We start from the raw sequence: 57,671 nt of genomic DNA on the forward strand, positions 1-57,671 counted from the left end.
CTTGCTTGCTTGCTTGCTTGCTTGCTTGCTTGCTTGCTTGCTTGCTTGCTTGCTTGCTTGCTTGCTTGCTTGCTTGCTTGCTTGCTTGCTTGCTTGCTTGCTTGCTTGCTTGCTTGCTTGCTTGCTTGCTTAAGCTTTTTTGTGGTTCTTTCGCTTGAACTGCTCTACAACACAGTAAGTTCTTCCAGCACTGTCACGCTCCCTCTATCGAACAACCACAAAAAAACCCAACCGTTCAATAACGATTGGGTTCATTACTTCAGAACTGCTCTCTAATAAGCGATTAGATATTGCGTTCTGTTTCGCCTGTGTACAACTGGCGAGGACGACCAATTTTGTAGCTTGGATCGGAGATCATTTCATCCCACTGCGAGATCCAACCAACAGTACGTGCCAATGCGAAGATGGCAGTAAACAATGGTGTAGGAATACCAATAGCGCGTTGTACGATACCGGAGTAGAAGTCTACGTTCGGGTACAGTTTACGCTCAACAAAGTATGGATCTTCCAGAGCAATACGCTCCAATTCCATTGCCAGTTTGAACAGAGGATCGTTTTCCAGACCCAAAGCAGCCAATACTTCTTTGCATGTTTCTTGCATCAACTTGGCGCGTGGATCGTAGTTTTTGTAAACACGGTGACCAAAGCCCATCAGACGCACGCCTGAGTTTTTGTCTTTGACCTTTTCCATGAATTCGCCAACTTTCTCTACACCTCCATTGGCTTGCAACTCTTCCAGCATGTTCAAGCATGCTTCGTTAGCGCCACCGTGAGCAGGACCCCACAAGCAAGCTACACCAGATGCAATCGCTGCAAATGGGTTAGTGCCTGAAGAACCGCACAGACGTACTGTGGAGGTAGAAGCGTTTTGCTCGTGCTCTGCATGCAGAATGAAGATACGATCCAATGCGCGCTCTACCACTTCGTTTACTTGGTAGTCGTCGCAAGGTGTACCGAACATCATGCGCAAGAAGTTACCGGTGTAGCTCAAGTCATTGCGTGGGTACATCAAAGGTTGACCCAATGTGTACTTATGCGCCATGGCTACCAGCGTTGGCATTTTCGCGATCAAACGGATAGCGGAAATACGACGGTGCTCAGGATTAGTGATGTCAGTGGAATCGTGATAGAAAGCCGACATGGCACCAACCAAACCGGTCAGAATAGCCATAGGGTGCGCATCACGACGGAAGCCATGCAGGAATGTCTGCATTTGCTCTTGAACCATCGTGTGGTGTGTCACCAGCCAGTCAAAATCAGTTTTCTGTTTTTCATCAGGCAATTCGCCATTCAGAATCAAATAGCAAACATCTAAGAAGTTGCAGTTCTGAGCCAATTGCTCGATTGGGTAGCCGCGGTACATCAGCTTGCCCTGATCCCCATCGATGTAAGTGATCGCGGACTCACAAGAGGCCGTTGCCATAAAACCCGGATCATAGGTAAACATACCTGTAGAACCGTACAGTTTACGGATATCGATTACGTCAGGACCCACCGTCCCTTTGTATACGGGAAACTCTACCGAAGGACTTCCATCGGAAAACGATAGTGTCGCTTTCTTATCAGACAGTTGCATCACATATCTTCCTCAAAAATTACAGCTCACGAATCTGAGCTACCAAACGCCGAATATCGGTCGTGTCATACTGGCCCTCAACTTCTTTTCGGGCCAGTAAAACATCGAGTAATTCCGTGTCATCCATTTCAAACAGAAGCGTCAGAGCAGAAACGTCAACGTCAGTTAGGGTTTCTTCATAACGATCCAGAAACTTCGTCACCATCAAATCGTTTTCAAGCAAACCTCGGCGTGCTCTCCAACGTAGGCGAGCTCGTTCTAACTGCGTTAACGTTCTCATTTCTACTCCTTACACGCTGCGGCGAACCAGCATTTCTTTGATTTTGCCGATAGCTTGTGTTGGGTTCAGACCCTTAGGACATACGTCCGCACAATTCATAATGGTATGGCAACGGAACAAACGGTATGGATCTTCAAGGTTGTCCAGACGCTCAGCTGTTGCCTCATCACGAGAGTCGGCAATAAAGCGGTACGCCTGCAGCAACCCTGCTGGACCCACAAACTTATCAGGGTTCCACCAGAACGATGGGCATGATGTAGAACAACACGCGCACAGAATACATTCGTAAACACCGTCGATCTCTTCACGAGCTCCTGGTGATTGCAGACGTTCTTTTTCTGGCGGTGGTGTTTCGTTGATCAAGTACGGCTTGATAGAGTGGTACTGATCAAAGAAGTTAGTCATGTCCACGATCAGATCCCGAATGACTGGCAAGCCAGGCAGTGGGCGCAGAACAATAGGTTGTTTCAAATCGTTCAAGTTAGTTGTACAGGCCAAACCATTCTTGCCGTTGATGTTCATGGCATCAGAGCCACAAACGCCTTCACGGCAAGAACGACGAATAGCCAAGCTGTCGTCCACATCGTTTTTGATGCGAACAATAGCGTCCAACAACATCTTGTCGGTAGGCTGGAGGGTAACCTCCAGCTTTTGCATGTAGGGGCGCTCGTCCTTGTCAGGATCGTAGCGATAAATTTCGAATTTGATAGTCCGTGTTTTACTCATGACAGCGTCCTGATTAGAAGGTACGTGGCTTAGGCGGAATAGTTTCGGCCGTTAGGGGTTTCATCTGAACAGGTTTGTAGTCCAGACGGCTGCCATCGGCATACCACAAGGTATGGCGCAACCAGTTCTCGTCATCGCGCTCAGGGAAGTCGTTCAGTGCGTGAGCACCACGGCTTTCTGTGCGGTTGGCAGCAGAACGAGTTGTGGCACGAGCCACTTCAATCATGTTGGACACTTCCAGCGCTTCAATACGTGCTGTATTGAATACTTTGGATTTATCCTTAAAGTAAATATCGTTAACTTCTGGCACCAGCTCTTCGATCATGCGCTCGCCTTCTTTCAGCAAGTCCATAGTACGGAACACGCCGCAGTGTGCTTGCATGATGGTACGCATTTTGCCAGCCACGTCTTGAGCTTTCTCACCGGATGTACGGCTTTCCAAGTGCTCAACACGTGCCACAGAGTAATCGATAGCGGATTCTGGAATCTCTTGGTGGCTGTGCTCTTTCTCTGGGTGGGAATCCACAATGTGGTTACCCGCCGCACGACCAAATACGATCAGATCCAGCAAGGAGTTAGTACCCAAACGGTTAGCACCGTGTACGGACGTTGCTGCACACTCTCCTACTGCGTACAAACCGTTAACCACGTTGGTCTCGCCATTTTTGTAATCAATAACTTGGCCATAGTAGTTAGTAGGAATACCGCCCATCTGATAGTGAATGGTAGGCACAACAGGGATTGGATCTTTGATGGGGTCAACGTTCGCAAATTTGATAGAAATTTCGCGAATGGATGGCAGACGTTTTTTGATCACGTCTTCGCCCAGGTGATCCAGTTTCAGAACCACGTAGCTACCATCACCACAACCACGACCTTCTTTGATCTCTTGGTCCATAGAACGGGACACGAAGTCACGTGGGGCCAAGTCTTTCAGGTTAGGTGCGTAACGTTCCATGAAGCGCTCGCCGTCTTTATTCAGCAAGATACCGCCTTCACCACGTACACCTTCAGTGATCAGCACGCCAGCGCCAGCCACGCCAGTTGGGTGGAATTGCCAGAACTCCATGTCTTCCAGAGCCAGACCTGCACGAGCGGCCATACCCAGACCGTCACCAGTGTTGATGAAGGCGTTAGTAGAAGCCCCCCAGATACGACCAGCACCACCAGTTGCCAATACAGTACGTTTGGCTTCCAGTACGAAGATCTGACCAGTTTCCATTTCTAGAGCAGTAACACCCAGCACATCGCCGGCTTCGTTACGCAACAGGTCTAGAGCCATCCACTCAACAAAGAAGTTGGTGCGGGAAGCTACGTTTTGTTGGTACAGCGTGTGCAACATCGCGTGGCCAGTACGGTCAGCAGCGGCACAGGCACGTTGTACAGGTTTCTCACCGAAGTTCGCAGTGTGACCACCGAAAGGACGCTGGTAAATAGTACCGTTAGCGTTACGGTCAAATGGCATACCAAAGTGTTCTAGCTCGTATACAGCATTAGGCGCTTCACGGCACATGAACTCAATCGCATCTTGGTCACCCAGCCAGTCCGAACCTTTAACGGTATCGTACATGTGCCATTGCCAATGATCTTCGCTCATGTTACCCAGCGAGGCACTTACCCCACCTTGAGCAGCCACAGTATGGGAGCGTGTTGGGAAAACCTTAGACAACACAGCCACGGACAGACCGGCACGAGCCAGCTGCAACGAACAACGCATGCCAGCACCGCCGGCACCTACCACCACCACATCGAACTGGCGGCGAGGTAATGATTTATGAATAGCAGCCACGGCTTACAGGCTCCAGATAATTTGTGCAAAGAAAATGATGGATGCTAGCAACCACAAAATGGTCAGGACTTGCAAAGTCAAACGCAAGCCAGTGGGCTTAACGTAATCCATCCAGATGTCACGTACGCCAATCCAAGCGTGCCATGCCAGAGACATGAAGAACAGGCTTGATAGCAATTGACCCAAAGGCAGTCCACCTACCTTGAATGCAAACAGGCTACGCCAGGACTGGTAATCCAAAGGCATGTTTACCAACAGACCTACCAAAAACACCAGGGTATAGATAATCATGATCACAGCGGTGACGCGCTGGATGATGAAATCGAATGTCCCGTAGTGGGCGCCCACTACCAGACGATGTTGCCCAACTCGTTCTGGACTCGCCATTACCATGCTCCAAACAGTTTCAAACCGAACACAACCGTCAAAGCAAGGCTGACGATGATGACAGACGCAGCCGTTTTACAGGCGCTATATTTATCTATACCTTTGCCCAGATCCAGTGCCAAGTAACGAATACCAGCACAGAAGTGATGCAAGTAGCCCCAGATCAACACCAGCAATACTAGTTTGAACAGTGGGTGACCTACGTAGGCGCCGATCTGGTTGAACCCTGCTTCGGAACCCAAGCTTGCTGCCAACAAAGGCAACAGAACTACAGGTAGGCTCAAGAACAACAGAGCGCCGCTAATGCGGTGCAGAATGGAGGTTTTGGCCGCCAACGGTAAGCGGTATGACAATATCTGCGGTATGCCGATATTGCGATACTCCGGACGCGGTTTGGATGCGGTATCAGACATTATGGCCTCTATAAAAACAAAATGAGTGCATCGTTACGTGAAGATTATAGTTTTAGTATTTTCGCCTATTTACTTCGCAAAGCGCCAGACTTGACGCAAACAAAGATCAATTCAGCAAGTTTCGGTAGTGGAATCGGTCCGTTATATACAACCCTCTACGTACTTCCATAGGACGGTCACCATAGGTATAGGCTACCCGTTCGACTTGCAACAGAGGGGATCCCTCTGTTACGCCCAGGTGCTCAGCGGCCTCTGCACTGGCAGCCACTGCTCGTATAGATTCGTCGGCGCGCACCATGCTGACGCCAAAACCACTCTCGAACCACGCATACATGGGGCGTTTATTCGCCGCCACACTCTCGGCAGTCACACCTTTAAATGCAGACCCTGGCAGCCAGATGTCATCCAAAATGGTTGGTGTACCGTCAAAAGACAAGACGCGTCGCACGTTAACGACCACATCGGCCGTACGTAACCCCAAGAGCACTGCGATATCGGCAGGCGCTTTAATACGCGAGCAGCCCAAAATAACGCTGCTGGTTGCAGGCTGGTGCCCGTCGTCGGGGGTCAAACGCAGAAAACGGTAACGTACTTTGGCTTCGTGGTGAGTGGACACAAAGGTGCCCTTACCTTGACGGCGTATCAACAGGTTGTCGGCCGCCAGTTCATCAATCGCCTTACGTACTGTGCCTTGGCTGACCTGATAACGAGCCGCCAAATCGAACTCACTGGGAATAGCCTCACCGGGCTTCCACTCACCTCTATCAAGACTTTGTAATAACAAAGCCTTGATCTGCTGGTATAACGGACTATATGCCGCACTGGCAGCATTTCGTTCCGACACCAACAAGCGTTCGGGTGTAGCAATGGGATCTGTCATAAGCCTGCTAGCCGGTTACTTGAAAAGTTAGCGACCGCGCACAAGAATTTAAACTGATCATATTTTCGCACGCTATACCGAATCTGTCTAACACTCTTCTGTCTTATATAAGATATAAGAGATTTGACTAGCCCCCCATTTTGGTCTAGTGTTCGCACCATGAAGTCTCTGTTCTGAGCCACATCAAAAATCACATGCATTTTTAGGTTTCAGCAGAGCAAACTGGCAGTACACTAGTTTCCAAGCACACTGTTTTTCCAACCCAACTGGAGTCAACTCTCATGTCCAAACCCGCAATGCGCGTTGCCGTTACCGGCGCCGCAGGCCAGATCGGTTACGCACTACTGTTCCGCATCGCTTCAGGCGAAATGCTGGGCAAAGACCAACCCGTTATTCTGCAATTGCTGGAAATCCCAGACGAAAAAGCTCAGAAAGCCCTGCAAGGCGTCATGATGGAGCTGGACGACTGCGCATTCCCTCTGTTGCAAAGCATGACTGCTCACAGCGACCCACGTACTGCATTCAAAGATGCTGACGTTGCTCTGCTGGTTGGCGCTCGTCCTCGTGGCCCAGGCATGGAGCGTAAAGATCTGCTGAGCGTGAACGCTAAGATCTTCACCGAGCAAGGCCGTGCACTGAACGATGTGGCTAGCCGCAATGTCAAAGTATTGGTTGTAGGTAACCCTGCTAACACCAACGCTTACATCGCTATGAAATCCGCACCTGATCTGCCAGCGAAAAACTTCACAGCTATGCTGCGCCTGGATCACAACCGTGCGTTGTCTCAATTGGCTCAGAAAGCCAACATCGCTGTTGCTGATATCGAGAACCTGATTGTGTGGGGCAACCACTCCCCAACCATGTACCCAGATATCCGCTTTGCTACCGTTAACGGCGCATCGCTGGAACAGAAAATCAACGACCAAGAATGGAACCGTGACACCTTTATCCCTAAAGTGGGTAAACGTGGCGCCGCCATTATTGAAGCGCGTGGCCTGTCCTCCGCTGCTTCCGCTGCTAACGCTGCCATCGACCACGTACGCGACTGGGTACTGGGCAGCAATGGCAAATGGGTAACAATGGGTGTACCTTCCGATGGTTCCTACGGTATTCCTGAAGGCATCATCTACGGTGTACCAGTGACAACAGCAAACGGCGAATACACACGTGTTGCCGGCTTGGAAATCGATGCATTCTCTCGTGAACGCATGGACTTCACTCTAAACGAGTTGCTGGAAGAGCGCGACGGCGTGAAAGACTTACTGGCGTAAGACTTTAGAACAAGGCCTGCTATATGCAGGCCTTGTTTTTATGTATGCTAGCTACACCAGCCACTCTTTTCTCTACCCCACCGCAACAGGATTACCAGCACTCGTTTAGAAACATTTTCCGGAGAAGTTCATGAACACCCTCGCTTCTACTGGCCCGCTGTTTCGCCGCCCCTGCAGCAACAACATTTCATCGCACTCCCCGGCTACTTCTAGCCCCCTTGCCGCATCTCGCGCATACCACTCTCCTCTCACCTGCCTCATCTTGTCTGCCAGCAGGTTTCTAGATTCTGAATTTTCAGCCCCTCAACCACGTATTGCACTCGGCACTCATCGCCTGGGCAACGCCGTAACACGCCCCAGCCTTACGTAGCAACACGCATGATGCATGGGCACAGCCCATATTCATTACGCGTGTAAGGCGCACTAGGGTTTTGCAGCCATCCCTATCTTTTCTTGCGCCAAAAGCCTCTGCTGCCGTTTACACCTATCACGGCACCAGAACACGACAACCAACCTTATGCACAACATGAGGCTTTGACTCGCGTATAGGCAATCACACCTTTGAATGTCCACGTTACAACAACCAAGCAGTTCAAAAGGAGACAAACATGGCAACAACACGACGCACCGCATCCAAAAGATCAGCAAAAGCGACGGAGCCCACCACAACGGCAGCACCTCCTCCAAAACCCAAAAAGTCGGTTGCTCTATCCGGCATTGTTGCCGGCGACACGGCACTTTGCACGGTAGGCCGTAGCGGTAATGATTTGCACTATAGGGGCTACGACATTTTGGATATCGCACACACCTGCGAGTTCGAAGAGATTGCCCACCTACTGATTCACGGCAAGCTCCCTACACGACCTGAGCTTAAGGCCTACAAAGACAAACTGCGTCGCTTGCGAGGGTTACCCGCCGCGCTAGTTGCCGTACTGGAGACCCTCCCCCCTGCGAGTCACCCTATGGATGTGATGCGCACGGCGGTCTCGGTATTAGGGTGTGTATTACCCGAAAAAGATGACCACAACCTGCCAGACGCCCGCGATATTGCTGATCACCTTATCGCCAATCTAGGCTCTGCCCTGCTCTACTGGTATCACTTTAGTCATAACGGTTGCTCCATCACTCTACAGACCGATGACGACAGCATAGGCGGACACTTTCTGCATTTACTGCACGGCCAAAAACCCTCAGACGATTGGGTACGCGCCATGCACACCTCGCTGATTTTGTATGCCGAGCATGAATTTAATGCCTCCACCTTCACCAGCCGTGTGATTGCCAGCACTGGTTCAGACATGTATTCCGCCATTACTGGCGCTATTGGTGCGCTGCGCGGCCCCAAACATGGTGGCGCGAACGAGGTGGCTTTTGAAATTCAGAAACGCTATAGCAACCCCGACGACGCAGAGGCCGATATACGCAGGCGCGTAGAAAACAAAGAGGTGATTATTGGTTTTGGCCACCCGGTGTACACCATTGCCGACCCACGCAACCAAATCATCAAAGAAGTGGCGTACAAGCTATCCAAAAAGCAAAGCAGCACAAAAATGTATGACATTGCAGAACGCTTAGAAACGGTGATGTGGGATGCCAAAAAGATGTTCCCCAATCTGGATTGGTTTTCGGCTGTGTCCTACCACATGATGGGTGTACCCACTGCTATGTTCACCCCATTATTCGTACTGGCCCGCACCGCCGGATGGGCTGCGCACATTATTGAACAGCGCATCGATAACAAAATCATTCGCCCTACGGCCAACTATGTGGGCCCCGAAGACTTGAAATTCGTCCCCATTAACCGTCGCACCTAACTCTGGAGCCGCTTGTTATGTCTGCACCCATTTCCAACATTCGCCCTGAGGCGGATCACGTTTTAGTCGATATTGCAGATTACGTGCTGAATTACGAAATCAACAGCACGCTAGCTTACGAGACAGCACGCAACTGCCTGATGGACACCTTAGGTTGCGGGTTAGAGTCTTTGGAATACCCTGCTTGCCGCAAACTATTAGGGCCTATTGTTCCTGGCACCATTGTCCCGAATGGCGCCAAAGTACCGGGTACACAGTTCCAACTTGACCCCGTGCAGGCCGCCTTCAACATAGGTACGATGATTCGGTGGCTGGATTTCAACGACACATGGCTAGCTGCCGAGTGGGGACACCCCTCCGACAACCTAGGCGGTATTCTGGCTACAGCGGATTGGTTATCGCGCAATGCCGTGGCCGTAGGTAAACCGGCACTCACGATGCGTGAGGTATTAACGGCCATGATTAAGGCCCACGAGATTCAGGGCTGCATCGCACTAGAGAACTCGTTTAACAAAGTAGGCTTGGATCACGTAGTTCTGGTCAAAGTAGCGTCCACGGCCGTAGTCGCCCACATGCTGGGACTAAATCGCGAAGAAATCATCAACGCTCTCTCGTTAGCGTGGGTAGATGGCCAAAGCCTGCGTACCTACCGGCACTCACCCAACACTGGTAGCCGAAAAAGCTGGGCAGCGGGCGATGCTACCAGTCGCGCAGTGCGTTTAGCCTTAATCGCCAAAACAGGTGAAATGGGCTACCCCTCTGTGCTGTCTGCCAAAACCTGGGGCTTTTACGACGTGTTATTCAAAGGTAAACCGTTCACCTTTCAGCGCCCTTATGGCAGCTACGTGATGGAAAATGTGCTGTTCAAGATTTCCTATCCCGCTGAATTCCACTCACAAACAGCGGTGGAATGCGCCATGACCATACACGAGCAACTGAAGGCTAAAGGTAAAACAGCCGAAGACATTACCAAGATCACCATACGCACCCATGAAGCGTGCATACGTATCATCGACAAAAAGGGGCCGCTTCATAACCCCGCTGACCGCGATCACTGCATACAGTACATGGTTGCTGTGCCGATTTTGTTTGGCCGATTAACCGCCGCCGACTATGAAGATCACATTGCTAGCGATCAGCGTATTGACGCACTACGCGACAAAATGGTGTGCGTGGAAGATCCTGCCTTTACAGCGGACTACCATGACCCCGATAAGCGCTCCATCGCCAACGCATTAACGGTGGAGTTCAGTGATGGCAGCAAACTGGACGAAATTGTGTGCGAATACCCCATCGGCCATAAACGTCGTCGCGCCGATGGTATCCCGTTATTGGAGGCCAAGTTTCGCACCAATCTGGCACGCATCTTTCCTAGCAAGCAACAACAGCGAATTTTGGACGTATCACTAGACCAAAAAGCACTGGAAAACATGCCCGTACATGACTACCTAGACATGTATGTGATTTAAGGTTTCTACGATGGCTCTGATGCGCTGAAGTTAGCCCAGAAACCGTCAACACTGACATCAAAGACCTACATAAAGGTCTGAAAATAGCTGGCGTTATGAGGCTTGCATTCCCTCGTAACGCCTTTGTTTTCCTAGCCGTACGCCATACCCAGCCAACCAAAAATCACTACAAAACGTTACCACTCCTGCCACACTACGTAGTTGTTACAACAGCTATGTTACAGTCATCAGAACACCGACTTTTTCCCTGTACTCACATGCGTAATGTCACTCATAACACTGCCGAACAACGTTTCGAAATTCTAGAAGATTCGTATCTGTGCACGCTGGAATATCAGCTACGGGATAACACACTAACCATTACTCATACTGTCGTCCCTCGTGCCGTTGGTGGCAAAGGCATCGCTGGCGAACTGGTCAAAACTGCGCTGGATTATGCTAGAGAACAACAGTTGCACGTTATACCGCAATGCAGTTATGCCGCCGTGTACGTACAGCGCCATCCTGAATACCAAGATCTTGTGTTGTAAAGCAAACAAGCGCATATCAGAAGTCTTATGTCTTATATAAGACCATTGCGTTGAACCCTGCTTACACCTACAATAGGGGCATTACAAGCCTCTTGTCCCACCCTTTACTTAAATAGGCCTGCAACATGCTGGATTCTTATAGCCAACACGTTGCCGAACGCGCCGCGTTGGGCATCCCCCCACTGCCGCTGACGGCACAACAAACCGCAGATCTGATCGAACTGATCAAAAACCCTCCTGCTGGTCAGGAAGAGTTTTTGCTGGACTTGCTCACCCACCGCGTACCAGCGGGTGTGGACGATGCCGCCAAAGTTAAAGCCTCTTACCTTGCAGCAGTCGCATTCGGCACTGAAAGCAACACGCTGTTTGATCGCAAACGCGCCTGTGAGCTGCTGGGCACCATGCTGGGTGGCTACAATATTGCTCCATTGCTGCAATTGCTGGATGACGCCGAGCTGGCTCCTACTGCTGCTGAAGCACTGAAACACACCTTGCTGATGTTCGACGCTTTCCACGACGTGAAAGAAAAAGCCGACAAAGGCAACAAATTCGCTCAAGAAGTGCTGCAAAGCTGGGCTGATGCTGAGTGGTTCACCAGCCGCCCTGAAGTGCCTGAAAGCATGACTGTGACAGTATTTAAAGTCACTGGCGAAACCAACACTGACGACTTGTCTCCTGCACCAGATGCATGGAGCCGTCCTGACATTCCTCTGCATGCATTGGCCATGCTGAAAAACCCTCGTCCAGGTATTACACCGGATGATCCAGGTAAAGTCGGCCCTATCCAGTTCCTGGAGTCCTTGAAAGAACAAGGTCACCAGATCGCTTACGTGGGTGACGTAGTTGGTACAGGTTCTTCCCGTAAATCCGCGACGAACTCCGTGCTGTGGTTCACCGGCGATGACATCCCATTTGTTCCTAACAAACGCTTTGGTGGCGTATGTTTGGGCAGCAAAATTGCACCTATCTTCTACAACACCATGGAAGATGCTGGCGCGCTGCCAATCGAATTGGACGTTTCCAAAATGGAAATGGGCGATGTCGTTGAACTGCGCCCTTACGAAGGCAAAGCCTTGAAAAACGGCGAAGTAATCGCCGAGTTCAAAGTAAAATCCGACGTATTGTTTGACGAAGTACGCGCTGGTGGTCGTATTCCTCTGATCATCGGTCGTGGTCTGACCACACGTGCTCGTGAAGCACTGGGCTTGCCAGCAACTGACTTGTTCCGTCTGCCACAAGCGCCTGTAGACAGCGGCAAAGGTTTCTCCTTGGCACAAAAAATGGTTGGTCGCGCATGCGGTCTGCCAGAAAACCAAGGTATTCGTCCAGGCACATACTGCGAACCTCGCATGACTACCGTTGGTAGCCAAGATACAACTGGCCCAATGACACGTGACGAGCTGAAAGACTTGGCTTGCTTGGGCTTCTCTGCTGACTTGGTGATGCAGTCCTTCTGCCACACAGCCGCCTATCCAAAACCTGTTGACGTCAAAACTCACCACGAACTGCCTGATTTCATCAGCACACGTGGCGGTGTATCCCTGCGTCCAGGCGACGGTGTGATCCACTCGTGGTTAAACCGTATGTTGTTGCCTGATACCGTTGGTACAGGTGGTGACTCTCACACACGTTTCCCTATCGGTATCAGCTTCCCAGCAGGTTCCGGTCTGGTCGCGTTTGCGGCAGCTACAGGTGTTATGCCTTTGGATATGCCTGAGTCCGTATTGGTACGTTTCAGCGGCAAAATGCAGCCTGGCGTAACACTGCGTGATTTGGTTAACGCCATTCCTTTCTACGCGATTAAGCAAGGTCTGTTGACAGTAGAAAAAGCTGGCAAGATCAATATTTTCTCTGGCCGTATTCTGGAAATCGAAGGTTTGCCTAACCTGAAAGTTGAGCAAGCATTTGAGTTGTCTGACGCTTCTGCTGAGCGTTCTGCTGCAGCATGTACCGTACGTCTAGACAAAGAACCTATCATCGAATACTTGAACAGTAACATCACACTGTTGAAGTGGATGATCGCTAACGGTTACGAAGATGAGCGTACATTGGCTCGCCGCATCCAGAACATGGAAAGCTGGTTGGCTAACCCTGAATTGATGGAACCCGATGCTGACGCTGAATACGCAGCAGTGATCGACATCAACATGTCCGAAATCCACGAGCCTATCGTTGCTTGCCCTAACGACCCTGATGATGTGAAAACACTGTCAGACGTATCCGGCACAGCCATCGACGAAGTGTTTATCGGTAGCTGCATGACTAACATCGGTCACTTCCGTGCTGCCTCCAAACTACTGGAAGGCAAACGCGACATCCCTACCCGTCTGTGGATTGCGCCTCCTACCAAAATGGATCAGGCTCAGTTGACAGAAGAAGGCCACTACGGCGTTCTGGGTACAGCGGGTGCTCGTATGGAAATGCCAGGTTGCTCGCTGTGTATGGGTAACCAAGCTCAAGTACGTGAAGGTGCAACAGTGATGTCCACCAGTACACGTAACTTCCCTAACCGTTTGGGTAAAAACTCCAACGTGTTCTTGGGTTCGGCTGAGCTGGCCGCTGTATGTTCCCGTCTGGGCCGCATTCCTTCCCGTGAAGAATACTTGGCTGATATGGGCATCTTGGAAAAAGACAGCGACAAGATCTACCACTACTTGAACTTCGACCAAATCGAAGAGTACAAGGAAATTGCTGACTCCGTCGGCATTTAAGCAACACACTTGCTCTAAAGTGTACAGAGGGGCTGCATTTATGCAGCCCCTCTGTTTGTGTTCTGTCACAAGACAGCCACCGCACACTACTTCAAGGGTAAACTGATTCTATTGTTACCGGTTTCCTACTTCTGGCATGCATCCATCTTTGTTACCTGACTATCAGCATCTGCATTCACATGCCCAACGCTTGTTGCAGTGCGCGGATGCGCTCAGCCACTCTGTATCCAAAGTAGAAGATTCCTACTGGGAGCATCTGGCCGAACAATGCATAGAAACGCTGCTGCTTTCTGACGAAAGCCCCATTATCGAACAGCTGTTTCAATACCTGAATGAGCACCAACTGACTGAGCATTTAGAAATCATCGCCAGTCTATTGGAAGGTTGCAGCGAATCCATCACGCTAGAAGATGCCCAAGGCTTGCGCCATGATGCGCTGCTGATCAGCATCCCTGTTACCGCGTGGACACGCTACAGCCTGCCCGAAGGCCCTATGGATTCCGAGCTTACACAGGCGTTGGAACAACAACTGCATAAGCTGGTGTTGGCCCCCAAGGTGCGTGTAGCCCTGCATCCCGAGCTGCTCTGCTTTGAGGACGTGCCGCACAACTTGCACCAAGCCCGTCAGTTGCTCGAGTCTTTAGCCAAACAAGCACTAGGACTGCACGGGAAATCCACGACAAAGTTGCCGCCTCGCTCACAGCACCCTACGCTGTTAGCGGATGCCCGCTTTGTCTTGGCGGTTATTGCCGCCCCAGCAGGTTCGCCCTTGTTTGCATGGCAACAAAGTAAAGAGCGTGCGCTGACGAAACAATTAGCCATTCTCAACACATGGCAACAACACAGCCAAGAACTCTTTGCTGGATTATTCACAGGCTGCCAAACCGAGTACTGGCTTCCTAATGCCTTTCATGCCAATAACCGCGTAGCTGAGCAGCATTTGCGCCCGCTGAACCTCAAAGCTACCGTGACATGGCTACAAACCGTTGCCCAAGTTCCTAAAGGGCAACTCACTGCCATACTCGCGGCATGTGGGCAGGAACAAATAGAAGAATATCGTATAGGTTTCTGCGTGACAGATAGCGATGTAGTCATACATGGTTGTATCTGGCCCCTGCTAGACCCCGACGACCAATCAGACACTCTGGCTCAAATCAGCGAACTGCTTAAAGAGCTAGAGAGTGGCGACGTATTATTGCTGCCCGGTCTCTACGAGCCCGAGTTCTGCGACGACTGCGAAACCCCGTACTTTCCCAATCCGGATGCCGAACTCGTGCACCCGGAATTCCCTGAACAAATAGATTCAGAACCTCCGCTTCTACATTAATATCCGTGTTTCATTTTGATATTTTCTGCCGTGTCGTTGATAACTACGGCGACATAGGCGTCTGTTGGCGTCTAGCTCGCCAATTGGCAGCCCCTCCGCATCAAAAAAACGTACGCCTGTGGGTGGACGACTTACAAAGCTTTAAACGCTTGGAACCCCGTCTGCAAACCGAGCTGAATGAACAGCACATAGACGGCGTTACCGTACACCCTTGGAAGGATGTGCAAGCTTTTACGCTGCCTCCTGCTGAGGTGGTAATAGAAGCGTTTGCCTGCGAATTACCCGACACCTACAAGGCTGCCATTACTGACCAGACACTGTGGTTGAATCTGGAGTATTTAAGCGCCGAAGACTGGGTGGAAGACTTCCATACACAGCCCTCGCCACAGCAACAAGGCCAACGTAAGTATTTCTTTTTCCCTGGCTTTACTGAACGTACTGGCGGTTTGCTACGTGAAGAAAATCTTAAGCAGCAACGCCTTAGCTGGCAGCAAGATCAACGTAATGCTCAAGCACTATGGACCAAGATTGGTTTATCTGAACGTACTCAGATTGAATTAATGCACGGCCAGCGCAGGCAGATTTTGTTATTTTCTTACCCTTCCGCACCGGTTATGGCGCTGCTACAGGCCTTGCAACAGGGCAATCACGATACGCTAGTGCTAAGCCCCACTCCGTTCACACCTGAACAACAAGTGCTGTCTAACGACCACCTGCAACTGCATCATTTCAATTTTGTGAGCCAAGTCGAGTTTGATCACTTGCTTTGGAGCAGTGACCTGAACTTTGTACGTGGCGAAGATTCCCTCGTTCGCGCCCTGTGGGCAGCTAAGCCATTTATTTGGCAGCCCTACGAGCAAGAAGAAGGGCTGCATACAAAAAAACTACAGGCATTACTGAATCACAGCCCCATGAATCAGGCCGTTCAGACACTGATGCACACCTGGAGCAGCCAAGACAGCCTGCAATTTACGGATCAATACTTGTCTTGTATGCAGGCTCCTATGTGGCACAGATGGCGCGAAGAAGCCCTGCAATGGCATAATACGCTGTTGCAACAGACAGACCTGTGTACGCATCTGCTGGAATTCTGTACGAAACACCAGCCTACACAGTAAAATAGTCTTCTTTACGATTTTTGCCCCACACCATCACGTGCGGGGCCATCCTTTACCGGAGTTTCTTTAGTTATGAAAACCGCTCAAGAGGTACGCGTTGGTAACGTGGTGCTCGTCAATGGCGAACCTTTAGTTGTACAGAAATCCGAATACAACAAGTCTGGCCGTAACTCAGCTGTTGTAAAAATGAAGTTCAAAAACTTGCTGACAGGCTCTCCTAGCGAAGCTGTACACAAAGCTGACGAAAAATTCGACATCGTTACGCTAGAGAAAAAAGAGTGCAGCTACTCCTACTTCGCTGATCCTATGTACGTATTCATGGATACTGAATACAACCAGTACGAGATCGAAGCAGACAGCATGGGTGATGCGCTGAACTACCTGGAAGAAGGTATGGAAGCAGAAGTAGTGTTCTACGAAGGTCGCGCGATCTCTCTGGAATTGCCTACGATGATCGTTCGTGAAATCACTTACACAGAACCTGCTGTGCGTGGTGACACTTCCGGTAAAGTGCTGAAACCAGCCACTATCAACACTGGCCACACTCTGCAAGTGCCTATGTTCTGCGAAATTGGTGACAAAATCGAAATCGATACACGCACCAACGAATACCGCAGCCGTGTGTAATCCACACATTCAGGCAAGCAAAAAGGATCGCTTAGCGATCCTTTTTTGTGTGTGTTGATAGCCTACTACTGCAAGCGATCATCATCCAGATAATCCGGTATAGGTACTACGGCAATGCCTTCCTCTACCAGCTCTACGCATTCTTCAGCGGTCGCACTGCCTCGTATAGAGCGCTCTTCAATTTCGCCGTTGTGCATTTTTCTGGCTTCTTCAGCGAAGTTTTCCCCTACGTTATCTGCTTGGCTTAATAAGGTGCGTACTTGGCGCATCACTTCGGCTTGCATCGCTGCGACGTCCGTAGCGGCTGATGGCGCCCCACCTGCTGCTGACGACATAGCAGCGGCTGACGCAGGCTTAGAGGGAGAATCTTTGAGGTGACGTAAATTCAACCGGGGTGCAGATAATTTTTTATGTACCACCACAGAGTGACACACAGGACAACTCAACAGCTTTTGTTCCAGCTGCTGCTCATAATTGTCTTGTGATTTAAACCAGCCCTCAAACACATGCTGGTTTTCACATTGAAGATCAAAAACTTTTAACGCCATACCCTACCTAGTGAAGGCTACAGTGACCGTAATAGCCCCATTATAAACGCTATACCTCGCCCAACGCCCTTGCTGCTTACAACCGTGGGACCGAGGCCAACAACTGCTTGGTGGACTCATGTTGCGGGTGTAATAGCACATCTTCAGCACTGCCATACTCCGCAATGCGCCCGTTATGCATCACCGCAACGGAATCAGCCAAATACTCTACTACACCAAAGTTATGGGTGATGAACAAATACGCCATGCCGCTGTCTTGCTGCAATTGACGTAATAAATTCAGTATTTGTGCCTGCACCGACACGTCCAACGCCGATGTAGGCTCATCGCACAGCAATACTTTAGGTTCTACCGCCAACGCTCGCGCAATGGCCACTCGCTGACGCTGGCCGCCCGAAAACTCATGTGGATAACGTTCAGCACTGTTCGCTGGTAAACCCGTTTGATCCAATAATGTTTTGATACGGGTGTGTCGCTGCTCTTTGCTGGTATGTGGATGCAACGCCCGTATGCCCTCATCCAATATATCGCCCACCAACATACGCGGGTTTAGCGAGGCATAGGGGTCTTGAAACACGATCTGTATTTGGCTGCGTAAGGCTTTAAGTTGCTGCCCCTGCGCCGCCAATAAATTCTGGCCATCTAACAAGGCTTCACCCTGTATGTGTGCTTGCCCATCTAGCAACCGCAGCAAGGCTTTTGCCAAGGTGGTTTTGCCGCAGCCAGACGCCCCCAACAATGCCAAGGTTTCACCCTGATGCAAACAGAGGTTCACATCCGTCACCACGGGAATGCTACGACGCTTACGCAACCATCCGCTGCCTGCCCAATACGATACATGCACGCCTGTTAACGCTAACACTGGCGTACGGGATGCCACATCGGTGGCGTCATTGTTTTCTACTGCTGACACAGGGGAAGCTCCCAGCCCTAATGGCTGACCACGTTTTTCATAGGTAGGAATAGCCGCTAACAACTCTTGCGCATAAGGATGATCGGGGTGTGCAAAGAACTGTTCTGCTGGGGATATCTCTACGATATTGCCCGCCTTCATCAACGCCACAGTATGCGCAATACGCTTCACTACCGCCAAATCGTGGGTAATCAATAAAATACCCAGCCCCATTTCTTGCTGTATTTCAGCCAGCAAATCCAGAATTTGCGCCTGTACCGTCACATCCAATGCGGTGGTAGGTTCATCCGCAATCAGCAAGGTAGGCTCGGCGGCCAAAGCCATCGCAATCATAATACGTTGCCGCTGCCCGCCTGAGAATTGGAAGGGGTATTCGTGTAGACGTTCACGCGCGTTGGGAATGCCTACTCGTTCTAACCACCAAATGACTTTTTCCCATACCGCATCACCACGCAACTGGCTGTGCAAACGTATGGTTTCAGCAATTTGTTCACCTATGCTCATGATAGGGTTTAAGCAGGTAGAGGGCTCTTGGAAGATCATACCGGCTTGCCCACCACGCAACTGCTGCATACGCTGCTCGGGCACATCAAATACCGCTTCGCCAGCCAGACTCACATCGCCTGAACTGATCCATGCCGCATCAGGAAGCAAGCGCACAATCGCTTGCGCCGTTAGGCTTTTGCCTGAGCCGGATTCACCCACCAAGGCAAACGTACGCCCCTGCTGCACGGCGAACTCCACCTGTCTCACCACTTCTTTGGCTTGATCTTCGGTCGCCACACTCACGCTAAGTTGAGACACATCCAGCAAGACATTATTTGGTTGCAGAGTTTGACTCATCGTGAGCCCTCCTTGGCTGCACTGGCCTTACGTCTGAAACGCTGTAGGCTTTGCAATCTGGGGATATGTAAACGTCGTGTGCGGGGATCAAAAGCACGCTGCACGGCATCTGAAAAAATATTGGCCGACAGCACCAAGGCCAACAAGAACACAAACGCCGCGAGCAAGTTCCACCAGATCATAGGATCGCGCGACATTTCTACACGTGAGGCATCAATCATGGTGCCAAATGAGGGCATGCTGGGGTCCACACCTATACCCAAGTAGGACAATACCGCCTCGTAAAGCACCAACCCCGAGAACTCTAGCACCATCGTAATCAGCACAATGTGCATGAGGTTAGGCAGGATGTGTTTAAGCATAATGCGCACGTGGCTCACGCCAAAGGCACGCGCTGCCTGCACGTATTCCATTTCACGCAGCTTCAAGGTCTCGGCGCGCAGCAGTCGGCATAAGCCCGCCCAACCGGTGAAGCCTAAAATTAGACACAGCAAAAACAAACGCAAATCGGCGCGCGCTGCGATGGTGTCGAACAGTTCGGGATGAGACTCTATATACACCTGCATCATCAGCACACACGCCGCGATCAGCAGCACGCCCGGCACTGAGGTCAAGGTGGTGTAGATGTATTGAATCAAGTCATCTATCCAGCCTTTGAAGTAGCCTGCTGCAATGCCAAAAAACAAAGCCGGTGGCAACATGGCGCAAGTTGTTAAGGTACCAATCACCAAGGCAGTACGTACACTTTTAAGCGCTAACGCGATAACATCATTGCCTGACCTGTCTGTACCCAATACGTAGTAATTACCGGCCAGCATAATCAGTGCCAACACCATAATCACCAAAATAGACAAGGCTATCCACGCGGCACGCCATGCCACGCGTTCACTGCCATTACGCCACCATAAACTGCGTGCGGCCCACCAGCCCTTGGACTGCTTGCGCGCACGCACAATACGCCACGCCAAGCTGTTCACCAGCGTCCACGACAACACTAGCCACAACAAGGCATACCCACCTGCAATTTTTAGTCGTTGGCGTACATCTTCATTACGCTCTTCTAGCGTGCCTATCCCTACAGCGGCTTGTTCCAATGCCGGATAGTCACGTACAGCTTGCCCATCTACCAGCTGAGATTCTTTAAAAAACAAGGTGAGTGAAAACGGTGCTGAATACGTACGCTCTACTTTGCTTAAGCCCGTAGCATCTAACACATCATCCAGAACGGATCTGGCAATAGGCGCGTAACGCTGCGGCGCATTCTGTGCGCTATCCAATGCAGGTAACGCCTGACGATAATGAATAGAATCCAGCATGCCTACCACGACAAAACTCAGCAACACTACGGCTGCTGCCGCTGCAGAAGGCGTACGCCAGACGCTGCCCCATGCAGCACGTAGCGCCGTAGTACGACGCACATGCCAGACGTAGCCCAAGGCCGCTAACAACGCCAGCCACAGAAAAATATCGGTCCAGAGCAAAGCAAATTTAGGCATGATCATGACCTTGTGCAGAATAGCTGCTCAACATTTATTCAAACCGGACACGAGGGTCCACCACGGTATAGGAAATATCCGCCAAGATCAGCCCGACGATGTATAAGGACGATCCTAAAAACACCATCGCGCGCACAATGGATAAGTCTTGCGCGTTAATAGCATCGATGGTGTAGCTGCCTAAACCAGGGATACCAAAGAAGGATTCTGCAATCAGGCTACCCATGAACAACAACGGTATGGCCGATACTGTGCCCGTCAAAATAGGCAGCATGGCATTACGTAATAGGTGTTTGAACAATACGGCTTGTTCGGATAAGCCTTTGGCGCGTGCGGTACGTATGTAGTCTTTGTAGGCTTCTTCTAAGAATAGACTGCGATAAAACCTAGACTCTGCCCCCAATCTGGACATAATGCCCACCAGCACTGGCAGTATCAAAAACTTAATGTTTTGCATGCCATCTAACCAACCAGAGTACGGCACCCACCGCAAGACTTTGGCAAACATCCATTGCCCGGCAATGATGTAGAACAGCCCTGAAATAGACAGCAACACCACACACACTACGACCCCCGTGAAGTCCACCGCCGTTGCCCTGAAAAACACCAACAACAAGGCAAACATGATGGATGCCCACAACCCCAAAATAAAGGTGGGTATGGCCAAGGCTAAGCTAGGCCCCATGCGTTGTGTGATCTCACGCGTAATGTCTGCACCATTGTCAGAAAAGCCAAAATCAAAACGCAGCAGTGGCACAGAGCGTTCGTAGAAAATAGTGTTGGTAAATGCTTCACTGCCGCTGGCCTCATCGTTATAAAACAACGGCTTGTCGTAGCCATGTACGGTTTTCCATTGCTCTACGGCTTCGGCGCTAACACGCTGACCACCAATCGCAAGACGCGCCATATCATCAGGCGTATTCACCGCAAAAAACAGCACAAAGGTCAGTAGATTTACCCCAAACAGAATCAACACACCGTACAGTAATCGGCGCAATACATAACGGATCATGGTTGCCCCTCCTTAGGTGATACGGTAACGGCACGCACAGTCTGTTGTTCTCGTTTTTTCACCTGACGCCACAAGTACACCGCTACGCCCCCGCCCAGCAACAAAGCCAGCCATAGTGGCCACCAATACGGTTGATTCCAACGCTGCTGGAACACCACCCTACGCTCAGGATCTATACGTAAATATTGCAGCGTATTACGCACCATTTGCGAGGGCTTCAAATTGTGTACCCACGAATGGGCCGCCCCACCCGACTTGGGGAAATACCCAAACATCCACACAGCATCGTCTTGCAAAATGGACACCATCTTGCGTATTACCGCTTCTTTTTCTGGGCCATCATCCAAATAACGCATAGCCCTGAATAGCTTGTCGTACTCAGGGTTTTCGTAATTAGCGGCATTTTCTCCGCCATGCGCTACCTTCGCTTGTGGGCCATACAACTGGAACAGGAAATTCTCGGCATCCGGGTAATCGGCTACCCAGCCCCACAAAAACAGCTGCGCTGAACCCTTGCTCATTTTTTCTTGGAAGCGATTGTAGTCACTGGCGCGTATCTCAAACTGCACACCAATAGCCTGTAGTTGCCTACGCATCCAGTCCAACGACGCGCTAGCCCCCATCCCCGTCATGGAGTCGTAGTACAAAATCAGCGGCGCGCCCGTCTCGCTATTGCGCCCATCGGGATACCCTGCTTTGGCAAGCAACTGACGCGCTTCGTCCAACGAGCGGCGACGTACGTGTCCGGCGTCTTCGGTGTATACCGTAGGGTTCATGCCCGCAGGCAGTGGTTCATAACCCACCACACCTGGTGGTAATGGGCTATGCGCGACCTCGGCTTGATCGTTTTGGAAAATGCTGACGAACTCTTCCCAATCAAAGGCAATGCTAATCGCTTGACGCAAATACCGGTTACGCTCGGCCTGCTCTGGCGTGTCGCCCTTACCGACAATCGGGTCTAACCAGTTAAAGCCCATGTAAAACAAACTGGCCTCGGTCGCACTGCTTAACTGCAACGCACGCTCTTGGTACAGCAGCGCCTTTTCGGGCGAGTCTTCTGCGGCGACCAGCATCGCCACCCCATACTCACCACGCTCTAGCTGTGGAATATCGTAGTAGCCCTGCAAGAACTTACCCATCAGCGGTACGCTTTCTTTTTCTATGCTGAATATGGCTTTATCAATAAAGGGCATAGGCTTACCGCAATCGTCTAATAAGCCAGCCGCTTTGTCTTCCGCACTGCCTTCACAGGGGTATGGCTCGCCACGGAAATTCGGGTTGCGTGTGAGTTCATGCCTACGATTAGGAATGTATTCCGTCAGCATATACGGCCCTGTACCTACCGGCCACCTACTGAATGACAACCCGTGCTGCGCCATGCCGGGCTGATGATAAAAACGATCAGCCTCCCACGGCACAGGGGCCACAAAAGTCATGGCCAACCAATATTTAAACTGTGGGTACTTACCCAGTACGCGTATGCGTAATGTGTGTTCATCCAGTGCTTGCACACCCGATAACTCATATTCGCGTAAATCTAACCACTGCTCTGCAGGCAGCGCTTGGTTGACTGCTTTCAGTTGCTCACCATAGTCACGCATGCCTTCCACATGCGCGGCCATCGTCGAAAAAATAGGCGACACCACACGAGGGCTGGCTAATCGCTTAAAGGCATACACCACATCGTCGGCCACCAACGGGCGCGTACCACTCTGAGGAAAATCAGGAATGGCGTACTTGCCTTCTAGCTGCTCTGGTGTAATAGGCCAATAGCTATACCCACCAGACTCTGAGCGTGCAAAAGCAGGGTGTGGCTGGTACAAAATGTCAGGGCGCAACCTAATGTCGTACACACTCATGGCTACCTGCTCACCATCGGCATCAGCCGGCAAGCGTTCGCCTTGCGCATCCAGATAATAAGGCTCCACCACCTCTACGGCAGCTCTGGGCATGAGCTTATAGGGGCGCTCAAGATAGTGATAGCCATACAACGGCTCAAACACCGAATAGGTGATGGGGGTTTCGTCACCAGAATAGCTGGTGGCGGAATCCAAGGTGCGCGGTGAACGCTGGGTAAACGCGGTATAGAACACGTTCTCAGCCACCTGCTCTGACGGATAGGGGTTATTCACCACCTCATCGCCGCAGCCTACTAGCCCCCCTACCAGTCCTACAACGACCACCAGCCAGAGTTTACGCATTAGTCACACTTCCTCTGTTGCCAGCATTGATAACGCCACACCCACGGTTCTACAGGTGAGGCATCCTGCCATATACCTTGTTTGTTTTTCTGCGCCTGCTGCTGCAGGTCTAGCATGTGTTTGTCTCGTAAGAAACGGCCACGCTTTTCTTGATTCGCCCAGGCATAACCAGCCGCGACCAACTGACGATTTAAGCTGGTCTCTTGGCCAGGTAGACTCACATCACAAATCTTTCTACCGTAATTATCGTCTTCATAACAATTGAGCTGCACGTTTTTGCCCCCTACCCGCTGATAGAGAAAATCTCTGGATGCTTGCGCATAAGGTTGGCCTGGCTGCTCGGTGCTTTTATGCGTTTCGGGGGCATCAATACTGGCAAGCCGAATACGGTACTGTTGCTTGCCTACTTGTACCGTTAACGTATCGCCATCCGCCACGCGTACCACCCGCCCTTCTAGGACGCCTGATTCACCCACAGTGATGGCACTAGGCTCTACCGAGCTTGGCAACCACTGCTCCCACAACCATGACAGCATGATCAGTGCCACAATCACTGCTGCACTCAACCCCGTCTTTTTTGCTTTAATTCGTCGCTGTTTCATCTGACCCATCACCTTGATTTCAGTTCCGGTAGTGCTTGATGATTATAAGTTCAACCACCCTTAAGTCCAGCGCCCTAGCCTGCTTTTTTCACCTGACAGAAAAGCCCTAATACCTGTTAAAGTAAAGCCTCATGTCGGCTTTCAATCACTGAATTACCTATGCAATCTAGAACTCTCTGCGGCGCAGGCGCCTTACTATTAACTATTGGCGTTGCCGCTGGCGCATTTGGCGCACACGCCCTTAAAGCCGTTCACGTTGACCTGCTTGCCGTTTGGCACACCGCCGTACTCTACCAATTGATTCACGGTCTAGGCTTGATTGCTTTGGCCGCTGCCCAACCGTTATTGCAACCTCGTACCGCCGCCCTTGCCGGCCCCATTTTGCTGGCAGGCTCGGTACTGTTTAGCTTCAGTTTATATGCGTTGGTCATGTTCCAAATCCCATTTTTGGCCTATTTGACGCCATTAGGTGGCCTTCTGATGGTGGCAGGCTGGGCACTGGTAGTAGTCGCTGCGTGGACACGCCCTCGTTCCTAATCTGTTTATCCGGAGATTCTTATGTTTCAACCAGCCACGGCCCTGCAAACCTTTTTGTGTGGTTTGCCTAAAGCAGAGCTACACCTACACATTGAAGGTACTCTGGAGCCCGAACTGATTTTTGAACTGGCTGAACGTAACCATATCCCGCTGAACTACCCTTCTGTAGAAGCCCTGCGCGCCGCATATCAATTTCAAAATTTGCAGTCTTTTCTGGATTTGTATTATGCCGGCGCCAGTGTGCTGATACACGAAGCGGATTTCTATGCCATGACCATGGCGTACTTTGCTCGTATCCATGCCGATGGTGTGACGCACACAGAGATCATGTTTGATCCCCAAACGCACACGGCACGCGGCATTGCGATGGAAACCGTATTCGCGGGTATTGCTACGGCCTGTAGGGATGCGCAAGCAAAGTACGGCATTAGCAGCTATTTGATACTGAGCTTTTTACGCCACCTTAGCGAAGAAGAGGCCTTCACTACGCTAGAGCAAGCACTGCCGCTACGTGAACACTACAGCGACCTGTGGATAGCCATAGGGCTAGACTCTGCTGAACAAGGTAACCCACCAGAAAAATTTGCCAAGGTGTACCAGCGCTGTAAAGAACTAGGCTTCAGGCTGGTCGCCCACGCTGGCGAAGAAGGCCCCGCCGAGTACATTACGACGGCCCTTGATCTACTCAACGTAGAACGTGTGGATCATGGGGTACGCAGCGAAGACGACCCTCAACTGGTACAGCGTTTAATCAAAGAGCAAGTGGCCCTAACGGTCTGTCCGCTGTCCAATTTAAAGTTGCAGGTGTTCGATGCCATGCATCAACACAACTTAGCAACGTTGCTGCGCCAAGGCGTAAAAATCACCCTCAACTCGGATGACCCTTCCTACTTTGGCGGTTACCTACTGGATAACTACCTAGCCTGTGCACACGCGCTAGACCTACACAGAGACGAATTGGTCACTCTAGCGATGAATAGTTTTACTGCCTCATTCCTGCCCGAAGCGCAAAAACGTGAATGGGTGGACCGCATCCAACGTTATGCGGCAGAACACTAGGCATGCCTATTTTGAACACGGCTTTACCGCGTGATTTTTACCTGCAAGACACCATAGAAGTGGCCCAACAATTGCTGGGCCACTACCTAGTCTACGAACATGCCGGACAAACACGCTACGGACGCATTGTAGAAACGGAAGCGTATTTAGGTGCTCACGATTTAGCCGCACACAGTTGCCGTGGCGTGACACCCAGAACACAAATCATGTTTGGCCCTGGCGGCTTTGCCTATGTGTACCTGATTTATGGCATGCACCATTGCTTCAACATTGTCACCGGCCCTGAAGGCCAAGGCAGTGCCGTGCTGATACGCGCCTTAGAACCTTTGGGCGATTTAGGAACCAACACCGCAGGCCCTGGCCGTCTCTGTAAAGCCATGGGTATTACGCGCGAACAAAATGGCTATGACCTCTGTGACTCGGCCTTATATGTCTGCCATCCCGAATCAGCCCTGATACATGACAACGAAACCATGGTTACTGCACCGCGCATTGGTGTGGACTATGCTGGTGAATGGGCAACCAAGCCTCTACGCTTTCTGCTGCAAGGCAATGCCTATATTTCTCGTCCCGCTCCTAAAACAGCCTGACTTGCCCTGAATACTATGACTGCTACTACTCCAATAGATCCGTTGCTGCAAATTGCTTTAGCACCATGGGTGCAAGTAGAACGCTTGCAACAAGTGGAACGATCCGCCCAACACATCACGCTGGATCTGTGCTTAGCCCCGTTATTACTGCAACACCCCGAACACTACGCGCACAGCTTGCACGCATTGGCAGGCAGCGCCATGAGTTGTTTGGTTGAAGGTGCATTGCAACCTGGTTTCACACAGCGCAATGTGGCCTTACATGCCAGCTTGATTCACCCCGAACCCAGCCAAATCGTCCAGGTACAAGCCAAGCTATGCCGACAAGGCCGCAGCGTCTCGTTTACTGAAGCCAGTTTGTACAATGACGAAAATATTGTGATCGCACATTACCAAGGCACCTATGCTCTATTGAGCTCAGTACAATAAAGACGTGTTGTAGCCGCTTTACGCAGTATCACCTCCAACCTTTTTTTGATGGAAAATACTATGGCTAAAGTTCTTGTACTCTACTACTCCTCTTACGGCCACATTGAAGCTATGGCGAATGCCGTCGCCGAAGGTGCCCGCGAAGCCGGTGCTCATGTAGACATCAAACGCGTTCCCGAATTGGTCCCCGAGGCAGTCACTAAATCTGCCCATTACAAACTGGATCAAAAAGCCCCTATTGCCACCATTGCCGAGCTGGCCGATTACGATGCCATCATCGTCGGTACAGGTACCCGCTTTGGGCGCATGTCCTCACAAATGGCTAGCTTCCTCGACCAAGCGGGCGGCCTGTGGGCACGTGGCGCGTTAAATGGCAAAGTAGGTGGTGCATTTACGTCTACTGGTACACAGCACGGTGGCCAAGAACAAACACTGTTCAGCATCATCACTAACCTGATGCACTTTGGCATGGTCATCGTAGGGTTGCCCTATAGCTTCCAAGGCCAATCCATCATTAATGAAGTCACCGGTGGCAGCCCTTATGGTGCAACGACCATCGCTGGTAGTGATGGTTCGCGCCAGCCCTCTAAAAATGAATTGGATGGTGCTAAATACCAAGGCCGCCACATCGCCGAAACCACCATCAAGCTATTTGGCTAGTCATAAAAAAAGCCCTTGCTCTTACAGCAAGGGCTTTTTCTTAAGCATCAGGCGATTAACGATCAAAACGCGCAGGGTCTAACAAGATACGTCGGTCTACATCCTGTATATCGCGTACACCGCACAACCCCATCGACACGCTCAGCTCGTTTGCCAGAATTTCCAGCGCACGAGTGACGCCAGCTTGCCCTGCCGCACCCAAGGCATACAAGAATGCTCTACCAATCATGGTGGCATCGGCACCCAGCGCTACAGAACGCAAAACGTCTTGGCCTGAACGCACACCGCTGTCTAACCAAATTTCAGTTTGGTTGCCTACAGCATCGGCAATAGCAGGCAAGCAGGCAATGGTAGAGGGCGCGCCATCTAACTGTCTGCCACCGTGGTTAGACACCACAATCGCATCTGCACCTGCATCTACCGCATGGCGGGCGTCTTCGGCTTCCATAATGCCTTTGAGCACTAACTTACCGCCCCAACATTTCTTGATCCACTCTACGTCATCCCAACACAAAGTAGGGTCAAACTGCTGTTGCGTCCAAGAGGCCAACGTACCCAAATCATCCACACCTGTTGCGTGACCAATAATATTGCCGAAAGTACGGCGTTTGGTTTTTAGCATGCCTTGGCACCAGCGCAGACGCGTTGCCAAGTTCAGCATATTCATCAACGTAGGACGCGGCGGTACAGACAACCCATTACGTATGTCTTTATGACGCTGCCCCAAGACTTGAAGATCCAGCGTCAACACCAAAGCAGAACAATTTGCGGCTTTGGCTCTGTTAATCAGTGCTTCGATAAACTGCCTATCGCGCATCACATATAACTGAAACCAAAAGGGAGCTTGTGTGTGCTCGGCCACGTCTTCCAACGAGCAAATACTCATGGTGGACAAGGTGAACGGCACACCAAAATCACGCGCCGCACGTGCAGCCAAGATTTCACCATCAGCATGCTGCATGCCTGTCAGGCCGGTAGGAGCCAGCGCCACAGGCATACTCACAGGCTGCCCCAACATCGTGGTCGCCAAATTACGACCTTCAATATTCACGGCTACGCGCTGCTTGAACTTCAGCTGTTGAAAATCTGACTCATTTTCTCTGTAGGTGGATTCTGTCCAGGAACCCGAATCTACATAGTCATAGAACATTTTAGGCACGCGACGGCGCGCCAACTGCTGAAAATCAGAAATACACGTAATCTTGGACAGATCTTCCACTTCGGCTCTCCAAAGGGCTCATAAATAAAGCAATACTACACACCTGCCAGCACGCAGATGTGCGAAAACATCAAGCGTAACGCTTGTACACACTACTAGGCCAGTGCAATCACCAGAATTTTGCTGTGCGGCCCTGAAAATACCGCCTTAGCAGCGACAGATCTGTGCTCCTCTCCTGAGAGAAGCATTATTTTCACACCAAAATAGACTTTCATATCAAAAAGCGTTGACACATTAAGAAATACAGTGCTATAGTTTCTTTCTCACAGCGGCTGTAGCTCAGTTGGATAGAGTACTTGGCTACGAACCAAGGGGTCGTGAGTTCGAATCTTGCCAGCCGCGCCATATTTAGTAAAAAAGCCATTTCTTCGGAAATGGCTTTTTTATTTTCTGTTAGCAGACGACATAAACAATAATTACTGGTCTCTAGCCATCATCTTAGCCACTCAAGCATGGCCTTAAGCTTGTGCGTGATGATCGTGTTTCCCTACTGTACGTGCGATACGTAATACATCATAAGAGAGTTCATTACTGATTCCCATATCAATGAACTCCTATGAGTTATCTTATGTATGGAGTTTCCTAGAACAACCTGTGTACGATATCTGCCATCAACTAAACATAGCCACAAGCGCTACCCTCACTAGCGCAACAGTGAGATATTAGAAGCATCCAATAAAGTTCTACAGAACATCGTTCAGCATCAGCCTATAGTCCGGCATTCGCTGTGATACAGACACATAAACGGCATAAATAGTTTTGTGATTAATTATCTGCCTGCTGTTTGTGAAATGTTATTTTTGCGACTTTTGTATGACAACCAAGATACTCGTAAACTGCTTCTGTTTTTATGACAAATTTTTCGTCTAGAGAAAACAAAACATCTATGAAAGATGCCATAGCCGCATGGTCTGCATCACTCATAGCAGCCACCAATCTTCTTTCTTTTTTCATATTAGAATCTGACACATACCCTATGAAATTTAATAAGTTATAAATGGCTCTTATTTTTTCATGTGTATGCATTTCTCTTTTGTATATTTCATTCCAAGATATACCAAGAAATTGCTCTATTGAGAAATTTTTGTAATCATCAACCCTTTTATATAGATCAAATATTTTCTCTATGACATTTGGTGGCTTTATGTTGTTGAGAATTTTTGGGGTTATTTCAACTTCTGACCTGTAGGTTTGTACTCCGGAAAATCCCAAGTCATCACTTACATATTTTTTCATATGCTCAGAAGACTGAGCAAGAGCAGCATCAAAAGACTCTTGAAACCCAGAGGTTCTGTTCTTTATTTTTTCATAAACATCTGGATTTATTTCTCTTATTTCGTTGTTTTTTTCTGATAAATCATTAACTAATTCAGAAAATGAATTTTTTTGATACTTATTTATCTCCTCGAACCCAACTCCATTTAGACCACCATACATTTTTAATAGTGATTTTATTGTTGACTCTTCTATACCCTCATAAATGGAGGACAGGTTTTCACAGTATTCAGAAAATACATCTTTTGGGCTAAGGCTGGTATAGTATGCAAAATTCGTTGAATCAAATTCATCTGTTAATATTATTCTTATATGCTCTGCTTCTAAAAAACAAAGAGCATCTATAAATCTAGGAGCTCCAAGTCCAGATCTTTTTATTTCCTTCAGGGTTGCATCAGAGTAAACTACCCGATAGTTATCCCTAATATATCCAAAGAATTCAAGCCAATAGCCCTTTGAGAGCTTATCAAGAAAGTTGTGATCAAGGTATGCTGTCTTTTTCTCTAAGCTTGCTGTCACAGTAAACAGTCCTAATATGATGTTCTAGAGGAATTTCTGGCTAACTCATGCTGTTAGAGTTGAGGGACAAGCACAAAACAATACTTCCCATTTTGATGCTCAATAGCCTCCATATCACTGCGAATGCCAGAGCCGCAGGCTCAGTGCAGAAAGATGCTCTACAGAACTTTGCTGGATACTGCTAAGACATCGCTGTTGCACCGGTGAGATAGAGTACCTTCGGCTATAGATTCAACTGACATCGGACTCCATACTCTGACCGTTCTAGACAACCACATACACAGATAGATCTTGGGAGTGCGATATTACTCCTCAGAAAGCTCTATACCATTGCCATCACCAAAGCCATCGTGCACCCATGCCACAACAGGCACGGCGTAGCTCCAACCACCGGCTTTCCACCAGCACTCGGCAAACCATGCTTGCGTCGTATTAGCGGCAATGGCCAAACCATCAAACTCCTCATCGAGGAAATAGTCTTCGTGAAAGCTATCCATCTTCTCTAAACCTATGGAAAGCTCCATGGCTCTGCCAGCAAAGATAGAAAGGTCGTTATTGTCGACTTTGTTATTCTCGCCGCTGTAGTAAATCCACGCAGATGGGGTTTCCAAACCGTCTTCGCCAAAGAAAATTTGCACTTCAGCGCTGAGCACAGTATCGGGCACTGGTCGTGTCAACAACGCACGTAACTCGTTGATAAGATGCTTGGATGCCTTTTCCAAGCAGCGTCTATAACGGGTTTGAAATTGCGTTGTACTTAGCCCAAATGGAACCATGCGTAGATACTCCTAATGCAGCGATAAGGCCGCTAGCCTAAAGACAAGGCTGCATCATAACATTCGACTTTGGCACATCCACACAGCCCTTTACACTGCCGTATACCCTATCTAGTAAATTATTCTTGCGCCGGTATTATATTTAGTGTTATAGTTTACTTCTCACAGCGGCTGTAGCTCAGTTGGATAGAGTACTTGGCTACGAACCAAGGGGTCGTGAGTTCGAATCTTGCCAGCCGCGCCATATTTAGTAAAAAAGCCATTTCTTCGGAAATGGCTTTTTTATTTCCCACTTAGCTAACGACTAAGTCTCGTTCTGCTATCACCGTACTAACTCAGTACACTCCCCCGCTCACACTCTCCAGCCGCTACAATTCAATTTGCAATAGCACTTCTTACCTGTGAGCAGCAGCATGAGCACATCTAAAAATTGGTTTGATCAAGGCGGGCAAGACTATGCACGCTTTCGTCCCGAATACCCTGCCGAACTGGCAAGCTTTCTTGCTTCTACTGTGCAAAAGCACCATCAAGCCCTAGATGTAGGGTGCGGCAATGGGCAGCTTACCCAATTATTAGCCGCGCATTTTGATACGGTTGTGGGCATAGATCCAAGCGCAGACCAGATCGCCAATAGCCCAGCACATGAACGTATACGTTATCAGTGTGCGCCTGCAGAAAAGCTGCCCCTAGCAGATAACTCTGTGAACCTGATTACCGCCGCACAAGCCGCTCACTGGTTTCACTTACCTAGCTTTTACCAAGAGGTTCGTCGCATCGCTAAGCCCAATAGCGTGCTGGCGCTCATTAGCTACGGCGTACTGAATTTAGAGCCTGAGTTAGACCAACGTTTCCAGCACTTTTACTGGAATGAAATCGGCCCTTACTGGCCCGCTGAACGTAAACTCGTTGATGATGGCTATGCCACGTTGGATTTCCCTTTTGAAGAAATTGCAGCACCCGCACTGGAGATTCGCGTGCAGTGGAACCTTGCTGAATTTTTGGGCTATCTGTTTACGTGGTCAGCCGTACGTCATGCCAAAGAAGCCGGTAGCGAAGATCTTATTCTGCAATTTGCCACGGACATTGCCATCGCATGGGGGGATGAAAACCGCCAACGCAGTATTGTCTGGCCCATCAACATGCGCATTGGCAAACTCTAAGCAACTGTTGTGTACCACGTGCCGTAATGCCTAGACGATTGACGGCACGCCTTTTGGCTCTGATTACTCTGTAGTGGGTAGCGGCAACAACCCCAACGCTTCCAAACGCGGTTCTTCATACACCGAATCTTCCGCTGGGTAGCGCAAACCCTCTACCCCTTTGAGTTTGGCATGTGCCCAAATAATGCTTTCCCCTGCAGGCAAGCTCTCTACTCCCGTCACATACAACGGGTCTTCAAATGCCTGTAATGGCGGCACAAAACTCCAGCCCTGCTGTTTGAAAGCCTGTATCACAGCAGGAATAGTTTCAGCATTAATACGATTGGTATGCAGCAGCAATACATGCGCAGAGCGTTGTTCCAGCACTTGTGTGCCCAATGTATCGTAATACGCCGCACGATCCAGCAAATGCTCTATATACGCTTCTTGCACTTGCTGTGCTTTGGCGGGTTCGCCTGCATCCATCCATGCGGAATAGACTTGGTTGTAATACCAGTCGCTGGCATCAATGGAAACCGGTGCCGCTTTATACCCGTGCAGGCGCATCCACTCACGTATGCCATCACGCTTCTCTACCGTATCGCCCTCTTTAAGATAAGGAAAACGCAGCATGGGTGTCCAATTGGGCAATGTGTTGAGTACTACATCGGCCTCAACCACATCCGCAATAAAGTCATCCAACGATAATTGAGCAGACGCCAAGCTACGATGTTTGGAGGTGTGATTACCAACAGCATGCCCTTGCTCGCCCCATTGCCGTATCAGGGCTAAACCTGCCTCGCCGCCCAAGCGATCCAGTGCAGGAAACACCATCGCTGTCACGTCGGCGCTTTTCAACGCATCTAAAATAGCCTGATTCCATGTAGACGCCTGCGGCTGTTTATCTGGGTTCAAACCATCGTCAAAGGTCAAACTTAAGGTTTGCGCTACGCTAGCTGTAGAGAGCAATGCAAACGTTACTGCAGAGATCAATTTAAAGGCTTTTCTCATCACACCGTAGCCATAAAAAGCAGAGATAAAAACAAAAAAGGCCCACGGTATTGTGGGCCCAACCATGCTACAAAGTTGGCTTTATAAATTCAACCACTATGTGAGTGACTTTACTCATACGGCTACGTCTGCCCTTTCTAACGCTGCCCGGGTTTCACGCCACGGCGCAAACACCATCACACTTAAGGCCGCCAAGGCGAATACGCTAAGCGCACCGTAGGTCATCACCCAGCCAAAGCCGTAAATCAATGCGGCATGCACGGCATCCAGCGGCGCAGATACATGCGCCAGTAACTCGGCATTTTGCGCTATGGCCGTCACATCGCCGGCTGCGATTTTCTCGGCTAAGAAGCGTGTTTCATCACTATCGGCCACATGCAACGTGTCCAACAGATAGGCTCTAATTCCCTCTACCAATACCAAGCCCATCACGGCAATATTAAATGCTAAGGAAATCATTCTGCCACTGGTATCGGCACCCGAGGCCATGCCAGCTCGATCGGCTGATACTGCCGCCGTAATGGTATTGGTAGCCGTCGTATTCGTTAAACCTAGCCCTATCCCCGCGAGTACACAACCGGGCAATATCCACCAACCCGGCTGCGCAGAGACACTGCCTATTTTCATCAATACAAAGCCCAAGCCGATGGTAGACAAGCCTAAGGGAATCACCACGCCAGGCTGGTATCGCAATGACAGTCGCTCTGCCAGCGGGGGAATAAACAAAGTGGGTAAGGTATAGGCTAATAACGCCATACCCGTCTGTACGCTGTCGTAACCCAAACCCACATGGAAATAAATAGGCAGGTAAATGATAAATGGCCAGAAGCTAAAGTTTTGCCCCATTGAGCCTAATAGCGCCCCTGAGAATTTCCGTATTCTGAACACCGAGAACTCAATCATCGGCCTAGTGGCTAGGCGTTCGGCAATAACAAAAGCGATCACACTGATGGCAGATAGCACGATGATCCCCAAGGCCGCCGCACTACCAAACCCTAAGACCGGGCCTTGTGTGACGAACAGCACCAAACAAAACACGGCAATGGATAAGGTCACAATGCCCGCTATATCTAAGCGTGTGGCGTTCGGGTCTACCGACTCTTGTACCCCCACAATGCTTAGTACCAACGTGATAACGGCCAAAGCACCATGAATTAAAAACACCCATTCCCAACTCGCTAAGGCCAAAATAGCCCCACCCACGATGGGACCAAAACCTAGCCCAGCACCAAACACAATGCCCCACCACGCAAAAGCCTTGCCGCGCTCTACGCCATCACGAAATTGGCTGGATAAAATCGCGATTTGGCAGATCAACATCATGGCTCCGCTTAACCCCTGCAAGAACCGCGCCACAATGAGCACCGCCGCACTTTCGGTCAGACCACAGATCAGCGAGGTAATGCCAAAGGCGACGATGCCAAGCACAAAGACGCGTTTGCGCCCATAACGATCCGCTAACGTGCCCACCGCCATCAAAATGGTCGTCATGGCAATGGTGTAGGCGGCCATCACCCATTGCAATTGCCTAAAACTCGCGCCCATCACCTGTTCTATGGTGGACAAAATAGGCGGTACGCTAGAGATTTCCAAACCCAGCATCAACGCGGATAAACACACCGCAATCAGGGCAAATTTGCGCTGCTGTAGAGGTGAAAGTGACATCAATAAACCTTTGAGAAAAACGATAATGCAGACACGCCCTGTGGCATGCCATCACAGGCTACTGATCTTAGTCATCCCACAACCATTCATCAATGCTATGCTTGAACATATCAGTAACAACAAATTTGAATAGATATGAGCAAGCCAATACTGGATGTGGACTCTGTACAGGCTTTTATCGCTATTGCGGATTTCCAAAGCTTTACCCGCGCAGCAGAAGCGCTAGGCAGCACGCAAGGTGCGATCAGCGTGAAACTAAAACGTCTAGAAGATAGGTTGGGCTATAAGCTACTAGAACGTACGCCGCGCCAAGTACGCCTGTCGGCATCGGGTGCGCTGTTTCTGCAACCTGCCCGTGATTTCATTGTGGCGCACGATCGCGCAGTACAAGCCTTATCGTGCGAGTGCAGGCGCTTTAGGCTAGGCATAGCCGAACATGTGGCCGGCCCTGAAATCCCCACGCTACTGGCCCGACTCAATGCTCGCGACCCTGCCCTAACCATCGAAGTGCGTATAGAAAACTCACGCTCGTTGCTAGACGCCTTTGATAACGGTGAACTGGATGCCGTGATTGTTCGACAAGAAGATGATCGTCGCGATGGCGAAGACTTAGGCCCAGAACACTTTGGTTGGTTTGCGGCTCCTACCTTTCATCAGCCGCCAGGCACACCGTTACGCTTAGCCGCACTCGCACCGTGCTGTGGCGTACGTGATATTGCCACCCGTGCCTTAGAAACAGCCGAACTGGACTGGAGCGAAGTGTTTGTAGGCGGTGGCCATGCGGCGGTCATGGCTGCGGTATCCGCCGGGTTAGCCATTGCCGCATTTTCGTGCCGCTTAGCGCCTGCCGATACCGTAGAGGTGAGTCAACGCATGGGCTTACCCACCCTCCCTTCATCACGCATTATGTTGCATTCAACCCTAACCGATACCCGTTCACGTGATGCCTTACGTACTTTAGCGGCCGCTTACAGAGAACATCGAACACCGTCTTGAGTACCGCCGCGCTGACCCGCCGTAGCACCTATGCTGGTGCTGCGCTGCTTCCTGTATGGCATCAGGCTACACACACCTAAAAAGGCCAACGCTATGCCTACCCACAATGGTGAACGTACACCGTAACCTGCGGCAATGCCTAAGCCGCCCATCCATGCCCCCACACCTAAGCCTATGTTAATCACGGATGTGTGGACGGTATTCACCAACGCACCTGGGTGTGCGGTGCGCATCACTCGCGCAATCATGGCAGGGTTCATCGGCACACCCACCATACCTATTACTACCAGAGCCCTACGCTCACTGCCTTGTACTCTCCCCATAGCGCAAATACGGTTAATGCCGCCATGAGTGTGCATAAGCCCCACAGCATGATGGGCATGGTATAGCGATCAGCATAGCGACCCACAATGCTGTTTCCCACCACATTGGCCGCGCCGTACAACGCTAATAACCACGGGATAGATGCTGCCGTAAAGCCTGTGACCTGAGTAAGAATAGGCGCAAAGTAGCTAAATGCGGCGAAGGTTGCTCCGATGATCAATGCACTGGTCGCATAGGCCGCCCACAAATGACGGTTTTTGAATTCTCGCAGTTCAGCTGCTAGGCTCACCACGGCCACCCCTTGAGAACGCGGCACCAGCCATACAATCAACAACATGCTCAACACGGCTAACGCCACCACCAACCAGAAGCTGGCTCGCCATCCCCACTGTTGATCAATGATGGTCGCCATCGGCACACCCATTACCGTTGCTAGCATTAACCCACCTACCACAATAGATGCCGCTCGCCCTCTGGCTTCAGCGGTCACGATGTCAGCACAAATCGCCAACGCCGCACCAAAACATGCGGAACCTGCCACGCCAGTCACTACGCGCGCAATCGCCATCAACTCGTAACTGCTAGCGGAAGCCGCCACGGATTGTGCTGCCGCATAAAAACCCAATAAGCACAGCAAGGCTTTTTTATTGGGAACGCCCAATCGTAGTAACAGCACGGTCAGCACGGGACCACCCACTACCATGCCTATGGCATATAACGAAATCAAATACCCTACTTGCGTTACCGACACATCGAACGCATGCGTCAGGGATGGCATCATGCCTGCCACCATGAATTCTGAGGTAGTGAGTGAAAAAATGGTCATTCCCAATATATAAACAACGAGTGGCATGGGTTATCCTCTTAATACTTTACCAATCAGTACAAAAACAAAACAAAAGAACCGGCACAAGGCCGGTCATCACATATCACACTTAAAACTTGGCCATAGTCGCGTTTAGCACATCATCTAAAAAAGCACGATCAGGCATAGATTGCCCCAAAATTCGTAAACCATAATAACTGGCTAAAAAAGCACGAGCTACGCTGGATGCCGGCCGGTCAGCATTGATATCGCCATTTTTCTGCCCTTCAGAAATCACCTCGGCCAACGCGGATTCCAGCCTACACACATAGGCACGGTTAATGCTTTCTACGGCTGGATCTTTGCTGCTGCGCTCCATTACCGAGAACAACGCCATGCAACCATGAGGCTGAGTAGAGTCCATATCGCCCTCTACGCCCCATTGCAACAAGGCGCGCAACCTGTCTTTAGCACTTCCAGGCCCATTCAGAATACGCGTTTGCGCTGTAATACCTAGTTCCTGATAATGCCGCAATGCTTGCTCATACAACTCTTGCTTGCTGCCAAACGCATGATAAAGGCTGCCTTTACCCAAACCGGTGCGCTCGCACAGTACTTGGGTAGAGCTAGCTTCGTAGCCATTTTCCCAAAACACATCCATAGCAGCATTAATCACTGCCGCGTCATCGTACTCCTTGGGTCTACCTATCATGCCTGCTCCTTGATCACACTACTACGGCGAAATTACATCACTAGTTTACCGATCGGTCAAGATGTATGTTTATTCAATTTACGAGCTAAAGCAGCCCCACCAAAACCGCTGCATCCTCAGGGCAATACACCACATCAGCACATGAAAAAGGCCACCCCAGCAGAGGTGGCCTTCTACACAGACTATCTACACAACCATTAGAACGTAATGTTCGTGGAAAGCCAGAGGCGTCGACCCGGTTCAACCATCCTATATTGGTTAGCATATGAATTACCTTCACGTTGGTAATCCACTGTGCTCGTGTCAAACACGTTATAAACCGCCATGTTCAAGGCAACGTTTTTGCTCACTCTGTATGTCCCACCCACGTGGGCCAGCGTTAACGATCGGTAATAGCGATTGCCACCATTTTCCCCTTGGTTGTCACGATAACGCTTGCCTCTGTACTCCAATCGCGTCCACAAACTTAAGGCATCATCGGGATGCCATGTCAGCTTAGCGTTAAACATATTTTTGGGTGTAGAGGTCAGTGGTTTGCCATCATCAGCATGGCCTGGGTATTTAATTCGGCTATAGGTATAGGTGTAGTTCGCAGAAATATCTACATTCTCTGTAATCAGATATTTAGCCTGCAGCTCAACCCCACGGGTGACGGCCTTAGAAAGGTTTGTGCGTCTATTGAATGTCGCTTGCTCTACGCCGTTGTCATCCGTCCAGCTACCTATATCCACGCACTCCTCGTCCATCGGTCTATCTGCGCCTGTATATCGGCAGTTCCATACTCGTTCTGATTCCAACTTATCTTTGAAATCCGTATTAAAGACCGTAGCCCCAACAGAGAAGTTGCTCAAGTTATCATAGATAAACCCAATTTCAGATGAGGTGCTGGTTTCAGGCTTCATATCAGGATTACCGCCAATAATAGGCCGTGTTCCCTGCCCCCCAACGTTCTGTATCCCTGGCGCTAACTCATTGACTTTTGGCGCTTTAAAACCGCGACTAATACCACCTTTTATGGTCCAGTTCGGCGTTGTATTCCACACCACATAGGCACGAGGACTAAAGTGGCCACCGTACCAGTTATGGTGATCGTACCTAGCACCTAGCGTGAGACTAAGATCGTTTGTTAAGGACCATTCATCCTCAGCAAAAATACCCCACTGCTTATGCTCCATAGGGCTTCCGACCAACGTGTCAGTCATCTTGGCTGACCACCATTGTCCACCTAGCGTAAACATATGGTTATCTGTACCCAGTGGCGTTACCAGTTTGGTATCAAACACGATATTGCGAATTTTCAGGTCACGAGGATCATTAGCCTCGGTACCTGCCGGACGGTGCTGAGCAGGCAGAACTTCTGGGATCAACCTACCAATGGTCTCGGTGGTGTTGTGCATAATGCTGCTATCCCAGGTACCAAAGCTGTAGCGACCTGTATGCGCCAAGGTATATGAGTCCCGATGAAAGCGTAATGCATCGCTTGAATAGCCCCCATTCCAGCGTCCCATCGGACCGCAACGCCCTAAGTTTGGCGTGTTTGGTGCGCACCACGAGTTATCGTACTTTTGTCTAGACCATGTGCCTTCCAAAACGATGTCATGGTCTTTAGTGGGGGTCAACGCAAATCGTAAGCCTGTGTCGTAACGACGATTAGGGACTTTATTACCACTAAAAGTAGGCGTGACCTCTTTACCTTCGTCATTGGTATAGGTGACATTATTTTCTTGATTATTGACATAAGCGCCACGCACGGACATGCCAAGCAGCCCCTGCTTCAATGGCCCATCAATATAGAAATCACTAGAGGTATTATTGCCAAACTCAGAATCGAAATTGATGGTGGTACCCAAATTCACCGCACCTCGCCACTCGTCTGAGATTTTGCGGGTAATGATATTCACTACCCCACCCATCGCATCCGCACCATACAGTGTGGACATTGGCCCCCTAATAACTTCTATACGTTCAATCGCCGAAATAGGTGGCAAGAAGTTGTTTTCAGTACGCTCAAAACTATTTGGCTGTACGTTACCCACGCTGTTTTGCCTGCGCCCGTCAATCAGAATCAGCGTGTAATCAGCAGGCATACCCCGTATTTGTATTTGCAAACTGCCTGATTTGTCTGTTCCATCAGTAACGTCAATCCCCTCCACATCTCGTAATGCCTCAGCAATAGAGTGAACCGGACGCTCCTCTAAATCTTCTCTCGTGATCACGGAAATAGAGGCTGGCGCATTCTTAATCTTTTGTTCAAAACCCGATGCTGTCACCACGACTCTATTTAACTGTGTGGCCATATTATTTGACTGTGCCAGTGCAAAATTTGATGCAAAAGCACTGGCCATCAGCACAATCAATTTTTTTTGTCTTACCGCTAACTTCATTTCAACTTCTCCCAAATCCCATCATTAACCATCCAACTGACGGTAACTATCTTCCCCTAAAAAAGGAACTAAACAATAACAGTTATCATTATCACTATCAATATTGATTGTGTAAGCCACAGACACATACAATCCCAAACACATGTCCATTTGTTACAAAGTAGTGAAATAAAGCCCGTCACACCAACGGCTCAACCATAAAAAAAGCCCCATAAAGGGGCTTTTTATTTACATCGTTGTGGGGTTTTTAGAACTCTATACCCAGGTTAGCGCGCACACCGTGATCGTTGCCATCACTACCCAACTGACCTTGGTATGACACACCCAAGGTTACCGAGCGGCTCAACTTCACGCCTACACCAGCTTCCAATACTGCGCTGTCACGCGACAGAGGTACACCGTACACCGTGAAGGCATTACCAGCCGAGAAGCGATGTGTGGATTCTGGCGTCACACCACCAAGCACATGGCGCCAGCCCAGAGAGGCATTAGCCATCACAGTGGTAGAGCCCACATCCATTTCAGTGCTGAAGCGTGAACCCAATGTCATGTAACTGATATTGGTATTGTCGCTCTTCACTTTCAGTGCAGCATCACCACCACGCTCGTTAAAACTGCTGCTATGCAGATTCACGTAAGCCAAGTTAGCAAACGGTTCCAACTGCACAGACCCCGCCTCAATGTTGTAGCCTACGTCAGCAAAGATCTGTGTAGTACGTGCTTTAGGCGAAGACTTCAGATCATCAGAGAAACCTGGGATAGAAACCGAGCGAGTGGCGCGCATTTCATGCCAAGTATGCGCTACCCCCATACGTACACCCAAGGCCTCCCACTGACCACCACCGTACAGACCTACGTGATAGTTATCACTCTTGTTGGTACTGCTTACATCGTTCGCATCGGCTTTGGTGTAGCTGTAACCCGCCAACGCCCCTACGCGGAATGCACCGTCACCCAGCGGGGTATCAGCACCCACCAAGAAACCGTAGGTACGACGTTTGAGTTTGTGGGCATTGCCATCGCTATCGGTATCACCCCAGTTTCCAAACGTCTGTGCCCATGCGGCAGTACCAGTAGAGTTAGCCTGAGCAACTTTTCTATCCGCCATCACAGCGCTACCGCTACTACCCGCACCACCAAAGGCGGAGCGCATACGATCTGTCGCGGCATCCCGTACAAAGCGGCTATCGTCAATCAGTGCTGTCTTAGTAGAAGCGTAGATCTCGCCTGACAAGGCATCTAAGCTGCGCTCAATCACCGCTGAATCATCAGGTAATTTAGCGATGGCCGTGTACACACCATGTGTAGAGGTGGAACCCATGCTCTCAATACCTCTGGCCGTAGCACGCTGGTTAGGTGTTCTACCACGCGCGTCAAAGGTCGTACCGTTACGTTTCAAGATCAGTTGTACTTCGCTATCGCTGTAGTTGTATTTCAGCTCTGGGTTCAAGAACGCGAAGTTAGATTTCACGCTATCAAAGGTACCATTTACCGAACCATCTGCAGTCAGGATCGTGTAGGCCGCGTTCAACTGGTAATTACCAGTTTCGCCAATATGGGCTACCCCACCCGACAATGTCGCATTACCTGTTACGTGTACCAAGTCAGAGGCTGTACCCACTGGGTCAACTTCTACATCGAAACGTGAACCTGACTGGAACACCAAGTCGCCATCTACTGTCAATTTATCAATAGAGTTACCGGGTGACAGTACACCACCTTTAGCAATGGTCACGGTAGCACCGTTGCCGCTACCGATGGTGCCATTACCCGCCAAGGTTGCGCCATCAGCAATCAGGGCTTGTTTAGCACCCAATTTGCCATTCACGGCCAACACGCCACTGTCTACATTCACTTGACCGTTAAAAGCAGAGCTATCGCCTGTGACTTGCAACATGCCAGCACCTTGCTTGCGCAGTTCACCTGTACCGGCCAATTGACCTGCGTATGCGGCATCAGCCGCTTGGTTCAGCGCCAAAGTTGCGCCAGAAGCGATGTTAGCGTTACCTGCAAAACGCTCGGCTGCTGTCGCCAACTGGCCAGCCTCTACATTCCAATCCAAGGCGGATTGGCCCGCAAGCGTCAACGTACCTTGGCCTTTTTTGACCATGGTCCCTTTCTGGTTGTTCAAAGCCTGAATGTCGTTCGCAAACGTCGCATCAGCGGCTTGATCCAATACAACCGTACCGGCGTTAGCAATATGCCCAGACACGCTACCTGCTTGCGCCACCAACGTACCTTCTTGCACTAGCGTGTTGCCATAGGCATTGGCAGTGTTACTCAACGCTAACGTACCTTGGCCTGTTTTCAGCAAATCGCCTTTACCCGTGACTGCACCGTCTACACCCATCGTTGCGCCAGCGGCTACCGCAACGTTACCGGTTTTGTTTAAGGTGAAATCATGTGTGCTGTTCAACGATGCTGTAGCAGCCAAGCTACCGCCTTCAAACACTACCGCACCACTGTTTGCACCCAAGTTAGCGGCACTGCTGATTTGTGTAATACCACCACCCAAGGTAGTGTCGCCAGCATAGCTATTTGTGCCTGCCAGGGTCAGAGTACCGGTGCCCACTTTAATCAGGCCACCAGCACCGCTGATATCACCTTGCAAGCCCAACTCTGTACTCGCTGCCACATCCACAAAACCTGTTTTGTTCAGTGCAATCTCACGCCCTGAGTTGAAGGAGGCTGTCGTTGCCAAACCACCGCCATCAAACACCATGTTAGGGGCTGTACCCAGTCTGGCATCGCTATCGATTTGCAGCGTACCACCCGCAATCGTGGTAACACCCGCGTAGTTGCTCGCACCACTCAAGACCAAGGTACCGGCACCGGCTTTGGTCAAACCACCCGCGCCATCAATGCTGCCCTGCCAATCCACTTTGGTATCGGCAGCCACATTCACAGCGGCTGTTTGTTGCAAGTCCATATGACGGCCAGAATTAAAGGAGGCTGTAGTCGCCAACCCACCACCATTCATGACCAAATTACTGCTTGCTGCACCCAGGTTTTTATCGCTGGAAATAGCGAGCACGCCACCTTGTACTAAGGTATCGCCGGTGTAGCTGTTATTGCCACTTAACACCAACGTACCAGCACCTGCTTTGGTCAGTGTTTTACCATCCCAACCAGTCAGTGGGTTTGCAGTTTGGTCACTAAGATCAGTGCCTACCAAGAACTGCTCGGCAGCAGTTGCCAGCGTGAATGTACCGTGTGCGTTATTGTTATTCGCCAACCAGCTCAAGCCGTACTTAGCGAAGAACTGTTTGCTATCAGCAGACTTACGTGTGCCCACCGTGAGGTAATCCACCACACCGGATGCACCACCTACGTTTACTGAAGCAAAGTCACCATTAATACCGTTAGTGGTATCAATCACCAGCACTTCTTGCTCACCTGCTTGAGACACGCCATTAAGCATAAAGTTAACATCGGAGCCCAACTGTACGCTCTTAGCCGTTAACACTGCACCGTTATCCATCGCACCCAGCGACAAACTCGTGTTATTAGCCATGTTCACATCACCAGCCACAGCCAATGTCGCTGGGCCCATTACGCCCAACGCACTGCCTGCACCGCTAACATCCAAATCACCTTGCAAACTATTGGCGGCGTTAGTGGTGCCATTACCGTATTCCAATGCACCGCCTGTTACTTCAGCGCTAGAACCTGCGGTACCCAACACCACCAATTTGCCTTCAGACACTTTGGTATGACCGGTGAAACCTGTATTTTGTGCACTTAGTGTTAGCTCACCTGCACCAGTTTTCTCTAGACTACCAGTACCCGAGATTGCACCCGTAAAGGTAGCATTTGTGGCTTGAGCGAACTCTACCGCGCCATCGTTTTTCAGATTACCTTTAATAGCTGCAGCCTCACCTTTCAGCAAGCCAGCTTGTACCTCTGTGTTGCCATAGGCATTGCCACTGTTCTGCAAGTGCAGCGTACCAGTACCTTTTTTCACCAAATCGCCTGCGCCACTGACCTTGCCGGACACAGCCAATTCGGTGCCACTTGCTACGTCAATACCACTAGTCTTGCTGACTTCTAAATCGCGGGCATTCGTAAACGACGCTGTCGTTGCCAAGGTACCACCACTTAAGGTGATGGCATCGGTGCCTGTACCCAAGTTAGCAACACTAGCTACCTCTAACGTACCTTCAGCAATGTTGTGAGAGATCGCACCATTTGTACCGCCTAGCGCCAGCGTACCTGCACCTTTTTTCAGCAAGGTAGTACCAGCACCTTTAACGTCGCCACTCCAATCCACAGACGTCGCTGCCGCTATAGATACGGTGGCGTCTTCTTGCAGATCTAGCTCGCGCTGCGTCGTAAAACTACCTGTGGTAGAAAGCGTTGTGCCTTGGCCTGCGATCTGTACTGCACCGCTGGCATCACCCAGGTTTTCATCTTTAGCGATTTCCAGCTCACCGCCTTCAAGTACGGTATCGCCAGCGTAGGTATTTGTACCGCCTAGTACCAATTTACCGGTACCAGCTTTGGTCAAACCACCTGCCCCTTCTATAGTGCCGTTCAACCCCAAGGTTTTGTCTGCGGCCACATCCACAGCACCCGTTTGCTGTAGGTCTACCTTGCGAGCAGAAGTGAAGGAATCCGTAACCGCCAAGCCACCACCGTTCAATACGAGGTTGCTAGCTAATGCACCCAAATTATCATCGCGGGAAACAGAGACCGTACCGCCTTCTACAATGGTGTTACCGGTGTAGCTATTCGTACCGCTGAGTGTCAGCGTACCGTCGCCTTTTTTGGTTAAGGTTTTACCGTCCCAACCTGTGGCTGCATTCGCAGCTTCATCTGTGAGGTTTTCGGTCACGTTGAATGTGTTCGACGCATTTGCCAGCGTGAACGTACCATGCGCATTGGAGCCTTTAGCTAACCAGCTTAAGCCATATTTAGCCAAATATTGTTTTTCATCTATAGACTTACGTGCACCGACAGTCAGGTAGTCCACAGTGCTTGAGCCATCTACGGTTACGGATGCAAAGTCACCTGTAATGCCTGTTGTGGTGTCAATAATGACGACTTCTTGGTTCATCGCCAACGAAGAAAGACCACTGAGGTTCAAGCTAACATTACCGGCCATGAGCATTTGATCGGCCGTCAACGCCGCGCCATTACTACCCAAGCTAATGTCCAGCTTGGTGTCATCCGCAAACATTGCAATACCATTTACTTTGAGCGTTGCTGGGCCATAAATAGCCAGCGTACTACCTGCATCATTCACGCTCAGTTGGCTAGCCACCGTGCTGAGTCCTCCTTCCGTACCATTGCCATACTGCAAGGTGGAACCACCATAAACCTGCGCCTCACCTGCGGTGGTGGCTTCAAGTACTACCAACTTACCGCTTAGCACATCCATAACGCCCGAGAAGCCATTATTCTGTGCGCCCAGAGTCAACTCGCCTGTCCCTAATTTCGTCAGTCGGCCGTTACCCGATATCACGCCGTTAAAGGTAGCATTAGAAACTTGAGCAAACTCTACCGTTGCGTTAGCCACGGTTTTTACGTTCCCTTTGATGGTTTCTGCCGTACCTTTAACCGTACCTGCGCGTACATCAGTATTTGCATACGCATTCGCTGCATTTTGCAACTCTAGTACGCCAGCACCCGTTTTGACTAGGTCCGCTGTACCACTGACTTTACCGGACAAAGCCAATGTATCAGCACTGTTGATAACTTCTATACCACTACCTTGGCTAACGTTGATATCTTTAGCGGTAGCAAAAGATGCTGACGCCGCCAATTTACCGCCACTGAGTGTAATGGCATCGGTGCCGGTGCCTAGGTTGGCATCACTACTAACCTGCAACTTACCTTCAGCAATGTTGTGAGAGATTGCACCGTTTGTGCCGCCCAGCACCAAGGTACCCTCGCCTTCTTTATTCAAAGTAGTGCCAGTGCCTTTGACGGTACCATTCCACTCTACCGAGGTATTGGCCGCTACTGATACGGTAGCGTCTTCTTGCAGATCTAGCTCACGCTGGGTCGCAAAACTACCGGTAGTAGAAAGGGTTGTGTCTTGGCCTACAATTTGTACTGCACCGTTGGCATTACCCAAGTTCTCGTTTTTAGCGATTACTAGTTCACCAGCGGCAAGCTGCGTACCACCAGCATAGGTATTTGTGCCACTAAGCACCAACTTACCCTCACCGGCTTTCGTTAAGCCGCCTGCGCCTCCTACCGTCCCTTTTACATCCAGCGTGGTGGCAGTTGCTACATTCATTGCACCCGTTTTTTGCAGATCAACCTTACGGGTTAAATTAAACGAAGCCGTAGTCGCTAAATCACCACCTTTCAACACCAGAGTACCTGCCCCTGTACCTAGGTTGTTATTTTGCGAAATCGAAACCGTACCGCCTTCTACGATAGTGTTACCAGAGTACGTATTAGCAGCGCTTAAGGTCAGTGTGCCTGCACCTTTTTTGGTTAATGTTCTGCCATCCCAGTTGGTGTTTGCAGTTTTATTACCTAAGACTGATACCACGTTATACGTATCCGTGGCATCTACCAGCGTGAATGTACCGTGCGCTTGTGCTCCTGTCGCCAACCAACTCAAGCCATATTTAGCTAAGTACTCTTTACCACTTTGAGATTTATACCCGCTTACAGTAAGGTAATCTACCGGACTTACCCCCTCACCAGCAGCAGCGCTTACCTCTCCAAAATCGCCTGTAATACCGTTAGTGGTGCGAATGACTACTCTCTCTTCATTCTCCTTCAGAGGAACAGATCTGAGCACCAATTTACCACCTTGCAACTCCACAGTATCCGCAGTCAACACTGGACCTTTACTAGATACCTCAACATCTAATGTGGTCCCACGCTCAAGATCAACACTGTTTCCTACTGATAACGTTGCCGGGCCATAAATGGCCAATGTACCCTCGTACCACACAGAAACATGATCAGTTATGGTGCTCGCGCCACCATTGACCCCATCACCAAACTGTAGGATGGCGTCACCATCGTCGACAAATACTCTATCGCCCCCAGATGCCAGCACGATCAACTTACCTTCTCTGGCATAGAGCTCACCAGTAAAGCTGGTATTATCTGCGCTCAGCGTCAGGTCACCAGTACCATATTTATATACTTCCCCAGAGCCAGTGATGTTCCCAGCAAATGTTGCATTGGTGTCTTGAGCAAACTCTACAGCAGCAGTGGCTGCATTCAGATGAATATTACCTTTAATGCTTACCGCATTACCGTTAAGCTTACCTGCCATTACCCTAGTGTTGGCATAGGCATTGGCGGTATTTTCCAACAGCAACCTACCTTCGCCGGTTTTCACCAAATCACCCGGACCACTCACTTTGCCAGTCAGCGTGAAGTCATAAGGCTCTCCTGCTTCTATAGTGCTGGTTTTACTCAGCAAAATTTCGCGCGCAATGTTAACGTGGGCTCCAGAAGTTGCCAGCGTACCGCCACTTAGGTTGATTGCATCGGTACCTGTGCCTAGGTTGGCAGCACTACTAATCTGTAGTCTACCTTCAGCAATGTTGTGAGAGATCACACCATTATTAGCGCCACTTAGCACCAAAGTACCTGCACCGGTTTTATTCAGTGTGGTACCTGTACTTTTTAGATCGCCTGCCCAATCAACCGTCTTACCGCTAGCCACCGACAAGGTAGCGTCTTGCTGTAAATCTATTTCACGATTACTTGTGAAGTCAGCAGTAGTCGCCAAGGTGGTGTTTTGCCCCGTCAGTCGCAGCACACTGTTGGCATCACCCAGATTACTGTCTTTAGAAATCTGTAACACACCGCCTTCTACAATGGTGTCACCGGTATAGCTGTTATTGCCGCTTAGGGTCAGCGTACCTTCGCCTTTCTTGGTTAAGGTCTTACCGTCCCAACCCGTAGCAGCATTTGCTTTCTCGTCTTTAAGATCCTCATCCGCATCAAAGCTTGTCCCCGCGTTAAGTGTAAATACACCGTTCGCTAGGTTGTTATTGGCCGTCCAGCTTAGGCCTTTCTTAGCCACATATTGTTTGCCATCATCAGACTTGCGTGTATTTAACGCTAAATAGTCTTCGGCTTGAGGCTGATAGCCGTGCACGATGACGGATGCAAAATCATTCTGAATACCAGATGTTGTATTGAATAACACCAAATCCGTACCCAACTGCGAAACGTTGGTAATACCACTGATGTCTAATACAGTACCTGCGCCAATCGTAAAGCTATCCGCCTGCACCACTGTAGCTGCACTAGGCACCACATCCATTTCTAATTTAGCGTTGTTGCTGATCGCTACTTGACCAGCTACCTCAAGCGCTGCTGTCCCTTTGATCAACAACGCACTATTAGCACCGCTTACGGTCAATGAGCTTAGGTTGCTCGTTTCCCCAACCCCTGCAGCACCGTATTGCAACGTACCGCCAGTAACTTCAGCCGCACCGCCCAATTTATTCTGAACGACTAACGTACCGCCAGAAACTGTGGTTTTTCCTTTAAACCCAGAGCTGTCGCCACTTAATGTCGTATGGCCAGAGATTTGATTCAGTTGATGATCTCCCGTCCCAGAGCTGATCAACGCAGATGTCAAAGAGTAGTCTGTATCGGTATGGTTCAGGTTTAGCTGACCCTTTTTTATCAAGCCAAAATCAATGCTGCCAACAGCTAGTTCACCTGCTGCTACAGCATCAGCCGCATCCAGTGACTCTGCCCCCACATAAATTGCAGCAGTGTAGTCTGCCGCAGCACTACCGACCATCTTAATGTCGTTGGCTTGTACTTTGGCACCATCTTGTACCAACAAAATAGCTTCATGACTGGGGGGAACCTCCCCTTCCATCGTAATGCCATCTGTTACGGTTAGCTGCGAACCAGCGCCTTTCGCCTCCAAACGAGCTTGAGCACCTGCACCACCAACAATCCTGACATTTTTGGCGGCTACCGATCCACCGCCCTCAATGATGACCTCTCCAGCATCACCAGGATTGGAACCCATCATTTTTAACTCACCAGACAACTGCACCGTAGAGCCTGCTCCCGACACCAGTAATCGACTACCTGTGCCCGACTCATTAATAAAAAACCTCTGTGCATTAAAGGCGCCGCCATTGGTGACCTCAACTACACCTTTACCATCATTGAAGCCCAGTCGTATCAAGGTGCGCAGATTAAAAACAGAGCCAGCGCCATCCACCACAATTTTCCCATTACCGCCCGCGCTTTTGCCCACTGTTACCGATTGCACCCCTGTAACATTGACTGTGGCACCACCTTTCAGTTCTAGTAAGCCTGTGGTCGAGCTTCCTACATCAATGGCTAATGCAGTATCCCAACTAGCGGCACCCACAGGAGGGGTGGGTGAGACACTTCCCGTCGCCGTAATGGTTCCCTGCGCCAACGCATTCACACTCACGAAAGCAGCCGCTGCCGTTGCCGCGACCAGAGTCGCTTTACGCCCTCCCGATTTTTTACGTGCTTTGCAGCTTTCGCTGGCTACTTGCCACAGCCCTAATTTGGCATTAAAAACAACTCGGTAAATACGGTTCATAGGTGCGCTCTCTGATAGGAAATTCGACGGTTTTTGATGCCTCGAATTATAAGAAGCACCCTGTCAACCATGATTTCCGAACCTGCGTACTATGTGCCTAGTTGTTACCTCATGCGTTTTTCTTTACGTGATTTTTTCACTACTTTTTGGACTGCTACAAGGCGCTAAAAACTGCTTTTCACCCTGCTCTGTATAGACGTTTTTAACATTACTTTTACTAATTTATATATGAGCAGTTTTCATAAGACTTAGTTATTCAAATCGTGTTGGTATCAATATTCGGTTTCAACTGATACAGATACCGTAGCCAATATGTAGCGGCTATTGCACCACACAGGGCTACGGTTTTTTTCTAACAACGACTAGCGCTGAACAACACACTAGAACCTTAACGTTGCCCCCACATAGAAACGGCGGCCATCCAGGATTTTGTCGTACCCATCATCACCGCTAATCTGCTTATCCAACAGGTTATAAATACCCGCAAACGCGCTGACATTTTTGGTGATGTCGGCATTAATACCCACATCTACCATGGAGTAAGACGGAATACGGCTGCTACCGCCCTCGATAGTGCGGCTCTTGTGCTTCCATTTCCCCCAGAAGTTAATGGCCTCGGTCGCCTGCCAATCCACGCCCAGATTAAACATATGGCGCGGTGTATTGTTCAACGGCTTACCTTTGCTTGCGCCGGAAGTGATTTCACTGTCCGATAAGGTGTAGTTGGTGTTCACGCGAACTTGCTCACCAATAGGCATGCCGAAGCCCACCTCTAGACCTTGCAGGCGAGCTGAATCCAGGTTGATGTATTGCTGAATGCTTTGGCGAGTTTCACCGTTATAGGTACATTCAGGAATGCTGCCAGAGCTTTGACACACATACTGCTTACCAATTTTGTTACGGAAACGTGTGTGATAGCCCATCACGCTAAAGCTGTACTGATCAGGCGTACTCCATACAAAACCCAACTCGTAGCTGGTACTTTTTTCAGGTTGTAAGTCTGGGTTACCCATATCCCATGAACGACCGCGTGCCGCATTTTCAACAATGCCATCATCGGCTTGCTTCAAGCTCGGTGTCTTGTAGCCGGCACTCACTCCACCTTTCAGCACCAAATCGTCACTCACGTTATACACACCATATAAGCGTGGGGTTACGTGATTGCCGTAATGCTGATTACGATCCAGCCGTAAGCCACCAGTTAGGGTGAAATTATCGGTCAGGTTATATTCATCTTCGGCAAACAAGGAAGCATGCCATCTCGATAAGTCCGTGTTTTTAGAACCTGGAAAACGGCTTGCATCGTGCAAGGTTTCTTCTTTCTTGTACTCGGCCCCTACCGTAATCGTGTGTGACTCCAATGGTAATAAGGTTCTGGTATTTAGAATGCTGGACCGGTACTCAGACTCTGTGCCGCCATTTTCAATGGTGACTTTTTCTTGTAGCCCATAGGTACGCGTATTGTTACTACTGCCCCAATTCCAATCATGCGTCACACCGTAATAAACACGTTTGTTATTCATGTCCATCTCGCTGCCAGAACGCTCTGGTGTACGCAAGTTATCGGTGGTTGTAATACCCCCGTCAAAACGTAAGCTGTGGTTGTCCGTCAGAATCCAGTCCAACCTCGCATTGTTATTGTTAATGCGCTGCTTACCATAGCCACTTGCCATACGGTCTTCACGCCTATGGTAACTAGAGCCTGACAGCATAATGCCTAGACGGTTAGCAATTAACGGGCCGCTCAGGTTATAGCGCCCTTGAAATGCGTTGCCTGACTCAGATCTTTTTTGTAAGGTTGCATCCAGTGTTACCTCACCCGTCCACTCCGGTGATATTTTCTTCGTAATGATGTTGATGACACCTCCCATCGCGCTAGAGCCATACAGCGACGACATAGGGCCACGGATCACCTCTATACGCTCTATCGCCGACATAGGAGGCAGCAAGTTAGTCGTTGCCCCACCCCCAAAGCCGTTGTAGTAGGCCTCGGACGACGTACCCAATGGCTTACCATCCACCAGAAACAGCACATAACTTTCACCCAACCCTCGTATGGTGATGCTAGTACTTTCAAACTTTCCGCTGGCACCACCCTCAATAGACACCCCTGGCACATCTTGCAAGGCATCCGTGATATTGCGATAGGCCTTACCTTCTAGCTCTTCTTTGGTAATGACGGTAATCGTTGCTGGTGCGTCCGCAATCACCTGCTCAAAGCCTGATGCCGTGACGACAATATTGCTGAGCTTATTGACATGCTGTTCTTGTGCATACGCGGGCAATGTCAGTGCCCCCAACACAGCGGCACAAAGCAAACGCTGCGGAAAGTGATGTATTGCAAAACCTTTCATAGTTGTAGTGGTCCAGAGAGCAAGCGTTAAGGCTTGTAATAGTTGTATAAATAAGAATCATTTTCATTATAAAAATACAACCTGACCACAACCTGACGAGCACCTGCTACTGCTGAAAATACAACCGTATGGTGCAGGGCTGCGTACTGACAAAACACGCATCACCACCCGCGTTACGCAATATACGCCGCACAATAGACAAGCCCAGCCCAGACCCCTCACTATCTGACTGCGCTTTCTGGAAGCGTTCAAACATGGCTTCCCATTTCTCTATGGGTACACCGGCGCCTTGATCTTGTATATCTAAAACCGCCTGCCCACCTACTGTATAAAGCCGCACCATCACATCCGCTTTGCCATGCAGTAACGCATTTTCTATGCAATTACGAATGGCATCCCGCAGTAAGGACTCTTGCCCCTTCACCTCTACATGTTCTTGTAAATGCACATGTATGGATCGATTTGCAGCGTCAAACAACGGCAACAAACCCAGTACGGTTTCACGCACCACACGTGTCAGACGTGTGCTAGACGTCGCATGCTGCTGGCGCTCTATATCTTGTTCTTGCCGTGCCAACAGCAGTAATTGGCCTACCAGTCTGCTTAATTGCTTAAGCTCCCCATCTATAGCCTGCCAATCAGCCTTACCTTCTACTCTGTAACGCTGCAGGCGTAAATCCAATACCGTCAACGGCGTACGCAACTCATGCGCGGCATCGGCAAGCACTTGCTGCTCTTTCTCGTATGCATTAGCAAAGCGCTCTAGCCCTAGATTAGCAGCATGCGCCAACGGACGTATTTCCACCGGTAAGGTTTCAAGTGGGATACGTAACTCGGGCGACTGCGGCCCTATAGAGCTAGCCAACCTAGCGGCCCGCTGCACGGGTCTTAATGCCCACTGCAACAAAAACCAAGCCAGTACCATCCCCAACACGCCAAAGGGCAAGAGCACAAATAAACTGCGAATAAACTGTGCGTGAAAGAGCGTATCCAGTAATTCGCGCTCCATGCGGTCTTCTTTGGAGACCATTAAGGTCGCACCATCGGTTAACACGACGGGAATACTAATCAGCCTACCGCTCGCTTTACGCCAACTAGGGTGCGAGAAATGCAGCCAGTTTCTGGCCTCATAGTGCTTAAGCTTTAATGGTCGGTCTAAAAAACCGCTGTACCACAGCAGTTCACCGGTAGCGTCATACAAGGTGTACGCCATAGGGCTGCCCGCATAGTAATCAGGCAGCTCAGCAGGACTACTCTGCGCACTCAGCCCTTTTCCTAACTCTTGTGCTTGTATGTAGATCACACTACGCCGTATCTGATCTCTGGCATCCAACAAATACAGCACCACAGCCGCCAAGCCCAGTAAAAACACTAGGCCAAACGACAACAGTAAACGACGACGCAAACTGGCCCTACGCATATTACACGTCAGCAACCAGTCGGTAACCTATGCCTCGTATCGTATCCACACGTATGGTTGCGCCGGCTACTTTCAACTTACGCCGCAAGCGTGACACTAAGGCCTCTATGGCATTGGGTGTCACCGCCTCGTGGTTCGTGTACAAAGCATCTTCAAGATAGTCTTTAATCACAGCGCGAGGCGAAGAACGCAATAAGGCTTCTAACAACATGGCTTCCCGCCTCGGTAAATCCAAGGGCTGCTGCCCCACCAATGCCTGTAAAGACTCAGGAATAAAGCTCAAATTACCGTGATTCAAGATAGCAGTTTGCTGAGCTGTGCGTCGCCATATAGCGCGTAACCGTGCTTCTAACTCTTGCATATCTATAGGCTTAAGCATGTAGTCATCTGCACCAGCATTCAGGCCAGCAATACGCGATGTAATCGCATCACGTGCTGACAAGATGATGCAAGGTGGCCTCGCCGCTATGCCTTGCAACAACTGCATGCCATCCATATCTGGCAACCCAAGGTCTAAGATCCATGCGTCATAATGCGTATGCGCAATCAACTCCAGGGCCGCACTACCCGATGCTGCCACGTCTACCACAAAGCCATAGCGTTGCAGATGCTGCTGCAAAAGTTCACTAAGCGGGGCGTGATCCTCTACTACTAATAGCCTCATATCTTCTGCATTCTTATTTGATAATGATTCTTATTATATTAATAGAAAGAAGATAACACAGGACGAGGCCGTAGGACTACTCGCCCCGGCTATTCGGGCTATGCCTAACTACCGTTATTGAGCCTGCAACTGATCCAACACTGCGTCTGTCGCAAAATGCTTGGCTTGTATGGCCCGCCACGGCCCCAATACCTCGGTGGGGTTAATTAACGCTACGTCGGGAAAAGTGGCCGCTGTTTCTTGAACAATGGCTGGATCCCGCACCCTATAGTTAAAGTCGCTCAACAGGCGCTGAGTATCCGGTGTGTACAAAAACTGCAAAAAAGCTGTTGCTACATCACGGCTGCCACGCTCATCGGCCACTTTATCCACCACCGCTACAGGAAACTCCGCCAACACACTGCTAGGTGGCACAATGATTTCGAAACCCTGATCTTGAAACTCTGGGCTAGCTAGAATATTTCGCTCTTCAAACTCGAAAGTCAGCAACACATCCCCCTGACCATTCTGAGCAAAGGCCACAGTTGCCCCTCGGCTACCAGTAGGGAAGTTCTCTACATTAGCCAATAGTTGGCCTACAAACTCTCTAATTTTTGCCTCATCACCATTAAATTTTTGATGTGCGAATAACCATGCCCCCAAATAGCTATAGCGCGCATTACCAGAGGTCTTAGGGTTCGAGAATACGAGACTGACATCGTCACGCACCAAGTCATCCCAATCTTTAATGTTTTTAGGATTGCCTTCACGTACCAAGAAGGTGATGGTGCTGTAGTAAGGGGAGCTATTGTGCGGCAGGCGCTGCGCCCAGTCCTCGGCCACGATGCCGCGCTCTACCAACGCCTCTATGTCGGTCACCTGATTAAAAGTCACCACATCGACTTTTTTACCTTGAATAATGTCTTGTGCTTGACGTGAACTGCCCGCAAAAGACTGATCTATCTTGATGCTCTGGCCTGTTTGCTGCTGCCAATGTTCTACAAATTTGGGGTTTACCGCCGCAAAGGTTTCACGCGCCACATCAAAAGAGGCATTCAATAAACTGCTGGTTTGGGCCATGACGGTAGAACTGCTTATCGCAGCGATCAGCGTGAACACCCCTGCCGTACTCTTCACATTCATCTTCTGCTCCACATAACATTGGCACTATCGCCAAATTATTTATTCATGCAGAGCATTATGGGTAACCCACCCTCAAATACGAACGATAAAGTCCTCATGCGCTTATAACTGCTTTTCTAAACACTTGCATTACGAATGCTGTATTGCATTATTTATGCTTTCATTTTCGCCATATACATAAAACACATAAACAAATTATTTTGATTATGGAGAGTAATGATTTTAAAAAATCTCAAAAATTAAAAATCAGCAATCACCTTTACCCGATCAGAGCATCACCGCCCCTACCATAGAGAAGATACGATGCACCACACGCCACCTTCTGCTAAAAACTCAGAAACCTGAACGTAAATTTTCAAACATCATGCCTATTATTTATAAAAATAATATTTTTTAATAAACGTCTCCATTTCATAAATTGAATGTAAAGATTCATTACGCTACCATTAACAACTAGGATTTATGAAACTCCTATAACAAATATTTTCAGCACTACGCGAGCCTGCACACTCACGCGTATACTGTATTGATATAGGAAACCACTGCAGTACCACGAACTCCACCAGAGCTGCCATGCTGACTGAATTTTTCGCTGGCCACACACCAGCCCCTTGCCCTACACCGCACGCTAAGCGCTCTCTTACTGCACAGCTTTCTTTTTCGCGCCGCTACAGCGCGGTTGCCTCTGCGCTCTTCGGGTGCGCACTACTTGGTGCCTCGCTCTCTACTGCCGTTGCTGCCACCAACAAAGACGAAGCGGCCTTATACAGGTTGTACGACGTACTCACCTCACAATTGCTGAGTGACCGACCATTAGAAGAGTCTCTGGTTGCCGCTTTTCCTATCAAGCGGCCTATTAGCTATTTCGAACAACAATTCAACGAGGAAACCGACAGCACCCAACTGTCTAAGCCTGATCAAAGCATTAGCCCAGATGAATGGAAAGCAATACAAAACTCTGACATCTCTGCCTATTCTGAGTCTGGCAACATTTCCTACACCCTGATGGATTTGGATAATGATGGCCAGCGCGACCTGATTATTGAAAGCTATATAGGTGGCACAGGATTATTCAGCTACACCGGCGTACTTAAGCGCGCTGGTGAGCAATTTGTACCGGACGCGGATGCTGATCAGAAAGATGACTCGTTCATGCCTGGCGAACTGTTGACCGAAAATGGGCGTGGCGCCAACCAATGGAGCACATGGTTGGATATAGACGGGCAAATTTATGCGCTATTTTTTGACGGCACCTTTGGTCAAGAAAAGTTCTACCTCTTACGACCTTTTCATCACAATGCCGAAGTGCCTGTCATCACCGTCAGTTATAAAACGGAATTTACCGGTGTTACCCCACCCGATAAAAGTGCTCGTACCAACCTTGCTGCCTATGTAGATCAAGCTAAGCTATTTAGCGAATTAGGCAATATGCAGAACACCCAAGCGGTGACTACAGATACGCCTACCCCACTGTGCCCCGTACCGGCAGACACTGCACCTGAAGACATAGAGTCTTACTCTATAGGCTCGGCATTGCATTACAGCGTAGATGGCATAGGGACCATACCCGTGTGGGCAGAATCGTCATGTTATGTAGGCTCGGTATACAGCTATTTCGGCTTGGCTCCAGGAGCCAGACGCGCCGAAGCGCAAATACTGCTACGCGACCCTTATGCACTAGACAGCGAAGAACTTTCTGAGATTACGGTATGGGGCGTTAGAAAATTGCATACTATGGCGGTGGGTTGGGAAAAGCTCTAACCCCTTAGCCATTCATCACATCTTATTCATTTTTTATGACCGTAACCGTTCCCTCTGAAGCCTCGCAGGCGCTACAACTATTGCAGCGTAGCTTGCTCAACAATCTGCATTCTGTTTACTTGCATGGATCAGCCGTTACACAAGGGCTGCGCCCGCGCAGTGATGTGGATGTACTGGCATTTGTTCACCAG

The 57,671-nt window shown here is 49.8% G+C and carries 45 protein-coding genes and 2 tRNA genes (1 of these 47 running past the window's edge); 20 read left to right on the top strand and 27 right to left on the bottom strand.

The genetic code is table 11. The annotated features are described in order from the left end of the window. Window positions 1-276: hypothetical protein (locus ACLPHM_RS16770; RefSeq protein WP_430222356.1), on the top strand; the 276-nt coding region annotated here is incomplete at its 5' end. A gap of 7 nt (window positions 277-283) precedes the next feature. On the opposite strand, the gene gltA is transcribed toward ACLPHM_RS16770, so the two are convergent. The 7 genes from gltA to ACLPHM_RS16805 all read right to left on the bottom strand — a co-directional run bounded on the left by gltA (window position 284) and on the right by ACLPHM_RS16805 (window position 6,051). Further along, a complete protein-coding gene (gene gltA, locus ACLPHM_RS16775) occupies window positions 284-1,576 on the bottom strand; it encodes a citrate synthase (RefSeq protein WP_430222357.1) in 1,293 nt (430 codons plus the stop codon). 19 nt (window positions 1,577-1,595) lie between these two features. Further along, window positions 1,596-1,856 carry a succinate dehydrogenase assembly factor 2 gene (locus tag ACLPHM_RS16780; protein ID WP_135865733.1) on the bottom strand — a complete coding sequence of 87 codons (261 nt, stop codon included), beginning with the start codon at window positions 1,854-1,856 and terminating at the stop codon, window positions 1,596-1,598. Between the two features lie 9 nt (window positions 1,857-1,865). After that, window positions 1,866-2,582, bottom strand: coding sequence for a succinate dehydrogenase iron-sulfur subunit (locus tag ACLPHM_RS16785; protein ID WP_430222358.1), 717 nt, complete (start codon window positions 2,580-2,582; stop codon window positions 1,866-1,868). 13 nt (window positions 2,583-2,595) lie between these two features. After that, the gene (gene sdhA / locus ACLPHM_RS16790) at window positions 2,596-4,299 is read right to left on the bottom strand and encodes a succinate dehydrogenase flavoprotein subunit (RefSeq protein WP_430222418.1); all 1,704 of its coding nucleotides are present in this window, start codon (window positions 4,297-4,299) and stop codon (window positions 2,596-2,598) included. A 75-nt stretch (window positions 4,300-4,374) separates the two neighbouring features. Further along, window positions 4,375-4,758 (bottom strand): succinate dehydrogenase, hydrophobic membrane anchor protein, encoded by a 384-nt coding sequence (gene sdhD / locus ACLPHM_RS16795; RefSeq protein WP_430222359.1) that lies wholly within the window; start codon window positions 4,756-4,758, stop codon window positions 4,375-4,377. Continuing rightward, window positions 4,758-5,171, bottom strand: coding sequence for a succinate dehydrogenase, cytochrome b556 subunit (gene sdhC / locus ACLPHM_RS16800; RefSeq protein ID WP_135865740.1), 414 nt, complete (start codon window positions 5,169-5,171; stop codon window positions 4,758-4,760). The genes sdhD and sdhC overlap by 1 nt, the downstream gene beginning before the upstream one ends. A gap of 106 nt (window positions 5,172-5,277) precedes the next feature. Further along, entirely contained in the window at window positions 5,278-6,051 is a 774-nt protein-coding gene (locus ACLPHM_RS16805; protein ID WP_430222360.1) for a GntR family transcriptional regulator, read from the bottom strand. 281 nt (window positions 6,052-6,332) lie between these two features. On the opposite strand from ACLPHM_RS16805, the gene ACLPHM_RS16810 reads away from it, so the two are divergent. From ACLPHM_RS16810 to efp, 8 genes are all read left to right on the top strand, one after another. Then, the gene (locus ACLPHM_RS16810) at window positions 6,333-7,322 is read left to right on the top strand and encodes a malate dehydrogenase (protein WP_430222361.1); all 990 of its coding nucleotides are present in this window, start codon (window positions 6,333-6,335) and stop codon (window positions 7,320-7,322) included. Between the two features lie 608 nt (window positions 7,323-7,930). Next, on the top strand, window positions 7,931-9,136 hold the full coding sequence (gene prpC, locus ACLPHM_RS16815; RefSeq protein ID WP_430222362.1) for a bifunctional 2-methylcitrate synthase/citrate synthase: 1,206 nt from the start codon (window positions 7,931-7,933) through the stop codon (window positions 9,134-9,136). A gap of 17 nt (window positions 9,137-9,153) precedes the next feature. Continuing rightward, the gene (locus ACLPHM_RS16820; protein ID WP_430222363.1) at window positions 9,154-10,605 is read left to right on the top strand and encodes a bifunctional 2-methylcitrate dehydratase/aconitate hydratase; all 1,452 of its coding nucleotides are present in this window, start codon (window positions 9,154-9,156) and stop codon (window positions 10,603-10,605) included. 257 nt (window positions 10,606-10,862) lie between these two features. Next, window positions 10,863-11,135 (top strand): GNAT family N-acetyltransferase, encoded by a 273-nt coding sequence (locus tag ACLPHM_RS16825; RefSeq protein ID WP_430222364.1) that lies wholly within the window; start codon window positions 10,863-10,865, stop codon window positions 11,133-11,135. A 125-nt stretch (window positions 11,136-11,260) separates the two neighbouring features. Beyond that, window positions 11,261-13,846, top strand: a complete 2,586-nt coding sequence (gene acnB / locus ACLPHM_RS16830) for a bifunctional aconitate hydratase 2/2-methylisocitrate dehydratase (RefSeq protein WP_430222365.1) — start codon at window positions 11,261-11,263, stop codon at window positions 13,844-13,846. 136 nt (window positions 13,847-13,982) lie between these two features. Beyond that, complete coding sequence (locus tag ACLPHM_RS16835) at window positions 13,983-15,173, top strand: DUF2863 family protein (RefSeq protein ID WP_430222366.1); 1,191 nt, start codon at window positions 13,983-13,985, stop codon at window positions 15,171-15,173. A 5-nt stretch (window positions 15,174-15,178) separates the two neighbouring features. Beyond that, a complete protein-coding gene (earP, locus tag ACLPHM_RS16840; protein ID WP_430222367.1) occupies window positions 15,179-16,291 on the top strand; it encodes an elongation factor P maturation arginine rhamnosyltransferase EarP in 1,113 nt (370 codons plus the stop codon). 72 nt (window positions 16,292-16,363) lie between these two features. Continuing rightward, window positions 16,364-16,918, top strand: a complete 555-nt coding sequence (efp, locus tag ACLPHM_RS16845; RefSeq protein WP_430222368.1) for an elongation factor P — start codon at window positions 16,364-16,366, stop codon at window positions 16,916-16,918. A 65-nt stretch (window positions 16,919-16,983) separates the two neighbouring features. Here the strand turns inward: efp and ACLPHM_RS16850 are convergent, their stop codons facing one another. The 6 genes from ACLPHM_RS16850 to ACLPHM_RS16875 form a co-directional block, all read right to left on the bottom strand. Beyond that, window positions 16,984-17,466 (bottom strand): DUF1178 family protein, encoded by a 483-nt coding sequence (locus ACLPHM_RS16850; RefSeq protein ID WP_430222369.1) that lies wholly within the window; start codon window positions 17,464-17,466, stop codon window positions 16,984-16,986. Between the two features lie 76 nt (window positions 17,467-17,542). Next, window positions 17,543-19,222 carry an ABC transporter ATP-binding protein gene (locus tag ACLPHM_RS16855; RefSeq protein ID WP_430222370.1) on the bottom strand — a complete coding sequence of 560 codons (1,680 nt, stop codon included), beginning with the start codon at window positions 19,220-19,222 and terminating at the stop codon, window positions 17,543-17,545. Then, entirely contained in the window at window positions 19,219-20,718 is a 1,500-nt protein-coding gene (locus ACLPHM_RS16860; protein WP_430222371.1) for an ABC transporter permease, read from the bottom strand. Before ACLPHM_RS16860 ends, ACLPHM_RS16855 begins: the two co-directional genes overlap by 4 nt. 34 nt (window positions 20,719-20,752) lie before the next feature. Further along, window positions 20,753-21,730, bottom strand: coding sequence for an ABC transporter permease (locus ACLPHM_RS16865; RefSeq protein ID WP_430222372.1), 978 nt, complete (start codon window positions 21,728-21,730; stop codon window positions 20,753-20,755). Beyond that, window positions 21,727-23,931, bottom strand: coding sequence for an ABC transporter substrate-binding protein (locus tag ACLPHM_RS16870; RefSeq protein WP_430222373.1), 2,205 nt, complete (start codon window positions 23,929-23,931; stop codon window positions 21,727-21,729). Before ACLPHM_RS16870 ends, ACLPHM_RS16865 begins: the two co-directional genes overlap by 4 nt. Further along, window positions 23,931-24,533, bottom strand: coding sequence for a thermonuclease family protein (locus ACLPHM_RS16875; RefSeq protein WP_430222374.1), 603 nt, complete (start codon window positions 24,531-24,533; stop codon window positions 23,931-23,933). The genes ACLPHM_RS16870 and ACLPHM_RS16875 overlap by 1 nt, the downstream gene beginning before the upstream one ends. A 159-nt stretch (window positions 24,534-24,692) precedes the next feature. Between ACLPHM_RS16875 and ACLPHM_RS16880 the strand changes: the two genes are divergently transcribed. Genes ACLPHM_RS16880 through wrbA form a run of 5 tightly spaced genes read left to right on the top strand, consistent with a single transcriptional unit; the run spans window position 24,693 to window position 27,808 of the window. Continuing rightward, window positions 24,693-25,070: a DUF423 domain-containing protein gene (locus ACLPHM_RS16880; RefSeq protein ID WP_430222375.1), complete on the top strand. Its 378-nt coding sequence runs from the start codon at window positions 24,693-24,695 to the stop codon at window positions 25,068-25,070. Between the two features lie 21 nt (window positions 25,071-25,091). After that, the gene (locus ACLPHM_RS16885) at window positions 25,092-26,129 is read left to right on the top strand and encodes an adenosine deaminase (RefSeq protein ID WP_430222376.1); all 1,038 of its coding nucleotides are present in this window, start codon (window positions 25,092-25,094) and stop codon (window positions 26,127-26,129) included. A 2-nt stretch (window positions 26,130-26,131) separates the two neighbouring features. Further along, window positions 26,132-26,719 (top strand): DNA-3-methyladenine glycosylase, encoded by a 588-nt coding sequence (locus ACLPHM_RS16890; RefSeq protein WP_430222377.1) that lies wholly within the window; start codon window positions 26,132-26,134, stop codon window positions 26,717-26,719. Window positions 26,720-26,734: 15 nt separating this feature from the next. Further along, the gene (locus ACLPHM_RS16895; protein ID WP_430222378.1) at window positions 26,735-27,148 is read left to right on the top strand and encodes a PaaI family thioesterase; all 414 of its coding nucleotides are present in this window, start codon (window positions 26,735-26,737) and stop codon (window positions 27,146-27,148) included. A gap of 60 nt (window positions 27,149-27,208) precedes the next feature. Further along, window positions 27,209-27,808 (top strand): NAD(P)H:quinone oxidoreductase, encoded by a 600-nt coding sequence (gene wrbA / locus ACLPHM_RS16900; protein WP_430222379.1) that lies wholly within the window; start codon window positions 27,209-27,211, stop codon window positions 27,806-27,808. Window positions 27,809-27,863: 55 nt separating this feature from the next. Here wrbA and ACLPHM_RS16905 read toward each other — a convergent pair whose 3' ends face one another. Continuing rightward, window positions 27,864-29,027 (bottom strand): alpha-hydroxy acid oxidase, encoded by a 1,164-nt coding sequence (locus ACLPHM_RS16905; protein ID WP_430222380.1) that lies wholly within the window; start codon window positions 29,025-29,027, stop codon window positions 27,864-27,866. Between the two features lie 268 nt (window positions 29,028-29,295). On the opposite strand from ACLPHM_RS16905, the gene ACLPHM_RS16910 reads away from it, so the two are divergent. Then, a tRNA-Arg gene (locus tag ACLPHM_RS16910) sits at window positions 29,296-29,372 on the top strand. Window positions 29,373-29,792: 420 nt separating this feature from the next. On the opposite strand, the gene ACLPHM_RS16915 is transcribed toward ACLPHM_RS16910, so the two are convergent. Beyond that, complete coding sequence (locus tag ACLPHM_RS16915) at window positions 29,793-30,821, bottom strand: hypothetical protein (RefSeq protein ID WP_430222381.1); 1,029 nt, start codon at window positions 30,819-30,821, stop codon at window positions 29,793-29,795. Window positions 30,822-31,126: 305 nt separating this feature from the next. Beyond that, window positions 31,127-31,597, bottom strand: coding sequence for a hypothetical protein (locus ACLPHM_RS16920; protein ID WP_430222382.1), 471 nt, complete (start codon window positions 31,595-31,597; stop codon window positions 31,127-31,129). 167 nt (window positions 31,598-31,764) lie between these two features. On the opposite strand from ACLPHM_RS16920, the gene ACLPHM_RS16925 reads away from it, so the two are divergent. Together ACLPHM_RS16925 and ACLPHM_RS16930 are read left to right on the top strand one after the other, a co-directional pair. Next, window positions 31,765-31,841 (top strand) — tRNA-Arg (locus ACLPHM_RS16925). A gap of 169 nt (window positions 31,842-32,010) precedes the next feature. Beyond that, window positions 32,011-32,757: a class I SAM-dependent methyltransferase gene (locus ACLPHM_RS16930; RefSeq protein ID WP_430222383.1), complete on the top strand. Its 747-nt coding sequence runs from the start codon at window positions 32,011-32,013 to the stop codon at window positions 32,755-32,757. Between the two features lie 63 nt (window positions 32,758-32,820). On the opposite strand, the gene ACLPHM_RS16935 is transcribed toward ACLPHM_RS16930, so the two are convergent. Beyond that, the gene (locus ACLPHM_RS16935; RefSeq protein ID WP_430222384.1) at window positions 32,821-33,747 is read right to left on the bottom strand and encodes a polysaccharide deacetylase family protein; all 927 of its coding nucleotides are present in this window, start codon (window positions 33,745-33,747) and stop codon (window positions 32,821-32,823) included. A gap of 114 nt (window positions 33,748-33,861) precedes the next feature. After that, window positions 33,862-35,412, bottom strand: coding sequence for an MFS transporter (locus ACLPHM_RS16940; RefSeq protein WP_430222385.1), 1,551 nt, complete (start codon window positions 35,410-35,412; stop codon window positions 33,862-33,864). A gap of 135 nt (window positions 35,413-35,547) precedes the next feature. On the opposite strand from ACLPHM_RS16940, the gene ACLPHM_RS16945 reads away from it, so the two are divergent. Then, a complete protein-coding gene (locus tag ACLPHM_RS16945; protein WP_430222386.1) occupies window positions 35,548-36,408 on the top strand; it encodes a LysR family transcriptional regulator in 861 nt (286 codons plus the stop codon). Here the strand turns inward: ACLPHM_RS16945 and ACLPHM_RS16950 are convergent. From ACLPHM_RS16950 to cysP, 9 genes are all read right to left on the bottom strand, one after another. Next, a complete protein-coding gene (locus ACLPHM_RS16950) occupies window positions 36,381-36,731 on the bottom strand; it encodes a hypothetical protein (RefSeq protein WP_430222387.1) in 351 nt (116 codons plus the stop codon). The genes ACLPHM_RS16945 and ACLPHM_RS16950 overlap by 28 nt on opposite strands. Then, window positions 36,692-37,585 (bottom strand): MFS transporter, encoded by an 894-nt coding sequence (locus ACLPHM_RS16955; protein WP_430222388.1) that lies wholly within the window; start codon window positions 37,583-37,585, stop codon window positions 36,692-36,694. The genes ACLPHM_RS16950 and ACLPHM_RS16955 overlap by 40 nt, the downstream gene beginning before the upstream one ends. 82 nt (window positions 37,586-37,667) lie before the next feature. After that, window positions 37,668-38,249: a TetR/AcrR family transcriptional regulator gene (locus ACLPHM_RS16960; protein ID WP_430222389.1), complete on the bottom strand. Its 582-nt coding sequence runs from the start codon at window positions 38,247-38,249 to the stop codon at window positions 37,668-37,670. Window positions 38,250-38,446: 197 nt separating this feature from the next. After that, window positions 38,447-40,633, bottom strand: coding sequence for a TonB-dependent receptor domain-containing protein (locus tag ACLPHM_RS16965; protein WP_430222390.1), 2,187 nt, complete (start codon window positions 40,631-40,633; stop codon window positions 38,447-38,449). 247 nt (window positions 40,634-40,880) lie between these two features. After that, entirely contained in the window at window positions 40,881-50,159 is a 9,279-nt protein-coding gene (locus ACLPHM_RS16970) for an autotransporter-associated beta strand repeat-containing protein (protein ID WP_430222391.1), read from the bottom strand. A gap of 380 nt (window positions 50,160-50,539) precedes the next feature. After that, window positions 50,540-52,513: a TonB-dependent receptor domain-containing protein gene (locus ACLPHM_RS16975; protein ID WP_430222392.1), complete on the bottom strand. Its 1,974-nt coding sequence runs from the start codon at window positions 52,511-52,513 to the stop codon at window positions 50,540-50,542. Between the two features lie 106 nt (window positions 52,514-52,619). Continuing rightward, entirely contained in the window at window positions 52,620-53,933 is a 1,314-nt protein-coding gene (locus ACLPHM_RS16980; RefSeq protein ID WP_430222393.1) for a sensor histidine kinase, read from the bottom strand. Between the two features lies 1 nt (window position 53,934). Further along, window positions 53,935-54,597, bottom strand: coding sequence for a response regulator transcription factor (locus ACLPHM_RS16985; protein WP_430222394.1), 663 nt, complete (start codon window positions 54,595-54,597; stop codon window positions 53,935-53,937). Window positions 54,598-54,711: 114 nt separating this feature from the next. Beyond that, a complete protein-coding gene (cysP, locus tag ACLPHM_RS16990; RefSeq protein WP_430222395.1) occupies window positions 54,712-55,719 on the bottom strand; it encodes a thiosulfate ABC transporter substrate-binding protein CysP in 1,008 nt (335 codons plus the stop codon). Between the two features lie 573 nt (window positions 55,720-56,292). On the opposite strand from cysP, the gene ACLPHM_RS16995 reads away from it, so the two are divergent. Next, window positions 56,293-57,480 carry a hypothetical protein gene (locus tag ACLPHM_RS16995; RefSeq protein WP_430222396.1) on the top strand — a complete coding sequence of 396 codons (1,188 nt, stop codon included), beginning with the start codon at window positions 56,293-56,295 and terminating at the stop codon, window positions 57,478-57,480. Window positions 57,481-57,515: 35 nt separating this feature from the next. After that, window positions 57,516-57,671, top strand: partial view of an aminoglycoside adenylyltransferase family protein gene (locus tag ACLPHM_RS17000; protein ID WP_430222397.1) — the start only. The gene runs 618 nt beyond the window's last position; only the first 156 of its 774 coding nucleotides appear in the window; it begins with the start codon at window positions 57,516-57,518; its stop codon lies off the right edge, out of view.

The organism is Paenalcaligenes sp. Me131, from assembly GCF_050487225.1.
Lineage (GTDB): Bacteria > Pseudomonadota > Gammaproteobacteria > Burkholderiales > Burkholderiaceae_B > Paenalcaligenes.

What these genes read in the sequence shown, in the direction of transcription:
- ACLPHM_RS16940 (WP_430222385.1), bottom strand. Translation starts at nt 35,412, where the DNA reads ATGTCACTTTCACCTCTACAGCAGCGCAAATTTGCCCTGATTGCGGTG.
- ACLPHM_RS16880 (WP_430222375.1), top strand. Translation starts at nt 24,693, where the DNA reads ATGCAATCTAGAACTCTCTGCGGCGCAGGCGCCTTACTATTAACTATT.
- gltA (WP_430222357.1), bottom strand. Translation starts at nt 1,576, where the DNA reads ATGCAACTGTCTGATAAGAAAGCGACACTATCGTTTTCCGATGGAAGT.
- ACLPHM_RS16920 (WP_430222382.1), bottom strand. Translation starts at nt 31,597, where the DNA reads ATGGTTCCATTTGGGCTAAGTACAACGCAATTTCAAACCCGTTATAGA.
- ACLPHM_RS16935 (WP_430222384.1), bottom strand. Translation starts at nt 33,747, where the DNA reads ATGAGAAAAGCCTTTAAATTGATCTCTGCAGTAACGTTTGCATTGCTC.
- ACLPHM_RS16965 (WP_430222390.1), bottom strand. Translation starts at nt 40,633, where the DNA reads ATGAAGTTAGCGGTAAGACAAAAAAAATTGATTGTGCTGATGGCCAGT.
- ACLPHM_RS16820 (WP_430222363.1), top strand. Translation starts at nt 9,154, where the DNA reads ATGTCTGCACCCATTTCCAACATTCGCCCTGAGGCGGATCACGTTTTA.
- sdhA (WP_430222418.1), bottom strand. Translation starts at nt 4,299, where the DNA reads ATGCGTTGTTCGTTGCAGCTGGCTCGTGCCGGTCTGTCCGTGGCTGTG.
- ACLPHM_RS16835 (WP_430222366.1), top strand. Translation starts at nt 13,983, where the DNA reads ATGCATCCATCTTTGTTACCTGACTATCAGCATCTGCATTCACATGCC.
- ACLPHM_RS16995 (WP_430222396.1), top strand. Translation starts at nt 56,293, where the DNA reads ATGCTGACTGAATTTTTCGCTGGCCACACACCAGCCCCTTGCCCTACA.
- ACLPHM_RS16825 (WP_430222364.1), top strand. Translation starts at nt 10,863, where the DNA reads ATGCGTAATGTCACTCATAACACTGCCGAACAACGTTTCGAAATTCTA.
- ACLPHM_RS16885 (WP_430222376.1), top strand. Translation starts at nt 25,092, where the DNA reads ATGTTTCAACCAGCCACGGCCCTGCAAACCTTTTTGTGTGGTTTGCCT.
- ACLPHM_RS16945 (WP_430222386.1), top strand. Translation starts at nt 35,548, where the DNA reads ATGAGCAAGCCAATACTGGATGTGGACTCTGTACAGGCTTTTATCGCT.
- efp (WP_430222368.1), top strand. Translation starts at nt 16,364, where the DNA reads ATGAAAACCGCTCAAGAGGTACGCGTTGGTAACGTGGTGCTCGTCAAT.
- ACLPHM_RS16985 (WP_430222394.1), bottom strand. Translation starts at nt 54,597, where the DNA reads ATGAGGCTATTAGTAGTAGAGGATCACGCCCCGCTTAGTGAACTTTTG.
- ACLPHM_RS16785 (WP_430222358.1), bottom strand. Translation starts at nt 2,582, where the DNA reads ATGAGTAAAACACGGACTATCAAATTCGAAATTTATCGCTACGATCCT.
- ACLPHM_RS16850 (WP_430222369.1), bottom strand. Translation starts at nt 17,466, where the DNA reads ATGGCGTTAAAAGTTTTTGATCTTCAATGTGAAAACCAGCATGTGTTT.
- ACLPHM_RS16970 (WP_430222391.1), bottom strand. Translation starts at nt 50,159, where the DNA reads ATGAACCGTATTTACCGAGTTGTTTTTAATGCCAAATTAGGGCTGTGG.
- ACLPHM_RS16930 (WP_430222383.1), top strand. Translation starts at nt 32,011, where the DNA reads ATGAGCACATCTAAAAATTGGTTTGATCAAGGCGGGCAAGACTATGCA.
- wrbA (WP_430222379.1), top strand. Translation starts at nt 27,209, where the DNA reads ATGGCTAAAGTTCTTGTACTCTACTACTCCTCTTACGGCCACATTGAA.
- ACLPHM_RS16890 (WP_430222377.1), top strand. Translation starts at nt 26,132, where the DNA reads ATGCCTATTTTGAACACGGCTTTACCGCGTGATTTTTACCTGCAAGAC.
- ACLPHM_RS16860 (WP_430222371.1), bottom strand. Translation starts at nt 20,718, where the DNA reads ATGCCTAAATTTGCTTTGCTCTGGACCGATATTTTTCTGTGGCTGGCG.
- ACLPHM_RS16980 (WP_430222393.1), bottom strand. Translation starts at nt 53,933, where the DNA reads ATGCGTAGGGCCAGTTTGCGTCGTCGTTTACTGTTGTCGTTTGGCCTA.
- ACLPHM_RS16805 (WP_430222360.1), bottom strand. Translation starts at nt 6,051, where the DNA reads ATGACAGATCCCATTGCTACACCCGAACGCTTGTTGGTGTCGGAACGA.
- ACLPHM_RS16875 (WP_430222374.1), bottom strand. Translation starts at nt 24,533, where the DNA reads ATGAAACAGCGACGAATTAAAGCAAAAAAGACGGGGTTGAGTGCAGCA.
- ACLPHM_RS16950 (WP_430222387.1), bottom strand. Translation starts at nt 36,731, where the DNA reads ATGGGGAGAGTACAAGGCAGTGAGCGTAGGGCTCTGGTAGTAATAGGT.
- sdhD (WP_430222359.1), bottom strand. Translation starts at nt 4,758, where the DNA reads ATGGCGAGTCCAGAACGAGTTGGGCAACATCGTCTGGTAGTGGGCGCC.
- ACLPHM_RS16895 (WP_430222378.1), top strand. Translation starts at nt 26,735, where the DNA reads ATGACTGCTACTACTCCAATAGATCCGTTGCTGCAAATTGCTTTAGCA.
- ACLPHM_RS16955 (WP_430222388.1), bottom strand. Translation starts at nt 37,585, where the DNA reads ATGCCACTCGTTGTTTATATATTGGGAATGACCATTTTTTCACTCACT.
- ACLPHM_RS16810 (WP_430222361.1), top strand. Translation starts at nt 6,333, where the DNA reads ATGTCCAAACCCGCAATGCGCGTTGCCGTTACCGGCGCCGCAGGCCAG.
- ACLPHM_RS16865 (WP_430222372.1), bottom strand. Translation starts at nt 21,730, where the DNA reads ATGATCCGTTATGTATTGCGCCGATTACTGTACGGTGTGTTGATTCTG.
- ACLPHM_RS16870 (WP_430222373.1), bottom strand. Translation starts at nt 23,931, where the DNA reads ATGCGTAAACTCTGGCTGGTGGTCGTTGTAGGACTGGTAGGGGGGCTA.
- ACLPHM_RS16960 (WP_430222389.1), bottom strand. Translation starts at nt 38,249, where the DNA reads ATGATAGGTAGACCCAAGGAGTACGATGACGCGGCAGTGATTAATGCT.
- ACLPHM_RS16975 (WP_430222392.1), bottom strand. Translation starts at nt 52,513, where the DNA reads ATGAAAGGTTTTGCAATACATCACTTTCCGCAGCGTTTGCTTTGTGCC.
- ACLPHM_RS16855 (WP_430222370.1), bottom strand. Translation starts at nt 19,222, where the DNA reads ATGAGTCAAACTCTGCAACCAAATAATGTCTTGCTGGATGTGTCTCAA.
- acnB (WP_430222365.1), top strand. Translation starts at nt 11,261, where the DNA reads ATGCTGGATTCTTATAGCCAACACGTTGCCGAACGCGCCGCGTTGGGC.
- ACLPHM_RS16780 (WP_135865733.1), bottom strand. Translation starts at nt 1,856, where the DNA reads ATGAGAACGTTAACGCAGTTAGAACGAGCTCGCCTACGTTGGAGAGCA.
- prpC (WP_430222362.1), top strand. Translation starts at nt 7,931, where the DNA reads ATGGCAACAACACGACGCACCGCATCCAAAAGATCAGCAAAAGCGACG.
- sdhC (WP_135865740.1), bottom strand. Translation starts at nt 5,171, where the DNA reads ATGTCTGATACCGCATCCAAACCGCGTCCGGAGTATCGCAATATCGGC.
- cysP (WP_430222395.1), bottom strand. Translation starts at nt 55,719, where the DNA reads ATGAATGTGAAGAGTACGGCAGGGGTGTTCACGCTGATCGCTGCGATA.